Source organism: Nocardioides sp. 31GB23, assembly GCF_040012395.1.
Classification (GTDB): Bacteria; Actinomycetota; Actinomycetes; order Propionibacteriales; family Nocardioidaceae; genus Nocardioides; species Nocardioides salarius.
This window is the reverse complement of sequence record NZ_JBDYKJ010000008.1, coordinates 1-56,435: the sequence shown is the minus strand read 5'-3', so window position 1 is coordinate 56,435 and position 56,435 is coordinate 1. Positions and strand designations below refer to the sequence as shown.

The window sequence follows — 56,435 nt, the reverse complement described above, 5'->3', positions numbered from 1 at the left end:
GGGTCTCGTCCGCCGCCGACGGCAAGGACGCCGTGGCCGGGCTGCTCGCCTTCGCCGAGTCCCTGTCGTCGCGCACCCACCAGGCGCCGTCGGCGCCGTGACGTTCCTCGCGCCCGGGTACGGCGACCGGTCGCTGGCCGACGTGGTGCCCGCGGTCGGTGCCGCCCTGGGGGTGCGTCTCGAGGGTGCCGCGCACGAGGGGCTCGCGCTGCCCGAGGCGCCGGCGTACGTGGTGTTCCTCGTCGACGGTCTCGGGGCACGGCTGCTGGAGCGCTACGCGCACGTGGCGCCGTACCTGTCGTCCCTGCGCAGCGCCGCCCCGGGGGCGACGGCCGGGGTGCCGTCGACGACCGCCACCAGCCTGACCTCGCTCGGCACCGGGCTGCCGCCGGGCGCGCACGGCGTCGTGGGGTTCACCTCGCGGGTGCCCGGCACCGAGCGGCTGCTCAACGCGCTGGCGTGGCCGAGCGACGTCGACCCGGCCGAGTGGCAGCCGCACCCGACCGTCTTCTCGCGGCTGCGCGAGCGGGGCGTGGCGGTCAGCGTCGTCAACAAGCGCGAGTTCGTCAGCAGCGGGCTGACCCGGGCCGCCCACCGCGGCGCCGACTTCGTGGGCGCCGACAAGGTGGGGGAGCGGATCGCGGCCGCGGTCGCGGCCTCCGACCACGCGCCCTCCCTGACCTACCTCTACGACGGCGACCTCGACTGGACGGGGCACCGCTACGGCGTCGCCTCCACCGAGTGGCTGCAGCAGCTGGCGATGATCGACCACGAGGCCGAGCAGCTGCGCGAGGCGCTGCCGTCCTCGACCCGCCTGGTGGTCGTCGCCGACCACGGCATGGTCGACTCCCCGGACGCCTCGCGCGTCGACGTCGACACCGTGCACGAGCTGCGCGACGGGCTGGTGCTCTTCGGTGGCGAGGCCCGCTTCCGCCAGCTCTACTGCCAGCGCGGTGCGGTCGACGACGTCGTGGCCACCTGGCGCTCGGTGCTCGGCGACAGGGCCGAGGTGCTGACCCGCGAGGACGCCACCGCCCTGGGCTGGTTCGGCGAGGTCTCCTCCGCGGTGCGCCCGCGCATCGGCGACGTCGTGGTGGCCTGCCGGGGCGACGCGGCCGTCATCTCCAGCGTCGACTGGGCCTACGAGGCCCGCCCCGTGGGCCTGCACGGCTCGCTGACGCCCGAGGAGATGCTGATCCCGGTCCTGGTCGACTGACGGGCTCGGCGGCCGCTGCATGAGTCCCCGGCCGGCCGGGGACTCCTGCGCTTGTCAGGGGTTGCAACACCCATCAAGCGCAGGACTTCCCTGACAAGTCCGCGGTCTCGTCACGGCGTACGCCGGCTCAGGGCATGTCGGGGCAGTCCGCCCAGACCGCCGCCGACCGGCCGGTCTCCGTCTCCAGGTCTGCCGCCAGGACGCGTCCCTCGGGCAGGAACCTGTCCCAGGTCGCGGTGACGGTCCGCTCGTCGTCCGGGACAGCGCCGGCGGCGGCGCCCCACGCGGCGAGGCGGTCGCGCAGGGTGTGGCTGATCGGCAGCCGGTCGAGGGGGACCGGTCGACTGCTGTCACGATCGAGGACCGACGTCTCCGGGCCCGGGGTGAGGCAGAGGCGTCCGGGGAGCGGGGCGCGGGCGATCACCTCGGCGCTCAGCCAGTCGCCGAACGCTTCGACGGGTACGGCGCGACGCGACGCGACAGGCACGCTCACGAGGCCGGTCTCGAGCTCCTCCTGTGCGCGCCTGCGCTCCCGGCCCGACAAGGTGGGGACGTGCTCGGCCCACCAGGGCCGCGACACCGCGACGGCGAGGCTGCCGGGCATCGTCGACAGGGGGTCGAGGCCATCGGCGAAGCCCAGGTGCTCCCAGGCGACGAACAGGTCGCGGGCCACCAGCAGCACGCCCTCGTGGTCGACGCGCGCGACCACCCGGCGGCCGGCCACGAGCTCGACGGCGCCGTGGCTGAGCCCACGCGACCACTCCGACCACATGTCCTCGGCCGGTCCCTGCCTGCGTCCACCGAACACCGCGGCTCCTCTCGACCCGCGCACCCTACGGCCGGTCACCCGCGGGGGTGGACGCGGGTCGCGCCGGCGCGGGTACCGACGAGGTGGACAAGCCACCACGACCAAAGGAGCACACCGTGCCGTCAGTCGAGCGCACCGTCACCGTCAGCCAGCCGATCCAGAAGGTCTGGGACTACCTCAGCGACTTCCGCAACAGCGAGGAGTGGGACCCGCCCTCGGTCAGCACCGAGCGCACCAGCGGCGACGGGGGAGTCGGGACGACCTACCACAACGTCTCGAAGCTCCTCGGCTCCGAGCAGGAGGTCGACTACACCGTCACGAAGTTCGAGGAGCCGCACACCTTCCAGCTCGAGGGCGACGCCGGGTCGATCCAGCTGCTCGACACCATCACCTTCGAGGAGAGCGACGGGCGCACCTCGGTGACCTACCACGCCGAGTTCGACCCGCAGGGTGCCGCGAAGCTGGCCGAGCCGCTGATGCCCGCCGGCCTGAAGGTGCTGGCCGACAAGGTCGCGGCCAGCATGGAGGAGCACCTGAGCAGGCTCTGAGCCCCGGGCCCGTGGGGTCAGCCGAAGGGCAGCGGCTCGGGCGCGAGGGAGACCGCCTTCGCCCGGGCCGCGGTGAGCCGGCGCCGGTGGTGCTGGCGGCAGAGCACCTCGTAGGCCACGTCGGCATCGGCGTCGGAGGTGGGCTCCGGCGCCTCGCCGTCCTCGACGTCGCCCACGACGACGACCTCGCCCTCGGTGACCATCACGCCGTTCTCGGTGCGGGCGTTGTGGGTGGCGCGCTTGCCGCACCAGCACAGCGCCTCCACCTGCAGCACGTTCATCCGGTCGGCCAGCTCGACGAGCCGGCCGGAGCCCGGGAACAGCTCGGTGCGGAAGTCGGTGAGGATGCCGAAGGCGAAGACGTCGATCTGCAGCTCGTCGACGATCTTGGCCAGCTGGTCGACCTGGTCGCGGGTGTAGAACTGTGCCTCGTCGCAGATGACGTAGTCGATACGGGTGCCCTGGGTGAGGCTGTCGACGACGTGGCGCCAGAAGTCGAAGTCGGCGTCGACCTCGAGGGCCTCGTGGGTCAGGCCCAGGCGGCTGGAGATGCGTCCCTGGCCCGCCCGGTCACGGGTGACGAAGATCCGTCCCTGCCGCCCGCGGGCGGCGTGGTTGTGGTTCGTCTGGAGCGCCAGGGTGCTCTTGCCCGAGTCCATGGTCCCGGTGAAGAAGTGCAGTTCGGCCACGGGGCGCGATCCTCTCACGCCCCCGTCGGTACGGCACGATGGGAGTCATGAGCAGCCCTCTCATCAGCGTCCCCGTGCTCCGCGGACTCCTCGACGACCCGCACGCCCCCGACGTGACGCTCCTCGACGTCCGCTACCGCCTCGGTGGCCCGGCCGGCGCCGAGCAGCACGCCGCGGGCCACCTGCCGGGAGCGGCGTACGTCGACCTCGACACCGACCTCGCCGCCCCGCCGGCCACCACCCCCGACGGCGGCGGGCGCCACCCGCTGCCGGCCACCGAGGACCTCCAGGCCGCGATGCGCCGTCTCGGTGTCGACGACGGACGCCCCGTGGTCGTGTACGACGACTGGTCGGGGCTGGCGGCCGCGCGGGCCTGGTGGCTGCTGCGCCACCACGGCCACAGCAACGTGCGCGTCCTCGACGGCGGCTGGGCGGCATGGCTGGCCGGGGGCGGGTCCGTCGAGACGGGCCCGGTCGACCCGGCCCCGGGCGGCTTCACCGCGCGGCCCGGGCGGATGCCGCTGGTCGAGCTCGACGGTGTCCTCGACGTCGACGTGCTCGTCGACGCCCGGGCCCCCGAGCGCTACCGCGGCGAGGTCGAGCCGATGGACCCGGTCGCGGGCCGCGTGCCCGGCGCCGTCAACGTGCCGACGACCACCAACCTGACCTCCGCCGGCACCTTCCGCGACGCCGCCACGCTGCGGGCGCTCTACGCCGCCGAGGGGGTCGAGCCCGGCGCCGGCGTCGCGGCCTACTGCGGCTCCGGCGTCACCGCCTGCCACGACGTGCTGGCGATGGAGGTCGCGGGCATCCGCGCGGCCCTCTACCCCGGCTCGTGGAGCGAGTGGAGCGCCGACCCGTCCCGGCCGGTCGAGCGGGGCTGAGCCAGGCGCCTACCAGTGCACGCCCTTGAAGATCTTGGCCAGCATGATCTGCTCCGACTCACGGGTGCCGCCCTCGCCCTTGGCCGCGGCCGAGTCGGGGAAGACGTGGTAGGCCATGTTGAGCAGCCGGAACGTCAGCTTGGGCGCCACCGTGTGCGCCACCGCGCCCACGTTGCCGAGCAGCGTGTTGATCTCGTGGGGACGCGCGACCATCGCCTCCACGACCAGGTCGGCGGCCTGCGCCGGTGAGATCGTGGGGAACTTGTCGTAGATCTTGGTCGGCGCGATCATCGGCGTGCGCACCAGCGGCATGTGGATGCCGGTGAAGGTGACGCCGTCGCCGACGAGCTCGGAGGCCACCACGTTGCTCCACGAGTCGAGCGCCGACTTCGAGGCGACGTAGGCCGAGAACCGCGGCGGGTTGGTCTGCACGCCGATCGAGCTGACGTTGACCACGTGGCCGCGCTGCTGGGCCTGCATCGTGGGCAGCAGCCCCATCACCAGGCGGATCGCGCCGAAGTAGTTGAGCTGCATGGTGCGCTCGAAGTCGTGGAAGCGGTCGTGCGAGAGCCGCAGCGAGCGCCGGATGGAGCGCCCCGCGTTGTTGACCACGAAGTCGACCGAGGGCAGCTCGGCGGCCAGCTGCTCGCACAGCCGGTCGATCGCCTCGAGGTCGGAGAGGTCGCAGGGGTGGACCAGCGCCTGGCCGCCGCGCATCTCGATGGCCGCGCGCACCTCCTCGAGCTTGTCCTTGCCGCGCGCGACCAGCACCGGCACGCCGCCGGCCTGGGCGACCTTGTGGGCGGTGACCTGCCCGATGCCGGACGAGGCGCCGGTGATGACGACGTGCTTGCCCTGCAGCGCCGCGCGGATGCGCGGGTCGCGAGCGGTCGTCTCGTCGAGGTGCTCCTCCCAGTAGGAGTAGAGCGTGCGGGCGTAGGACTCGAGGTCGGGCACCGCGATGCCGGAGCCCGCGAGCGCCCGCTCGGTGCGCCGGGAGTCGAAGACGGCCGTGAAGCTCGTGAGCGCCAGCACCTCGGCCGGTACGCCGACGCGGCTGGTGACCAGGTCGAGCGCGGCCTGCAGCGGCGTCACCCTGCCCACCGCCGCGAGGAGCCCGGCGGGCTGGAGGGCCCGGGGCAACCGGCGGGCCAGGCCGCGGTCGAGCCCGATCGCGAAGGTCGGGGCACCCGCGGCGGCGCAGAACGCGTTGATCATGTCGACGACCGGCTGCGGCTCGGGGTTGACCAGGTGGAAGGCCTCGCCGTCACGGCCGGGCAGGTGGGCCAGGTGGTCCATGGCGCGGGTCACGTAGTCGACCGGCACCACGTTGGTGTCGCCCATGTCGACACCCGCGAGCGGCAGCCAGGCGGGCAGCACGTCGCGCATGGTCTTCATCAGTCCGAAGAAGTAGTAGGGCCCGTCGACCTTGTCCATCGCCCCGGTCTGGGAGTGGCCGACCACGATGGAGGGCCGGTAGACCCGCCACGGCACGGTGCCCTCCTCGCGCACGATCCGCTCGGACTCGTACTTGGTGCGGTGGTAGGGCGAGGGCAGGTGCTGGCCCTCGGCGAACATCGTCTCGTCGAAGGCCCCTTGGCGCTCACCGGCCGCGGCCACCGAGCTGACCTGGTGGAAGCAGCCGACGTCGAGGTCGGCGGCCAGCGCCAGGGCGTGCCGGGTGCCGCCGACGTTCATCGCCTCGTTGGTGGCGTCGTCGGCCGTCATGTCGTAGACCGCGGCGAGGTGGAAGAAGTGCTCGATCCCGCCGCGGTGCTCGGCGACCCACGCCGGGTCGACGCCGAGCGCCTCGGTCGACAGGTCGCCCACCACGGGGACGACCCGGTCGGTGCCCCAGTGCCGCACCAGCGCCTCCATGCGGTGCAGCGAGCCCTCACGCACCAGCACGAAGACCTCGCCCTCGCGGTGGTCGAGCAGCTCCTCCACCAGGAATCGGCCGATGAACCCGGTGGCGCCGGTCACGAAGTAGGACATGGCCGGACAGTACTCGTCGCGATCCCCGCGCGGGAGTCTCGCGGAGCGCGCTACTCCTGCTTGCCGCCGCCGAACATGATCTCGTCCCAGCTCGGCACGGAGGCGCGGCCACGGCTCTTGCGGACCGGTCGGCGCACCGGGGGCTCCGGCTGGACGTCCGGCTCGGGCTCGGGCTCCGGCTCGCTCTCCGCGACGGGGGCGGGCTCCGGGTCCGGCGCGGGCTCGGGCTCGGGCTCGGGCGAGACCATGCCGATGGCGTCCTCGCCCAGCGGCAGCTCCTCGTCGTCGAGGGAGACCCGGCGCCTGGCCCGGGCCTGCTGCAGGTCGTCGAGAGGCGCGGCCAGCGTGGCGGTGGCGATGACCTCGCCCACGAGCCAGCGCGCGTCCTCGTCGTCGAGGAGCACGTAGCTGCCGGGCATGTCGTAGGTGAAGTGCGCGAGCCCCGAGCGTGGCCGGGTCTCGAACTCGGCGGTCAGGGTCCAGCGCCCGTCCTCGCGACGCCAGGCGTCCCACGTCACGACGTCGGGCCCGATGTGCTCGGAGCGCAGGTGCGCCTCGACCGCCTCGCCGAGGCTGCGCACGCCGTCGGCGCCCGCGGTGCGCCGCACCGAGCTGCGCTGCGCACGCTGGGCCACGTGCTCGCGCTCGGCGAGCACCGGGCCGGCGTACGGCATGATCTTGTCGACGCTGGTCTGGGCCGCCTCGGCCACGGCCTCGGGGCTCTCGCCCGCCCGGATCCGTGCCTGGATGTCGCGGGGGCGCAGGACGCTGTCCATGGTCATCTCCAACTGGCCGAGTCGTGAGGTCTCGCCGCGCAGGGCGGCCCGGAGCCTGGCGTCGACGTCGAGGTCGTGCTCGACACCGGCGTCGTCGACCATGAGCAGGCGCTTCCCGTCCTCGCTCACCCCCGCGAGGGTCAGGTGCACCATCTCAGGTCCACCTCCTCGATCACCGGTGCCGGCGACGTGCCGACAGCTGTCCTGAGCCTACGCCAGCCACGGCCGCCAGCCGTGGACGCCGTGCCCTGCGCGCAGCGGGTCGTGGGTAGCCTCGCCGGGTGCCACCAGTCGAGCCCGCCCCCACCCTGGTCGTCCTCGACCTCATCGGCATCTTCGTCTTCGCCATCTCCGGCGCCCTGGTGGCGGTGCGCAAGGAGCTCGACCTCTTCGCGGTGCTGGTCCTGGCCGGCACCACCGGCCTGGGCGGCGGGTTCCTGCGCGACGTGCTCATCGACGCCACCCCGCCCGCGGCGCTCGCCGACTGGCGCTACCTCCTGGTGCCGGTGGGCGCGGGGCTGCTGACCTTCGCGTTCCACCCGACGCTGGGCCGGATGGAGCGGCTGGTGACCGTCTTCGACGCCTTCGGCCTGGCGCTCTTCTGCGTGGCGGGCGCCCTGAAGGCCGTCGACTACGGGCTCGGCCCGCTGCCCGCGGCGCTGCTCGGCATGGTCACCGGCATCGGCGGCGGGATGGTGCGCGACGTCCTCGCCGGCCGGGTGCCGATCATCTTCCGCGGCGAGCTCTACGCGACCCCGGCGCTGGCCGGTGCGATGGTCGCGGTGCTGATGGAGCGCGGTGGCCTGCCGGTGGTGGTGGCGGCGTTGACCGGCGCCACGGTCTGCCTGGCGTGGCGGCTGCTGGCGGTCTGGCGCGACTGGCAGGCGCCCCTGCCGCGGGGATCGGCCAGCGTCTGACCGACCGCCGGCGGATCAGTCGCCCAGCACCCGCCGCAGGTAGGCGTTGGTGAGCACCCGGTCGGGGTCGAGGCGCTCGCGCACCGCCAGGAACTCCTCGAAGCGGGGGTAGGTCGGGGCGAGGTCGGCGGCGGTGCGGGTGTGCAGCTTGCCCCAGTGCGGTCGGCCGTCGTGGGCGCGCAGGATCGGCTCGAGGAGCGCGAAGTACTCCTCGTGCGGCACCGAGCGGTGGGTGTGGAAGGCCAGGTACGTCGTGTCGCGCCCGGCCGCGGTCGAGAGCGGCACGTCGTCGGCGGGCGCGACCCGGACCTCCACCGGGAAGCTGATCCGCAGCCCGGAGGCCTCGATGGCCGCCCGCGCCTCGCGCAGCGCCGCCACCCCGGCCTCGCGCGGCACGGCGTACTCCATCTCGCGGAAGACCACCGAGCGCCGGGCGGTGAAGACCCGGTGCGGCACGTCGCTGTAGGTGCGCTCGGAGAGCAGCGCCGAGCTGAGCCGGTTGAGCGGCGGCACCGCGGCGGGCACCCGTGCCGTGGCAGCGGTCAGGGCACCGAAGACGGTGTTCTGCAGCAGGTCGTCGTCGAGCCGGTGCCGCCAGCGGGGGAGCGGGCGGGCCTCGGCCAGGGGCGCGTCGAGCCGGTCGTTGCACTTGGCCTGCACCCGGTCGGTGTGCGGGAACCAGTAGAGGTCGACGTGGTGGTGGGCCGCGACCAGGTCGTCGAAGGACTCCAGCGCCTCGTCCCAGCCCAGGGGCCGCTCGTGGGCCTCGAGCACGAAGAGCGGCTCGACGGCGAAGGTCAGCGTGGTCAGCACGCCGAGCGTCCCGAGGCCCAGCCGGGCCACGGCCAGCACGTCGGGGTGCTGCTCGGCGTCGGCGCGCAGCACCTCGCCGGCGCCGGTGACCATCTCCAGGCCCACCACCTGGGCGGCCAGGCCTGCGGCGACCCCGCCGGTGCCGTGGGTGCCGGTCGAGACCGCGCCGGCCAGGGTCTGCTCGGCGATGTCGCCCATGTTGTGCAGGCTCAGGCCCAGCCCCTCGAGCGTGGCGTTGAGCACGTGCAGCGGCGTGCCCGCCAGCGCGGTCACCGTCATCGCGTCGCGGTCGACGCCCAGCACCCCGCTCATCGCGCCGGGCGAGAGCATCGTGTGCTCGGGGGCGGCGATGCCGGTGAAGCTGTGGCCGGTGCCGACCATCTTCAGCGTCGTGCGCTCCTCGCGGGCGCGCCGCACCAGGGCGAGCACGTCGTCGGTGCCGCGGGGCTCGGCCACCCGGACCGGGTGTGCCGACTCGGTGCCCGACCAGTTGCGCCACATGGGTGGGACGCTAGCGCCTCGTGCGATGACACCATGGGCGGATGACGTTGTGGACCGTGCTCGCCCTGCTCGTGCTCGTGCCGCTCGCCGCCTGGGCGGGGATCAGGATCCTGCGCGACCCGCACCGGAAGTGATGGTCTGCGCCGAGAGCACCGCCAGCAGCCCGGCACCCAGGGGCACCAGGTAGGCCGTCGAGGCGCCCACGGCGTCGACGACCAGCCCCGACAGCGTCGCGCCCGGCGCGACGCCGGCCACCAGGCCCGTCTGCACCACCGACATGCCCTCGGTGAGCCGGCTGCGCGGCATCGTGGCCTCCGTCAGCGACATCGTGGCGATCATGGTCGGAGCGATCGCCGCGCCGCCGACGAGCAGCACCAGGCCCATCACCGGCACTGACCCGACCAGCGGCAGCGGCGCCATCGCCGCCGCCATCGCGAACGCGCCCCACTTCAGCCGCGTGGCGGGCCCGGCCCGCCAGATCATCGCCCCCGACACCACGCCGGCGACCAGGCTGCCCAGCGCCCACAGCGCCAGCAGCGGGCCCGCCCAGGCGCGGCTGCCCTGCTCGTCGGCGAACGCGATGGTGGTGACCTCGGCGGCGCCGAAGAGCACCCCGAGCATGGCTGAGACGGCCGCCAGCGGCACCAGCGTGCGCCACGGCAGCGGCGGGCGCGGCCCGGTGTGGCGGTCGTGCGGCTGGGGCGGGGGCTCCGTGCCGCGCTGGGAGGCGAAGAGCAGCCCGCCGAGGGTGCCGAAGACCATCGCCGAGCCGAGCCCGGCCACCGGGTGCACGGCCGTGGCGAGCACCGTGACCAGGATCGGGCCCAGGATGAAGCACGCCTCGTCGACGACGGCCTCGAGCGCGAAGGCGGTCTGCACGTCGGCCGGCGCGTCGAGCACGTGCGACCAGCGCGCCCGCACGCACGAGCCGATCTGGGGCAGGCTGGCGCCGGCCAGCGCGGCAGCGGCGTACGTCGCCGCCACGGGCCAGCCGGCCTGCACCGACCAGATCAGCGTGGTCAGCGCCAGCCCGAAGACGACGCTGGCGGCGGCCAGCACGCGGGCCTGCCCGAGCCGGTCGACGAGCCGGCCCTGGGCGATGGCCAGCAGCGCGTTGGCCAGCATGTACGCCGCCGACACGGCCCCGGCCAGCCCGTAGGAGCCGGTGGAGGCCTCGACCAGCAGCACGATGCCCAGCCCGACCATGCTGATCGGCAGGCGCGCGAACATCCCGGTGAGGCTGAACCGCAGGGCACCGGGACGACCCAGCACGCGGGCGTACGACGTGAACATCCGAGCGGAGCGTAAGCCCGCTCCTCAGCCCCCGGCGAATCCCTCACCAGGGGTGAAGGACCCCCTCCCTACGATGGCGCCATGGCGACTCCTGACGTGCACCCCTACGACGCGCTCCTGCTGGTCTCCTTCGGCGGTCCGGAGGGGCCCGACGACGTGGTGCCGTTCCTCGAGAACGTGACCCGTGGCCGGGGGATCCCACGCGAGCGGCTGGAGGAGGTGGGCAAGCACTACCACCTCTTCGGCGGGCGCTCGCCGATCAACGACCAGTGCCGCGAGCTCAAGGCCGCGATCGAGGCCGACCTCGCCGAGCACGACATCGACCTGCCGGTCTACTGGGGCAACCGCAACTGGGACCCCTACCTCGCCGAGACGCTGCAGCAGATGGCCGACGACGGCGTCACGCGCGCGGCCTGCTTCGTGACCAGCGCCTACTCGTCGTGGTCGTCGTGCCGGCAGTACCGCGAGAACCTCTACGACGCCGTCGACGCACTGCCCGGCGGGGTCGAGGGCTCGCCGGTGCGGCTCGACAAGCTTCGCCACTACTTCAACCACCCGGGGTTCGTGGAGCCCAACGTCGACGCGACGCTGGCCGCGCTGGCCGACCTGCCCGACGACGTGCGGGCCGGGGCGCGCCTGGTCTTCGTGACGCACTCGATCCCGACCGCGATGAACGAGAACAGCGGCGACCCGGAGGTCAGCTACGAGGGCGGCGGCGCCTACGTCGCCCAGCACCGCGACGTGGCCCGCGTGGTCACCGAGCGGGTGGCTGCCGAGACCGGCACCCTGCACGAGCACGACCTGGTCTTCTGCTCGCGCAGCGGCTCCCCGCACGTGCCGTGGCTCGAGCCCGACGTCAACGACCACCTGGAGGCGCTGCGCGACCGGGGCGTGCCGGCGGTGGTGATGGTGCCGGTGGGCTTCGTCTCCGACCACATGGAGGTCATCTACGACCTCGACACCGAGGCCGTCGAGACCGCCGAGCGGATCGGGCTGCCGGTGCGTCGCGCCGCCACCGCCGGCATCGACGCGCGGTTCGTGGCCACCGTGCGCGACCTGCTGGTCGAGCGGGCCACCGTCGAGCGCGGCGAGGAGGTCGCCCGCGCCGCGGTCGGCGACACCGGGCCGATGTGGGACGCCTGCCCGGTGGGCTGCTGCGCCAACCCGCGCGCCGAGCGCCCGGCCCTGTGCGGCCGCGGGGCGTGAGCGTGCCCGCGGCCGTGGACGCCGAGGCCCTGCGCGACCTCGCCCTCGACGTGGCGCGCGCGGCGGGCGCCCTGGTGCGCGAGCACCGCGCCGGCGACGTCGCCGTGGCCGACACCAAGACCAGCCCGGTCGACGTCGTCACCGAGACCGACCGGGCCAGCGAGGCGCTGATCCGGCGGCTGCTGCTGCAGGCCCGTCCCGACGACGCCGTGCTCGGCGAGGAGGGCGACGACGTCGCCGGCACCTCGGGGGTGCGCTGGATCGTCGACCCGGTCGACGGCACCGTCAACTTCCTCTACGGCCTCCCGCAGTACGCCGTGTCGATCGCCGCCGAGGTCGAGGGCGCCGGCGGGCCCGAGGTGGTGGCCGGGGTGGTGCTCAACGCCGCGACCGGGGTCGAGTACGCCGCCCACCTCGGGCCCCACGGACCGGTCGCGACCCGCGACGGGCGACCGGTCGGCGTACGCCCGGCCGCACCGCTGTCGCAGATGCTCGTGGCCACCGGCTTCTCCTACGACGCCGACGTGCGCGAGCGCCAGGCGCGTTCGCTGGTGCACCTGCTGCCCCGGGTGCGCGACGTACGCCGGCTCGGCTCCTGCGCGCTCGACCTGTGCGGCGTGGCCGAGGGCACCGTCGACGCCTACGTCGAGGAGGGCGTGCACCTGTGGGACCACGCCGCGGGCGCCCTGGTGGCGCGGGCGGCGGGCGCGCGGACCGAGCTGACGACCGGGGCGAGCGGGCGCGACCTGCTGCTCTGCGCGCCCGCGGAGAGCTTCGAGGAGCTGCGCGCCCTGGTGGTGGAGGCCGGCTACACGGCCGGGGAATAATCCGGGCACCACACGCTGTTCATGGGGCGTCTGCGTGACCGGTGTGTCGCTGTCGACGGCCATGGTGCACAATCTGGCGCCGACGACACACACGAGGCGCCACCCAGGCATCACGCACACGAGACGACGAGGGGAGTGAGGCGACGATGGCCACCGACTACGACGCACCGCGCAAGAACGAGGAAGACCAGTCCGAGGAGAGCATCGAGGAGCTCAAGGCTCGCCGCCACGACAAGAACTCCGGCAAGGTCGACGAGGACGAGACCGAGGCCGCTGAGTCCTTCGAGCTCCCCGGCGCCGACCTGTCGCACGAGGAGCTGGCGGTCGAGGTGAAGCCCAAGCAGGAGGACGAGTTCACCTGCATGAGCTGCTTCCTGGTGCACCACCGCTCGCAGCTGGCCGACGAGAAGAAGCTCATCTGCCGCGACTGCGTCTGAGCAGCCGCACCACGCCACGAAGGCCCGGTCCCCCGTGGGGGCCGGGCCTTCGGCGTGCGGGGTCGAGCGCCTACTGACCATCCTTCTGCAGCGGCGGGGGCAGGTGGCCGGTGGAGCGGGTGTAGTACTCCGCCGCCCGGCGCTGGGCCAGCATCCGGGCCAGCGAGGCGACGGCGCCGGTGGCCAGCGCCCAGGTCACCGCCTCCCAGACGTCGACGTCGGGGTCGGCCGGGTTCGCGGGGGGCTTGCGCCGCGCCGCCGTCTTCCAGGACGCCTCGAGCGCCTTGCGGGCCGCGATCGCCGCGCCCACCGAGGAGCCGAGCGACATGAGGGACCAGACCTTGGAGCCACCACCGGATGCCATGGGCGCGACCCTACCCAGTGCTGCCGGAGGGCGGGGCCACCCGGGCGGAGGACGTGCGCAGGACCTGGGCGAGGTCGTCGGGGCGCCGGCTGCTCAGCAGCCAGTAGGGCGTGGGGTCGGCGGGGTCGCTGACCTCGACGCGCACCGCGCGCTTGCGGTAGGGACGCAGCAGCAGGTAGGCGCGGGCGTCGGCCTCGACCCCGGCCGCGCGGCGCGCCCCCTCGGCGTCGAGGGCCTGCACCGCGCCCAGGTGCCGCACCTCGATGCGGGCCCGGCCGGCGCGCAGCACGCCGTCGGCGACGCTGATCACCGGGGAGCCGTAGCCCAGCAGCAGCGCGGCCAGCAGCGCCACGGCCACGCCGGTGATCGCCCAGGCCAGCGCCTCGGGCACCGCCACGATCACGGCCAGCCACAGGCTGGCCACCAGCATCGTGCCCTGCACCCACCAGCGCAGCGGCACCGAGAGTCGCTCGCGGTAGGTCGGGGTCGCGTCCACGGCCCGATTCTCCCACCCGGGCGCCGAGGGCGATGACCTAGGGTCCCGTGCGTGAGCGACCCCGCACCCGTACCCCCACCCGCAGGCCAGGCCCCCGACCCGCACGAGCTGCCCGTCCAGGTGGTCCGTCTCGACGCCGACCTGCCGCTGCCGTCGTACGCGCACCCCGGCGACGCCGGCGCCGACCTGCTGACCACCGTCGACGTGCGCCTCGAGCCGGGGGCGCGGGCCCTGGTGCCGACGGGCATCGCGCTCGCGCTCCCGACCGGGTACGTCGCGCTGGTGCACCCGCGCTCCGGCCTCGCCGCGCGCCACGGCGTCTCCATCGTCAACAGCCCCGGCACGGTCGACGCGGGCTACCGCGGCGAGGTCAAGGTGCTGCTGGTCAACCTCGACCCCCGCGAGCCGGTCGAGCTGCGCCGCGGGGACCGGGTGGCCCAGCTGGTGCTGCAGCGCGTCGAGCGTGCGCGCTTCGTCGAGGTCGAGGCGCTGCCTTCGTCGCCCCGGGGCGCCGGGGGCTACGGTTCTACAGGTGGGTTCGCCTCGACCTGAGGCAGCCACCCGCCCACCGAGCCACACCACAGCACAGCACCGACCACCCTCGAGGAGCCCCGCCAGTGAAGTTCCGCCGCAAGTCCGACGCCACCGAGTCCGCCGGGGCAGCCGAGGCTGCGCAGGAGACGCCGGCGGCGGCGCCGGAGGGTCCCTTCGACGCGGCCGACCTCCCCGAGCTGCCCGAGGGTCTGCAGCGCATCGACCTTGGCTCGCTGCTCGTCGTGGTGCCCGAGGGGCTCGAGCTGCGGCTGCAGGTCGACGAGGCCACCGAGGAGATCCAGGCCGTGCTGCTCGCCGGCGCCGACGGTGCGATCGAGCTGCGCGCCTTCGCCGCCCCGCGCGGCGGCGACCTGTGGGGCGACGTGCGCCCGCAGATCGCGGCCGACATGGTCCAGCGCGGCGGCACCGCCACCGAGCAGGAGGGCCGCTACGGCACCGAGCTGCTCTGCGAGCTGACCCGCACGATGCCCGACGGGCGCACCGGCAAGCAGCTCTCGCGCATCCTGGGCGTCAACGGCAACCGCTGGATGCTGCGCGCCACCCTGATCGGCGCGCCCGCCCGCGGCAGCGACGTCGCCGAGCCGTGGCTCAGCGCGCTGACCCAGGTCGGGGTCGAGCGCGGCCAGGGCGCGATGCCCGTCGGTGAGGCCCTCGACCTGGTGCTGCCCGAGGGCGCGCGCCGGGTCGGCCCGGCCGTGGCCCCCGGCACCAAGGACGACCGGGGCCGCTCCACCGACCACCCGCACTTCGGCCACGACCACGACTGAGGACCGATGCCCGACAAGAGCCGCCTGCGGCGCAGCATCAGCCGGTGGGCCAACAGCTCCGACCAGGAGGCGCGCGACCTGCGCCGCACCTACACCGAGCCGGGCACCGACTGCATCGCCGACGTGACCGACCGCTCGCGGGTGCGCCTGCGCGGCAGGCTGCGCACCGTCACGCTGCGCCCGCGCGGCGGCGTACCGGCGCTGGAGGCCGAGCTCTTCGACGGCTCGGGCTCGATCACCGTCGTGTGGCTGGGCCGGCGCCGCATCGCCGGCATCAACCCGGGCGTGGCGATGTCGGTGGAGGGCCGCATCGGCACCCAGGACGGCGTGCGCGTCATCTACAACCCCCGATACGAGCTGATCCCGTGAACGCCCCCACCCCGGACGTCGAGACCGTCGAGTCGGTCGTGCGCAGCCAGCTGGCCAAGGCGCTCGGCGGGCGCCGGGGCATGGTCGAGGCGGCGGTGCCGACGTTGCTCTTCACCGTCGTGTGGCTCTCCACCAAGCAGCTGCAGGTCGCCCTGGTGGTCGGCGTCGCCGCGGCGGTGCTGGCGCTCGCGGTGCGCCTGGTGCAGCGCTCGACGGTCCAGTTCGCCCTCAACGCGCTCTTCGGCATCGGCATCGGCTGGTTCTTCGTCACCCTCGCCGCCCGCCGCGGCGGCAGCGAGGACGAGCAGGCGCTGGCCTACTTCCTGCCCGGCATCCTCTACAACGGCGGGTACGCCGTGCTGCTCGTCCTGACCGTGCTCATCGGTTGGCCGCTGGTCGGCTTCATGGTCGGCAGCGTGACCGGCGACGCGACCGCCTGGCACTCCGACAGGCAGGTGGTGCGCCTGACCAGCACCCTGACCTGGCTGCTCGCGGCGCCCTGCGTGCTGCGGGTCGTGGTGCAGGGCCCGATCTGGCTGGGCGGCTGGTCGGAGGCGATCGCCGCCGAGACCGCGATCGCGGTGCTCGGGGTGCTCAAGATCGTGCTGGGCTGGCCCCTGCAGCTGGCCGCGCTGGCGGCGATGATGTGGGTGCTCGGTCGCAACCACACCCCTGTCGAGCATGGCCGCGCCGCCGACCAGCAGACCCCGCAGTCGACCTAGCCGCCGTGGGTGGAGGGTGCGAGCAGCCGCTCGAGCTCGTCCTCCTTCTCGGCCGGCACCACGAGCAGCAGCTCGTCGCCCGACTCCACCGGCTGCTCGGCGCTCGGCACGTAGACCTGCCCGTCGCGCAGGATGGTGACCAGCGCGCAGTTGTCGGGCAGCGGGATCAGGCCGCTGGGCTTGCCGACGTACGGCGAGTCGGCGGGCAGCGTCATCTCGACCAGGTTGGCCTTGCCCTGGCGGAAGGTGAACAGGCGCACCAGGTCGCCGACGGTGACGGCCTCCTCGACCAGCGCCGACATGATGCGCGGGGTCGAGACGTTGACGTCGACGCCCCAGGCCTCGCTGAAGAGCCACTCGTTGTTGGGGTGGTTGACGCGACCGACGGTGCGCGGCACCCCGAACTCGGTCTTGGCCAGCAGCGAGGCGACCAGGTTGGCCTTGTCGTCGCCGGTGGCCGAGATCAGCACGTCGCAGCGCTCCAGGCGCGCCTCGGTCAGCGAGGACATCTCGCAGCAGTCGGCCAGCAGCCACTCGGCGCCGGGCACGCGCTCGGGCTTGATCGAGCCCGCGTTCTTGTCGATCAGCAGCACCTCGTGGCCGTTGGTGATCAGCTCGCGGGCGATGGAGCGGCCCACGGCGCCGGCTCCGGCGATGGCGACGCGCATCAGTTCTCCTCCGGGCCGTTGTCGAGCCGCTCGTAGGTGTGGGCGGCGTTCTCCTCGCGGATCACCAGGTGCAGCATGTCGCCCTCCTGCAGGACGGTCTCGCGCACCGGCAGCATGCCCTCGCCCAGGCGGTCGATCCAGGCGATCCGGCTGCGGGTCTGGACCTGCAGGTCGATGGTGCGGCTGCCGATCCAGATCTCGGGCACCGTGATGTGGTCGACGCGGATGGTGCCGCTGGGGTCGCGGAAGTCGGGCTCGGCGCCCGCGGGGAGGATCCGGCGCAGCACCTGGTCGGCGGTCCACTTCACGGTGGCCACGGTGGTGATGCCCAGGCGTTGGTAGACCTCGGCGCGGCCCGGGTCGTAGATGCGCGCCACGACCTGCTGGATGCCGAAGGTCTCACGCGCCACCCGGGCGGCGATGATGTTGGAGTTGTCGCCGCTGGAGACCGCGGCGAACGCGTCGGCGCGGCGGATGCCGGCCTTCTCCAGGACCTCCTGGTCGAAGCCGATGCCGGCGACCTTGTCGCCGTTGAAGGCGGGCCCCAGGCGTCGGAACGCATCGGGTTCGCTGTCGATGATCGACACCGTGTGGTTCCGGTCCTCGAGGCTGTTGGCCAGGGTCGAACCCACCCGGCCGCAGCCCATGATCACAACGTGCACGGGGCCACGGTAGCCGCAACGCCGCTCGAGCGGCGCCGGTGCCGTAGCCTTCCGGCTCGTGAGTGTCGGAGACGTCTCCAAACGCATCCTGCTGGGGCGCAAGCTGCGCAGCTCCCAGCTGGGCGAGACGTTGCTCCCCAAGCGCATCGCGCTGCCGGTCTTCGCCTCCGACGCGCTGTCCTCGGTGGCCTACGCGCCCGACGAGGTCTTCATCATGCTCTCCCTGGCGGGGGCCTCGGCCTACGTGTGGTCGTGGAAGGTCGCCCTGGCGGTCGCGGTGGTGATGGCGGCGGTGATCGCCTCCTACCGCCAGACCGTGCACGCCTACCCCTCGGGCGGCGGCGACTACGAGGTGGCCAAGGTCAACCTCGGCGTCACCGCCGGCACCACGGTGGCCAGCGCGCTGCTGGTCGACTACGTGCTCACGGTGGCCGTCTCGATCTCGGCCGGCGCGCAGTACGCCGCCTCCGCGGTGCCGGCGCTCAGCGGCCACGAGGCCAGCTTCGCCGCCGCGCTGGTGGTGCTGCTGATGGCGATGAACCTGCGCGGCATCCGTGAGTCGGGGGCGTTCTTCGCGGTGCCGACCTATGCCTTCATGGTGGCGATGGCGGCCATGGTGGGCTGGGGCGCCTGGCAGTGGTGGAGCGGCGACCTGCGCCCCGCCGAGAGCGCCGACATCACCATCACCCCGGCCACCGGCTTCGAGGAGCCGCTGACCACGATCGGGCTGATGTTCCTGCTCGCGCGGGCCTTCTCCTCCGGCGCCGCGGCGCTGACCGGCGTCGAGGCGATCTCCAACGGGGTGCCCGCCTTCCGGCGGCCCAAGAGCCGCAACGCGGCCACCACCCTGGCGCTGCTGGGCGCGATCGCGATCGCGATGATGGTCAGCGTCATCGTGCTGGCCCGCGAGATCGGGGTGCGGCTGGTCGACCCCGACGAGTTCGACCGGCTCTCGCGCGGTGGCGAGCCGGTGCCCGCCGACTACGACCAGCACACCGTGATCTCGCAGATCGCCGAGTCGGTCTTCACCGGCTTCCCCCCGGGCTTCTACCTGACCGTGACCGTCACCGGCGTGATCTTGGTGCTGGCCGCCAACACCGCCTTCAACGGCTTCCCGGTGCTCGGCTCGATCCTGGCCCAGGACGGCCTGGCCCCGCGGGCGCTCGGCTCGCGCGGCGACCGCCTGGCCTACTCCAACGGCATCGTCTTCCTCGCCGCGATGGCGATCGCCCTGATCTGGATCTTCGACGCCGAGCCGACCCGCCTCATCCAGCTCTACATCGTGGGCGTCTTCGTCTCCTTCAACCTCTCGCAGCTGGGCATGATCCGGCACTGGACCCGGGAGCTGCAGGGCGAGCACGACCCGGCGGTGCGCGGGCGGATGCAGCGCTCGCGGGTCATCAACGCCACCGGCCTGTCCTTCACCGCCGTGGTCCTCGTGATCGTGCTCATCACCAAGTTCCTCGCCGGCGCCTGGATCACCATCCTGGCGATGGGCACCTTCTACGTCCTGATGCGCGCCATCCACGGGCACTACGAGCGGGTCTCCGACGAGCTGGCCGCCGACGAGGAGGACCGGGTCCTGCCGACCCGGGTGCACGCCATCGTGCTGGTCTCCAAGCTCCACAAGCCGACGCTGCGCGCGTTGGCCTTCGCCCAGGCCAGCAGGCCCAACACCCTCGAGGGCGTCTACGTCGCCACCGACGCGCGGGCCACTGCGCGCCTGATGGAGGAGTGGGACGAGCGGCGCATGGACGTGCCGCTCAAGGTGCTGCACTCGCCCTACCGCGAGCTGGTGCGCCCCATCGTCGAGTACGCCACCGAGATCCGCCGGGCCAACCCGCGTGGCGTGGTGGCCGTCTACATCCCCGAGTACGTCGTGGGCCGGTGGTGGGAGCAGCTGCTGCACAACCAGACCGCGCTGCGGCTCAAGGGTCGTCTGCTGTTCACCCCGGGGGTCATGGTCACCTCGGTGCCCTACCAGCTGCGGTCCTCGCAGATCGCCCGCGAGCGCGAGGAGCGCGACGAGTTCCGCGTCCGTCCCGGCGACCTGCGCAGCGGGCGCGTCGACCCGCGCGGTCGGCGGGGGCGGGACCGGTGAGCCGGCACCCCCGCGCGCGCCGTCAGCGCGGTCGGTCCCGCGTCGGGGAGCGCTTCGAGGTCGAGGTCGGCCCGGTCGCCCACGGTGGGCACTGCGTGGCCCGCGTGCCCACGAGCAGCGCCCCCGACGCGCCGCTGCGCGTGGTGTTCGTGCGCCATGCCGTGCCGGGCGAGCGGGTGGTCCTGCAGGTCACCGAGGGCACCGACGGCGACAAGTTCTGGCGGGCCGACGCCGTCCAGGTGCTCGAGGCCTCGCCGGAGCGGGTGACACCACCGTGCCCGTTCGCGGGGCCGGGTCTGTGCGGAGGCTGCGACTTCCAGCACGTCTCGCTGCCGCACCAGCGTGCTCTCAAGACCGCGGTCGTGCGGGAGCAGCTCTCGCGCCTGGCCAAGATCGAGTCCGACGTCGAGGTCGAGGCGGTCGCCGGCGACCTGCCCGAGCAGCTCGCCGGGCTGCGCTGGCGCACCCGGGTCTCCTACGTCGACCTGGGCGACGGCCGGCGGGGGATGCGCAAGCACCGCTCGCGCGCGACCGTCGAGGTCGACGACTGTCGCATCGCCCACCCCGACGCCCGTGAGCCGGCCCACGGCTCGCTCGAGGAGCAGGTCGCCACCGGTGCGGGGGAGCACCGGTTCGCCGTGGCCGCCGACGGCTTCTGGCAGGTGCACCCCGGGGCGCCGGCCACCCTGGTGACGACGGTCCTGGAGATGCTCGAGCCGCAGGCGGGGGAGCGGGTCCTCGACCTGTACGCCGGCGTGGGTCTCTTCGCGCGCTTCCTCGCCGACGCGGTCGGCCCCGAGGGCCAGGTCGTGGCGGTCGAGGGCGACCGCACCGCGAGCCTGCACGCCCGCACCAACCTGGCCGGAGCGCCCGCCAGCGTCGAGACCGCCTGCGGCGACGTGGCCGAGGTGCTGGCGTCGGCGTACGACGAGCCGTTCGACCTGGTGGTGCTCGACCCACCGCGCGAGGGCGCCAAGCGAGCCGTCGTCGACGCCGTCGTCGCCCGCGACCCGCGCCGGATCGCCTACGTGGCCTGCGACCCCGCGGCTCTCGCCCGCGACCTGGCCCTGCTGGCCGGGCACGGCTACGAGCTGAAGGCGCTGCGCGCCTTCGACCTGTTCCCGATGACGCACCACGTCGAGTGTGTCGCCTTGCTGTCGACTGAGGGAGTCTGACCCTCGACGCAGCCGGATGCCGGTGAGCCGTGGTGCCAGCAGCGGGTATCCGCTCCGAGGGACCCGGCTGGTCCGCGTCAGCTAGAGTCTGACCGCCATGACGATGATCTCTCGGCACCACGTCTCGGTATCGGGACCGCGTGATGCTCAACCGATGCTGTTCGGGCACGGGTTCGGGTGTGACCAGACGATGTGGCGCCACGTCGCGCCAGCGTTCTCGGACCGGTACCGCGTCGTGACGTTCGACCACATGGGGTCGGGAGGGTCCGATGTCTCGGGCTACGACCCGAGCAGGTACGAGGACCTCCACGGCTATGCCTCCGACGTCCTCGAGATCGTGCGGGAGCTCGAGCTCAGCGACGTCGTGTTCGTGGGGCACTCGGTGTCGTCGATGATCGGTGCACTCGCCGCCATCGCGGCGCCCGAGAGGTTCGACGCGCTGGTGATGGTGAGCCCGTCACCGCGCTACATCGACGACATCGACTATCGCGGTGGGTTCGCGCGCGAGGACATCGACGAGCTGCTGGAGGCCTTGGCGAGCAACTACCTCGGCTGGTCCTCGGCGATGGCGCCGGTGATCGTGGGCAACCCGGATCGGCCGGCGCTCGGGGAGGAGCTGACCGCGAGCTTCTGTCGGATGGACCCCGAGATCGCCCGTCAGTTCGCGACCACGACGTTCCTGTCGGACAACCGTGAGGACCTGCCGAAGGTGGCTGTGCCGACGTTGGTCCTGCAGTGCAGTCGCGACGCGATCGCGCCGACACGCGTCGGCCGGTACGTGGCAGACAGCGTGCCGGACGCGACATTCGTGCAGCTCGCCGCGACGGGCCACTGTCCGAACCTCAGCGCTCCTGAGGAGACCATCGCCGCCATCGATGACTTCCTGCGGCGAGGCGAGACATAGGTGATGCTTCCTGACTCCGAGGGTGACTCCCTGTGGGCGAGCCCCGAGGAGGACGGCGGTCTCTCCGGCGGGGCGCCGTTCGGCTACCTGTCGACGACCACCGAAGGGGTGATCGTGCGGGTCAACGCCACCCTCTGCACCTGGCTGGGCATGGAGACGGGGGACCTTCTCGGTCTCCACCTCACCGAGCTGCTGACGCCCGCCGGCAGGATCTACCACGAGACCCACTACGCCCCCATGATGCAGATGCGGGGATCCGTGCGGGAGATCGCCGTCGACGTCGTCCGTGCGGACGGCAGCAGGCTTCCGGTCCTCCTGAACGCTGGCGTGGTCCGGACGCCCGACGGGGAACCGCACTCGATCCAGGTTGCCGTGTTCGAGGCGACCAGGCGGCGTGCCTACGAGCGCGACCTGGTGCGCGCACGCGACCAGCAGGAGGTCGAGCTCAGGGCCCAGGCCGAGCAGGCGGCGACCGCTACAGCCACCGTCAGCCAGATCATCGACGCGGCCACCAACACGCTCCTGGTGGCCACGGACGCCGATCTGGTCGTCACCCATTTCAACCGCGGCGCCCAGGAGCTGCTCGGGCACGCGGCCGAGGACGTGGTCGGTCAGTCGGCCGAGGGGCTCTTGGACGTGGAGGAAGGTCGACGCCACGCTGATGAGCTCGGTGTCTCGTCCCAGCCCGCGTGCCTCGTCCCGGCGCTGGTGCGCCACGGCGCCCCCCGCGACTGGACTCTGACGACCCGCTCCGGCGAGCGGCGGACCATGTCACTGAGCTTCACCGAGATCCGCGAAGACGATCTGCTGATCGGGTACCTGTGCGCGGGGGAGGACGTCTCGCTGCGACTGCGGCTCGAGGCAGCCCAGCGCGCGGCGCTCGATCGGGAGCTGCAGTCGGTGGCACGGCTCGAACAGGCCGATCGGATGAAGGACGAGGTCGTCTCGACGATCAGCCACGAGCTGCGGACACCCATCGCCTCGATCCAGGGCTACGGGGAGCTCCTCGCCGACGGCGACCTGGGGACGCTGGCACCTGCGCAGGCCGACGCGGTGGCCAAGGTGCTGCGCAACGCGTCGCGGCTCTCCGTGCTCGTCGAGGACCTGCTGCACCTCGACCGTCTCGGAGCCGCCGACGAGGTTCCCCTGCGCCTCGAGCCGAGTGACATGGCGGCGCTGGTCGTGCAGTCGCGCGCCAGTCTCGACCAGGTGCTCCGCACCCGCGACGTGGCACTGAGGGTCCAGGTGCCCGATGTGCCTGTCCTCGTGCACGGCGACACGCGCGCGCTCGAACGGGTGGTGCTCAACCTGGCTGACAACGCCATCAAGTTCACTCCTGACGGCGGGTCGGTCACCCTCACCGTCGCCTCGACTCCAGCAGGGTGCGTGCTCACGGTTGCCGACTCCGGGATCGGGATGTCGGAGGAGGACCGGCTGCGGGTCCGTGAGCGCTTCTACCGCTCATCCGAGGCCTACCGGCGCGCCGTGCCCGGCACCGGCCTCGGACTGAGCGTGGTGGAGTCCATGGTGACCGCCCATGGCGGCACGATGGATATCGAGTCCGCTCACGGGCGAGGAACGACTGTCACCGTGGTCCTGCCCGAGATCGAGGCGAACGGCTGAGCAGTGGTCGAGCACGGGCGGGTGGCACTGCTGGAGAAGACCCCTTGATGTCGTGTATCTTGACGTCAAGAGATGTGGTCGACGGGTAAGGGTGCCCTTCCTTTGCTGGCTCCCCGGCCCGGCGGCAAGATGAGGCGCAAGCAGCGCCCGTCATCGCAGACGCGACAGAGGAGATGTTGGTCAGTGGCAAGCAAGGACAGCTTCGGTGCCAAGAGCACCCTCGACGTGGACGGCACGTCGTACGAGATCTTCCGCCTCGACGCGGTCAAGGGTGACGGCCTCGACGTCGCCAGCCTCCCCTTCAGCCTCAAGGTGCTGCTCGAGAACCTCCTGCGCACCGAGGACGGCTCCGACATCACCGCCGAGGACATCAAGGCGATCGCCGGCTGGGACGCCGACGCCGACCCCTCGCAGGAGATCCAGTTCACGCCGGCGCGCGTGATCATGCAGGACTTCACCGGCGTGCCCTGCGTCGTCGACCTCGCCACGATGCGCGAGGCGATGGCCGACCTGGGCGGCGACCCGACCAAGATCAACCCCCTCGCGCCCGCCGAGATGGTCATCGACCACTCCGTGATCGCCGACGTCTTCGGCACCCCCGAGGCGTTCGAGCGCAACGTCGAGATCGAGTACGAGCGCAACCGCGAGCGCTACCAGTTCCTGCGGTGGGGCCAGGGCGCCTTCGACGACTTCAAGGTCGTCCCGCCGGGCACCGGCATCGTGCACCAGGTCAACATCGAGCACCTGGCCCGCACGGTCTTCACCCGCGAGGTCGACGGCGAGCTCCTCGCCTACCCCGACACCTGCGTCGGCACCGACTCGCACACCACCATGGTCAACGGCATCGGCGTCGTCGGCTGGGGCGTGGGCGGCATCGAGGCCGAGGCCGCGATGCTCGGCCAGCCGGTCTCCATGCTGATCCCGCGCGTGGTCGGCTTCAAGCTCAACGGCGACCTGCCCGAGGGCGCGACCGCCACCGACCTGGTGCTCACGATCACCGAGATGCTGCGCAAGCACGGCGTGGTCGGCAAGTTCGTGGAGTTCTACGGCCCCGGCGTCTCCGCGCTGCCGCTGGCCAACCGCGCCACGATCGGCAACATGAGCCCCGAGTTCGGCTCCACCATCGCGGTCTTCCCGATCGACGAGGAGACCACCAAGTACCTCGAGCTCACCGGCCGCAGCGCCGAGCAGATCGCGCTGGTCGAGGCCTACGCCAAGGAGCAGGGCCTCTGGCACGACCCCTCGGCCGAGCCGCGCTACTCCGAGAAGCTCGAGCTCGACCTGGCCACGGTCGTCCCGTCGCTGGCCGGGCCCAAGCGTCCCCAGGACCGCGTCGCGCTCTCGGAGGCCAAGCAGGGCTTCCGCGGCGCGCTGGCCGACTACGTCGACCACGAGCACCAGGACACCAACGGCTACGACGAGTCCGTCGAGGAGACCTTCCCGGCCTCCGACCCCGCCACCAGCAACGGCGGCGGCCAGGCCGAGGCGCCGAAGAACTACCTCTCGGCGGCCCCCGCCGACGGCGGGCGGCCCAGCAGCCCGGTGCACGTCACCCTCGAGGACGGCACCGAGTTCGAGCTCGACCACGGCGCCGTCGCGATCGCGGCGATCACCTCCTGCACCAACACCTCCAACCCGTCGGTGATGATCGGCGCGGCGCTGGTGGCCAAGAAGGCCGTGGAGAAGGGCCTGCAGCGCAAGCCGTGGGTCAAGACCACCCTGGCCCCGGGCTCGAAGGTCGTCTCGGACTACTACGAGAAGGCCGGCCTGACGCCGTACCTCGACAAGCTCGGCTTCAACCTCGTCGGCTACGGCTGCACCACGTGCATCGGCAACTCGGGCCCGCTCATCCCCGAGGTCTCCGCCGCGGTCAACGAGAAGGACCTCGCGGTCGTCTCGGTGCTCTCGGGCAACCGCAACTTCGAGGGCCGGATCAACCCCGACGTGAAGATGAACTACCTGGCCTCGCCGCCGCTGGTGGTCGCCTACGCGCTGGCCGGCTCGATGGACCTCGACCTGTTCAACGACCCGCTGGGCCAGGACACCGAGGGCAACGACGTCTTCATGAAGGACATCTGGCCCACCGCCGCCGAGATCGAGGAGGTCGTCGGCTCGGCCATCACCTCCGAGATGTTCGACGACGGCTACTCCGACGTCTTCGCCGGTGACGAGCAGTGGCGCTCGCTGCCCACCCCGGAGGGCAAGACCTTCGAGTGGGACCCCGAGTCCACCTACGTCCGCAAGCCTCCCTACTTCGACGGGATGCCCGACGAGCCGGAGGCCGTCACCGACATCGAGGGCGCGCGCGTGCTCCTCAAGCTCGGCGACTCGGTCACCACCGACCACATCTCGCCCGCGGGCGCGATCAAGAAGGACAGCCCGGCGGGCACGTACCTCGCCGAGCACGGCGTGCAGCAGCGCGACTTCAACTCCTACGGCTCGCGCCGGGGCAACCACGAGGTCATGATCCGCGGCACGTTCGCCAACATCCGCCTGCGCAACCAGCTGGCGCCGGGCACCGAGGGCGGCTTCACCCGCGACTTCACGGGTGAGGGCGAGGTGACCTCGGTCTTCGAGGCCTCGGAGAAGTACGTCGCCGCCGGCACCCCGCTGGTCGTGCTCGCGGGCAAGGAGTACGGCTCCGGCTCCTCGCGCGACTGGGCCGCCAAGGGCACCGCGCTGCTGGGCGTCAAGGCCGTCATCGCCGAGTCCTACGAGCGCATCCACCGCTCGAACCTCATCGGGATGGGCGTGCTGCCCCTGCAGTTCCCCGAGGGTGAGTCGGCCGAGTCGCTGGGCCTGACCGGCGAGGAGACCTTCTCCATCACCGGCGTCACCGAGCTCAACGACGGCACCACGCCGCGCACGGTCAAGGTGAAGGCTGGCGACGTCGAGTTCGACGGGGTCGTGCGCATCGACACCCCGGGTGAGGCGAACTACTACCGCAACGGCGGCATCATGCAGTACGTCCTGCGCAACCTGCGCCGGGGCTGATCCTGCTCGGTCTGACCGCACCTGCGCTGCTCACGGTGGCCCTGGCCCTCCTGGCCGGGGCCACCGTGCAGTCGTTGGTGGGCCTGGGGCTCGGGCTCGTCAGTGCGCCGGTGATCACCCTCGTCGAGCCACGGCTGATGCCCGAGCTGATGCTCTGGCTGGCCTTCGCGCTGCCCTTCGTCACCCTCGCCTCCGAGCGCGAGGACATCGACTGGCACGGCCTGGGCTGGTCCCTGCCCTCGCGCATCGTCGGCACCGCCGTCGGCGTGGTCGCCGTGACCGTGCTCGAGCCCCGGCTGCTGGGGGTGGCGGTCGGTGGGATGGTGCTGGTCGCCGTGCTGCTCACCTGGCGCACGGTCGTCGTCCCGCTGACGCGCACCTCGCTGGTGGTGGCCGGCGCCGTCTCCGGCGTGACCGGCACCGCCACCTCCATCGGCGGACCGCCGCTGGCGCTGCTCTACCAGCACCAGCCGGCCCGCACGATCCGCACGACGCTGGCTGTCTACTTCATGGTCGGCGCCGCCCTGTCGCTCGCCGGGCTCGGCCTGGCCGGACAGCTCGACGTCCACTCGCTCCTCCTGGCCCTCCTGCTCGCGCCGGTGCTCGCGGTCGGTGCCGCCCTCGGGAGGGTCCTGCGCCCGCGTCTGCCCGAGGCCCGGGTGCGTGGCGTCGTTCTCGTCGTCTGCGCCTCCTCCGCCCTGGTCCTCCTGGTCCGCAGCCTCGCCTGACCCCTCCAAACGGCAGGCTCGTGACGTAGGTGAGGGTGAGGACCCCGAGGAGGACCGATGAGCACCCTGCACGACCGGCTGGCCGACCTGGCCGACGACGCCCCACCAGCGCTGCCCGACCCCGGGCTGTGGGACGTCGCCAGCGACTACCACCGGCGGCGACGCCTCGGGACCGCGGTCGTGGTGGCCGTGACGGTCCTCGTCCTCGGGCTCATCGGGGGGCTGGGGTGGGTGAGGGCCGACGACGGCATCGAGCCGGCCTCTCCCGGAGCGACGCCGGCGCTGCCGGACACGATCTGGGAGCCGAGCCGGTGGCTGCCCGGCACCGACGACGCGGGCCCGTTGGGTCAGCTGGCAGTGCTACTGCCGGCCGACCGAGGAGGCTGGACCGGCGCGGAGGACGGCGTGGTCGGGATCTCCGCGGACACGGGCGAGTACCGGTTCCTCGATCTGCCTGCCGACGCGGCCCGAGACCACGCGCTGTCGCCGGACGGAGCGCACGTGGCCTACTGGACGACCGGCTCGCCGACGGGGTCGCCGCAGACCGCAGGCGGCCAGTACCTGCCCACGACGGGGGTGGCGGTGCACGACACGGTCACCGGACAGACGGTGCGCCACGACGTGATCACCCGTCACGGCCTCGCACCCGATGTCCTCCTCTGGGCGGACGACGAGACGCTGGTGCTGTCCTACGGCCAGGAGTACGTCGGCGACGACGCCCCGACGAGAAAGCAGGGCGGTTCCACCAACTCCGAGGGCCTGATGAGCTGGCGACCCGGCGTCGAGGAGGAGCCCGTGCTGACCATCGGGGCCGACGCCGTCGAAGCCAGCAATGGTCGCGGAACCCTGCTGGTCCAGCGGAGCGACGGCATGGCGCGCTGGGACGTCGAGACGGGGTCCGTGGCTCGGCTGCCGCTGCCGGGGCGCTCGATGGCCGAGGTGACCGCTCTGGACCAGGTGGGGCGGGCAGCGGCCTACCCGCGGGGGAACCGGCACCCCAACGCCATCAGCGTCGTCCGCCTGGTCGGGCCGCAGGACTCCGTGGAGAGCGCCCCGGTCCCGGGAGCCGACACCTTCGCCGTGCTGGGCTGGTTCGACGGGAAGCACGTGCTGGCCGAGCGGTACGCCCCGGACGAGATGCACACCGAGCTGCAGCGCGTCGACGTGACGACGGGGGAGTCGGAGACGGTGGTCGACCTCCCTGGACCCGGGAACTTCGCTGGTCAGCTGGCGCTCGGTCTGCTCGACGAGTCCTTCGTGCCCCGCCCAGCGCCTCCGGAGCCGCTCGACCCACGACGGCTCGTCGGGCTCTCGGCGGGCGCCGTGCTCGTCGCGGGTGCCGTCCTGGTGGGGTGGAGGCGTCGTGCCCGACCGTGACAACGATGTGCGCGCCCAGTTCGAGCAGTACGTCGCCGCCCGGCGCCAGGCGCTGCTGCGCACGGCGTACCTGCTGACCGGCCAGCACGCCGACGCCAAGGACCTCGTCCAGCTGGCGCTGGTCAAGGCGATGCCGCACTGGGCGAAGATCGCCCACGACCCGGAGCCCTACGTCCGCAAGGTCCTGGCCCGCGAGTCGGTGAGCCGCTGGCGGGGTCGGCGCTGGCGGGAGGTGACGAGCGACCGGCTGCCCGAGCGGGAGCAGGCCGGCGCCGACCAGACGGACCGGGCCGCGGTCCGCACCGCCCTCCTGGCGTTGGCTCCGCGGCAGCGCGCAGTGGTGGTGCTGCGCTACTTCGACGACCTCACCGAGGTGCAGACCGCACAGGCGCTGGGCATCGCGGTCGGCACCGTGAAGTCGCAGTCACGGGATGCGATGGCCCGACTGCGAGAGCTGCTGCCCGACCTGCACCCGGAGTGGTCGGAGGCCGTGCGGCGCTGACGGCTACCGTTCGCCCCATGATCGTGGCCTTCAGCATCTCGCCCACCGCCGCCGACGAGACCGGCAGCGTCTCGGAGGCGGTCGCCGCCGCCGTACGCGTCGTCAAGGAGTCCGGCCTGCCCTACGAGCTGAACTCGATGTTCACCAACGTCGAGGGGGAGTGGGACGAGGTGATGGCCGTCGTCAAGCGCGCCGTCGACGTCGTCGCCGAGGTCTCCCCGCGGGTCGGGCTGGTGCTCAAGGCCGACATCCGTCCCGGCTGGGACGGCCAGCTCAGCGCCAAGGTCGAGCGGGTCGAGCGGCTCCTCGACCAGTGAGCGAGGTCGCGCCGCAGCCGCGTGACCGCGCGCCGCTGGTGGCGCTGCTGGTCACGCTGCTGCTCGCCGCGCTGATCGTCACGGCCGCGGCGGTCGTGCCGCGCCTGCTCGCGGAGCCGGTCGACCGCACGCTCGACCAGGTGCGAGTCTACGAGGACCTGCCGACCACCCACGTCGACGGCGACGTCGACTACGCGCAGGACCCGCCGGTCGGCGGCCAGCACGCCGACCGGTGGCTCGACTGCGGCGCCTACGAGACCCAGGTGCGCGCCGAGAACGTGGTGCACGACCTCGAGCACGGCACCGTGCTTGTCACCTACCGCCCGGACACCTCGACCGCCGACGTCGAGCGGCTCGAGGCGCTGCTGCCCGACAACGGCATCCTCTCGCCGTGGGACGGGCTGGACGCGCCGGTGGTGGTGACGGTGTGGGGCCGCCAGCTCGCGCTCACCGGCGCCGACGACCCGCGGCTGCCGCTGTTCATCGACACCTTCGGCGCCGGGGAGACCGCCCCCGAGCCGTTCGCCAGCTGTGCCGGCGGGCTCCCCGACGCCGACGGTTCGCAGGGGGAGGGGATGGGTAGCCTGCCGACGTGACTCCCACCCCGCTCGTCCTGCCGCCCGCCGACGACACCGCCGGCTGGTCGTCGTTCCTGACCGAGCGCACCGCCGCGCCGCTCGCCGAGGCGGCCCGCACCGCCGAGGCGCTGCGGGCCAAGGAGCCCGGCACGGCGCAGGCCCTGGCCCTGTGGAACGACCTGCACGTGGCGCTGGCGAACGCCTTCGCGGCCTCCTCGCTGCTCAGCCAGGTGCACCCCGACGGGGACCTGCGTGACGCCGCCGAGGCCGCCGAGCAGGAGGCGAACCGCTTCCGCACCGCGCTGATGCTCGACCCCGAGGTCTTCGCCCGGCTCGAGGCGGTGCCCCGCGAGGGTCTCGACGACGCTGCCTGGCGCGTGCTCGACGACGCGCTGCGCTCCTTCCGCCGCGCCGGCGTCGACCGCGACGAGGAGACCCGCGAGCGGCTGCGGGAGCTGGGGGAGCGCGAGGACGACCTGGCGCAGGCCTTCGGCCGCCACATCCGCGACGGCGCCCGCACCACTCGGGTGCCCGCCAGCGCCCTGGACGGTCTGCCCGCCGACTACGTCGAGGCGCACCCGGTCGCCGACGACGGCACCGTCGCCATCACCACCGACTACCCCGACACCCACCCGTTCCTCACCTTCTCCACCGACGCCGAGGCCCGACGCACCGTGATGGGCGCGTTTCTCGACCTGGCCTGGCCCGAGAACGACGAGGTGCTGCAGGAGCTGCTCGCGGTGCGAGACGAGCGCGCCCGCCTGCTCGGGTACGACGGCTGGCCCGCCTTCGACGCCGAGGTCAAGATGATCGGCACCGGCGCTGCGATCGCCGACTTCATCGACCAGATCACCCACGACGCCACCGCCGCGGCCGAGCGCGACGCCGCGCTGCTGCTCGAGCGGGCCCGCCTCGACCAGCCCGGGCTGGAGCGGCTCGACGTCTCCGGCGCGCGGTTCTACACCGAGGCCGTGCGCCGCGAGCGCTACGAGGTCGACGCCCAGGAGGTGCGTCGCTACTTCGACTTCACCCGCGTGCGCCAGGGCCTCCTCGACGTCACCGGCCGGCTCTTCGGGCTGACCTGGACCCCCGTCGACGACGCGCCGACCTGGCACACCGAGGTGGCGGCGTACGACGTCGCGCTGGAGGGGGCCGGCGAGCCCCTCGGGCGGATCTACCTCGACCTGCACCCCCGCCCGGGCAAGTACAACCACGCCGCGCAGTTCGACCTCGTCAGCGGCGTGGCCGGGCGCCAGCTGCCCGAGGGCGTGCTGGTCTGCAACTTCGGTCGCGGGCTGATGGAGCACTCCGAGGTCGTGACCCTCTTCCACGAGTTCGGCCACCTGCTCCACCACGTGCTCGCCGGGCGCCACGACTGGGTGCGCTTCTCCGGCGTGGCCACGGAGTGGGACTTCGTCGAGGCGCCGAGCCAGATGCTCGAGGAGTGGGCGTGGGACGCCGGCGTGCTCGCCGGCTTCGCCACCGACGAGGCGGGTCAGGCGATCCCGCCCGAGCTGGTCGAGCGGATGCGCGCCGCCGAGGAGTTCGGCAAGGGCGTCCACGCGCGCACCCAGATGTACTACGCCTCGGTCTCCTACCGCTTCCACGCCGAGCTGCCCGCCGACCTGACCGCCCGCTCGCTCGAGCTGTCCGAGCAGTACGCCGTGTGGGCGGCGCTGCCCGGCTCGCACTTCCACTGCGGCTTCGGCCACCTGGGCGGCTACACCTCGGCGTACTACACCTACATGTGGAGCCTGGTGATCGCGAAGGACCTCTTCTCGGCCTTCGACCCCGGTGACCTGTTCGCACCCGAGGTGGCGCTGCGCTACCGCGACCGGGTGCTGGCGGCCGGCGGCAGCAAGGACGCCGCCGACCTGGTCGAGGACTTCCTCGGCCGTCCCTACGAGCCCACGGCCTTCACGGCCTGGCTGGAGAGGTGAGACAGAGATGGACTCCGAGACCCGCAGCATCCACACCGGCGGCCGCGACGTGGTCGTCGACCTGACGCGCGAGGCCGAGCAGTGGTGCGCCGGACGAGGTGACGGGCTGCTGCACGTCTTCGTGCCGCACGCCACCGCCGGCATCGCCATCCTCGAGACCGGCGCCGGCAGCGACGACGACCTGATCGCCGCGCTCGGCGACCTGCTGCCCGCCGACGACCGCTGGCAGCACCAGCACGGCACCCCCGGCCACGGCCGCTCCCACGTGATGCCGGCCCTGGTGCCGCCGTACGCCACGGTGCCGGTGCTCGACGGACAGCTCGCGCTCGGCACCTGGCAGAGCATCTGCCTGGTCGACCTCAACGTCGACAACCCCGACCGCAAGGTCCGCTTCAGCTTCCTCACCTCCGCCTGATCCACCCCGCTGGTCGAGCAGTGACGAGAGCCAGCGAGGAACATCGCCTCCGTTGGTCGAGCAGTGACGAGCGCCAGCGAGGAGCGTCGCCGAGACCTGGCGAGTGGCGCGCCCGCCGTACGCCATGGGCTCACGGGGTCTCGGCGTCGCTCGAGCCTTCGGCCCTCGCTGCTCGACCAACGAGTGTCGTTGGTCGAGCAGTGACGAGCGCTAGCGAGGAGCGTCGCCGAGACCTGGTGAGTGACGTGCTCGCCGTACGCCGTGTGCTCGCTGGGTCTCGGCGTCGCTCGAGCCTTCGGCCCTCGCTGCTCGACCAACGGCGGTGGTCGTTGGTCGAGCAGTGACGAGCGCCAGCGAGGAGCGTCGCCGAGACCTGGGGAGTGGCGCGCCCGCCGTACGCCATGGGCTCACGGGGTCTCGGCGTCGCTCGAGCCTTCGGTCCTCGCTGCTCGACCAACGGCGGGGCCTCGCCGCACGGTCCACTGGCTCTCGAACGTGCGTTCGAGTAGGGTGGGGGCATGCCCACCCACGTCGCCCCGCCGGGCTGGCCGGTCGAGGTGCGTCCGCCGGACGCGCCCGACTGGGAGGCCACGGCGGCCAGCTGGTTGCTCGACCTGTGCCCGCCCGACTTCCGCGGCTACCCGGGGCTGCGCAAGCACGTCGTGGTGCTGGCCCGCTTCGCGGTGCTGCACGTCGAGGCCGGCCAGGCCGCGGCGCGGCGCGGGCTGAGCGAGGCGCGGTCGGAGCTGCGCGACGTCGCCACCCCCGACGTGATCGAGGCCGCGGTGCAGACCTGGCTGATCGAGGACGCCCGGCTCGCCGGCGTACGCCGCGCGGTCGGGCTGGTCGAGGAGGCCCTGCGAGGTCGGCGCTTCATCGCGCGGCTGTGAGCGCCCGCCCCTAGGGTGGGGCGCGTGCACCGGTTCTCGAGCGTGGCCCTGGTCGACCGCCGGGGCTGGCTGCTGATGCAGGAGCGCGACGAGCACCCGGTCATCGATCCCGAGAAGTGGGGCCTACCGGGCGGCTCGATCGAGCCGGGGGAGACCCCCGAGCAGGCGGCCTACCGCGAGCTCGCCGAGGAGACCGGTGTCGAGCTGGGCTCCGGCCTGCAGGCGGCGGGGGAGTGGACGTTCCACAGCCCCGCCTGCGGCGGTGACGACACCGTGCACCTCTTCGCCGGCGCCACCGACCTGGGTGACGCCGACATCGTCTGCGGTGAGGGTCGCCAGATGGTCTTCGTCGCCCCACGTGCGGTCCTGGAGAAGGACCTGACCGTCTCGGGCCGGCTGCTGCTGCCCGTCTTCCTGACCTCGCCCCTCTACGACAGGCTGTGCCAGTGACCACCTCCGCGACCCCCACGAGACTCGAGATCCACCCGCTGCCCGGCCACGGTGCCGAGGACGTGCTGGTGCTGCCCGACGGCCCGCACGAGGGGTCGGTGCTCTCCGGCACCGAGGACGGCGCGATCTTCCGGCTCTCCCACGACGGGCGCCGCATCGACCGGGTAGCCCACACCAGCGGCCGGCCGCTGGGTCTCGAGCTGCACCCCGACGGGCGGCTGCTCGTCTGCGACGCCCACCGGGGGCTGTTGCGCGTCGACCTGGCCAGCGGCGACGTCGAGCAGGTGGTCCACGAGGTCGGCGGGCGCGAGATGGTCTTCTGCAACAACGCCGCGATCGCCTCCGACGGCACCGTGTGGTTCAGCGACTCCTCCACGCGCTTCTCCATCGAGCAGTGGAAGGACGACTTCGTCCAGGACACCCGCACCGGCCGGCTGCTGCGGCTCGACACCAACGGCGAGGTCAGCGTCGTGCTCGACGGGCTGGCCTTCGCCAACGGCGTCGCGCTGGCCGCCGACGAGTCCTTCGTGGTCGTCGCCGAGACCGGGGCGCGCACCCTGGTGCGCCACTGGATCACCGGCGAGCGGGCCGGGAGCCGCGACCTGCTGGTCGCCGACCTGCCCGGCTACCCCGACAACATCGCCCGCGGTAGCGACGGGCTGATCTGGGTCGCCGTCGCCAGCCCCCGCGACCCGGTCGTCGAGCGGCTGCAGCAGGGTCCGCCGTGGCTGCGCCGCCAGGTGACGCGGATCCCGCAGCGGCTGCAGCCCAAGCCCGCCCGCACCTGCCGGGTCCAGGCCTACGACGACACGGGCCGCCTGGTGCACGACCACGACCTGCCGGCCGAGGGCTTCCACATGGCCACGGGGGTCCGCGAGCGCGACGGGGACGTGTGGATCGGCAGCCTCCTGGAGCCCGCCGTCGCGGTTCTGCGCCGATGAGGGACGCCCCCTAGACTTGCCACCCCACCCCCGCCGCGACAGCAAGGAGCCCCATGTCGATCCTCGAGTCCATCTCGGGACCGCGTGACCTCCGCAGCCTCGACGACGCCGAGCTCGAGACGCTGGCCAGCGAGATCCGTGACCTGCTGGTCCGCTCGACCTCCAAGGTCGGCGGCCACCTGGGCCCCAACCTCGGGGTGGTCGAGCTGACCATGGCGATCCACCGGGTCTTCGACTCCCCGCGCGACCGGGTCGTGCTCGACACCGGCCACCAGGGCTACGTGCACAAGATGCTCACCGGGCGGGCCGGCGACTTCGACACCCTGCGCCAGGAGGGCGGGCTCTCCGGCTACCCCAGCCAGTCCGAGTCCGAGCACGACATCGTCGAGAACTCCCACGCCTCCACCGCGCTGAGCTACGCCGACGGCCTGGCCAAGGCCTACGCGATCCGCGGCGAGGACCGCCACGTCGTCGGCGTGATCGGTGACGGCGCGCTGACCGGCGGCATGGCCTGGGAGGCGCTCAACAACATCGCGGTCGCCCAGAGCAGCCGCCTGGTGATCGTCGTCAACGACAACGGGCGCTCCTACACCCCGACCGTCGGCGGCCTGGCCACCGCGCTGACCTCGCTGCGCACCGACCCGCGCTACGAGACGCTGCTCGACATGGTCAAGCGCCGCCTCAACGCGGTGCCCGGCGTCGGCACGGCCGCCTACGACGCCCTGCACGCCATGAAGAAGGGGCTCAAGGACGCGCTCGCCCCGCAGGGCCTCTTCGAGGACCTCGGGCTCAAGTACATCGGCCCCGTCGACGGCCACGACCGCGCGGCGATGGAGACGGCGCTGAGCCAGGCCAAGAAGTACGGCGCCCCGGTGATCGTGCACGCCCTGACCCGCAAGGGCTTCGGGTACGACGCCGCGGAGCGCCACGAGGCCGACCAGTTCCACTCCCCGCAGCCCTTCGACATCGAGTCGGGCGAGGAGAAGGCCCGCGGCCGGATCTGGACCGACCACTTCGCCGACGACATGGTCGAGATCGGCCACCGCCGCAAGGACGTCGTGGCGATCACCGCCGCGATGATGCACCCGGTGGGCCTCGACAAGTTCCAGGCGCACTTCCCCGACCGCACCTTCGACGTCGGCATCGCCGAGCAGCACGCCGCGACGTCGGCGGCCGGCCTGGCGATGGGCGGGCTGCACCCGGTCGTCGCGGTCTACGCCACCTTCCTCAACCGGGCCTTCGACCAGGTGCTGATGGACGTCGCGCTGCACCGCTGCGGCGTCACCTTCGTGCTCGACCGCTCCGGGGTCACCGGTGACGACGGCGCGAGCCACAACGGCATGTGGGACATGTCGGTGCTGCAGGTGGTCCCGCGCCTGCGCCTGGCCGCCCCGCGCGACGCCACCCGCCTGCGCGAGCTGCTCGACGAGGCCGTCGCGGTCGATGACGCCCCGACCGTCGTGCGCTTCCCGAAGGGGCCGCCGCCGGCCGACATCGAGCCCGTCGACCGCGCCGGCGGCTGCGACGTGCTGGTGCGCTCCGGTGCCCGCGACGTGCTGGTAGTGGCGGTCGGCTCGATGGCCACCACCGCCGTCGAGGTCGCCGACCGGCTCGTCGCCCAGGGCATCGGCGTGACCGTCGTCGACCCGCGCTGGGTCAAGCCGGTCGACCCGGCGCTGATCGAGCTGGCGCGCGAGCACCGGCTGGTCGTCAGCATCGAGGACAACGGCGTGCAGGGCGGCTGCGGCGCCAGCCTGCTGCAGGCTCTCAACGCCGCCGGCGTGACCACGCCGGTGCGTCTGCACGGGGTGCCGCAGGAGTTCCTCGACCACGCCAAGCGCGCGGTCATCCTCGAGCGCATCGGGCTCAGCCCGCAGTCGCTGGCCCGCGGCATCGTCGAGGCGATGTCGACCGGGTCCCCGCTGGAGCACGAGCAGCCGGTTGAGCGGCCCGGCTGAGCGCACCAGGGAGGGAGACGCGCTCGAACCCCTGGGGAGGGGACTGCTGGGCCTGCTGACGGCGCTCGTGCTGTCGCTGGTCCTCGCGTCGTGCACGCTGCTGACCGGCGACGACGAGCCCGGCGCCGTGCCGACGACGTCGGCGCAGCCCGCGCCGCGTGAGGTGGTCTCGGCCGTGCAGCGCACGCTCGACCTGCGCGCCTCCGGCGTACGCCGCCAGGACCGGGCTCGCTTCGAGCGCGCCCTGGCGCCCGGGCCCGCCGAGTTCCGCGCCGAGCAGGCGCAGTACTTCGACAACCTGCTGCAGCTGCCGCTGGAGCGGGTCGACTACGGCTTCGACCCCGCCGACGTGCTGCGCGTCGACGACTCCTACTGGGTGGTCGTCGAGGTGCGCCTGCAGCTGCGCGGCTACGACGACGTGCCGGTCGTGGCCCGCGACCGCTACCTGTTCGAGCCGGGCCGCGGCGCCCGGGACCGGCTGCGCCTCGCCTCGGTGACCGACGCGGCCTGGGAGGAGCGCAACCAGGTGGTGCCGCAGCCCTGGGACCGGGGCCCGGTGCAGGTGCGCGAGGTCGCGGGCGTGCTGGGGGTCTTCGACGACGCCAGCGTCGCCGCGGCCCCTGGACTGCTCGACGCCGCCCAGCGCGCCGTGGCCGAGGTGGGCGCGGTGGTGCCCTTCGAGTGGAGCGAGCAGGTGGTGCTCTACGCGCTGTCGACCACCGCCGCGCTGGCCTCGGTCGCCGACCTGCCGGGCGGCGACGCCGCGGCCCTCGACGCGGCCGCGGTGCCGGTGGCCGCCGACCCGCGCGACCCCGACTCGCCGCTGGCCTCGACCAGGGTGGTGCTCAACCCCCGCGTGCTCGCCTCGGCGGGCGCGGAGCGCACCTCCGCGCAGGGACGCACCCGCGACCGGCTGCTGCGCCACGAGGTCACCCACGTCGCGGTGGGGGCGCGCGACGACGACGCGCCCGTGTGGCTGGCCGAGGGGATCGCCGAGTGGGTCTCGGTACGTCCGCTGGCGCCCGAGGACCGGGCGCTGCCGGAGGTCGCGCTGCAGGCGGCGCGGGCCGACCTGGCGGCCGGACGGGTGCGGATGCCCGACGGCGCGACCTTCAACGCAGACGGCTCCACCGCGCACTACGGGCTGTCGTGGTGGGCCGCGGAGCACCTGGCCGACAGCTTCGGGTCACAGGTGCTCTGGCAGCTGCTGGAGGCGGAAGGCGACGAGCCGGCCCTCGAACGGCTGGTGGGCCTGGACGAGGACCGGCTCGCTGCGCGTGCCGCGCGCCTGATGGTGGCGACCTACGACTAGTGGAAGGAGCCGAGGCCCTCGCGCTCGAGGAGCATCGTGAGCCCGCCGTTCCAGAACGAGAACCCGGCGCCGGTGATCATCGCCAGGTCGAGGTCCTCGGGCCCGGCGACGACGCCCTCGTCGAGCATCAGCCGCACCTCCTCGGCCAGCCCGGTGAGCACCTGCGTGCGCACCTGCTCCTGGGTCAGCACGACCGGGTCGGCCGGGGTCTCCAGCAGCGCCTCGACCTCGGGGTCCAGGGTGCCGTCGGGTGCGAAGTAGGCGCCCTTGCGCGCCTCGACGACCCGCTCCAGCGCCGGCGAGACGTAGAAGCGGTCGGGGAAGGCCGCCGCCAGCGTCTCGGTGTTGTGCAGCGCGATGGCCGGGCCGACCAGGGCGATCAGCGTGAACGGCGGCATCGGCGCGACGCCGGCGAAGGAGCCGTCGACCGTCTGGATCGGGGTGCCCTGGTCGACGACCCTGCTGACCTCGCTCATGAAGCGGCCCAGGAGCCGGTTGACGATGAAGGACGGGCTGTCCTGCACCAGGATCGTGGTCTTCTTCAGCGCCTTGCCGGTGGCGAAGGCCGTGGCCAGGGAGGCGTCGTCGGTGGCGGTGCCCTGCACGATCTCGAGCAGCGGCATCACCGCGACGGGGTTGAAGAAGTGGAAGCCGACGACCCGCTCGGGGTGCTCGAGGTCGGCGGCCATCTCGGAGATCGACAGCGACGAGGTGTTGGTGGCCAGCACGCAGGTGGGCGAGACGACCTTCTCGACGTCGGCGAAGACCGACTTCTTGACCGACATCTCCTCGAAGACGGCCTCGATCACGAAGTCGGCGTCGCCGAAGACCTCGGCCTTGTCGACGGCACCGGTGACCAGCGCCTTGTGGCGGTTGGCCTTGTCCTGGCCGATGCGGCCCTTGGCCAGCAGCTTGTCGATCTCGGCGTGCACGTAGGCCACGCCCTTGTCGACTCGCTCCTGGTCGAGGTCGGTCAGCACGACCGGGACCTCGAGGCGGCGCACGAAGAGCATCGCCATCTGGCTGGCCATCAGGCCGGCGCCGACGATGCCGACCTTGGTGACCGGGCGGGCCAGCGACCGGTCGGGGGCGCCGACGGGGCGCTTGGCCCGCTTCTGCACCAGGTCGAAGGCGTAGAGGCTGGCCAGCAGCTCGGGCGTCTGCGAGAGGTCCTCGAGCGCCTGGTCCTCGGCGGCGAAGCCCTCGTCGCGGCTGGCGCTGCGGGCGGTGGCGACCAGCTCGACCGCGCGCTCGGCGGCGGGGCTGGCACCGCCGGTGCGGGCACGCACCACCGTCGCGGCGCGCGAGACGGCGGCGTCCCACGCCTCGCCGCGGTCGACCTGGGCGCGCTCGACGAGCACCTCGCCGTTGAGCACGTCGGCCGCCCAGAGCAGCGACTGCTCGAGGAAGTCGGCGCCGGAGAAGACCGCGTCGGCCAGGCCGAGCTCGAAGCCCTGCTGCCCGGTGAGCGTCTTGCCGTTGTTGAGCGGGTTCTCCAGCACCAGCGTCACCGCGGCGTCGGCACCGACCAGGTTGGGCACCAGGTAGGCGCCGCCCCAGCCGGGCACCAGGCCGAGCATGACCTCGGGCAGGCCGAGGGCGGGCGCGGAGTCCATCACGGTGCGGTAGTCGCAGTGCAGCGCGACCTCGAGGCCGCCGCCCAGGGCGAGGCCGTTGACCAGGCCGAAGGAGGTCTTGCCGCCGTCCTGCAGCTTGCGGAAGACGGCGTGGCCCAGCTCGGCCACGACCCGGACGCCGGCGGCGCCGCTGGAGGCGATGCTGGTCAGGTCGGCCCCGGCGGCCAGGATGAACGGCTTGCCGGTCACGCCGATGGCGGTGACCTCGTCGTCGGCCAGCGCCGCGTCGATGGCGGTGTTGAGCGCGATCAGGCCGCGGGGACCGAAGGTGTTGGGCTTGGTGTGGTCCTCGCCGTTGTCGAGCGTGATCAGGCCCATCACGCCCGCCCCGCGGGGCAGGGTGACCTTGCGCAGGTGCGCCTGGGTGACGCGCTCGGCGTCGGAGCTGATCTCCTCGGCGCGGGCGAGCAGGGTGGTCAGGTCGCTCATCAGGCTGCCTCTCCGGTGTGGTGCGGGTTCTCCCAGATCACGGTGCCGCCCATGCCGATGCCGATGCACATGGTGGTCAGGCCGTAGCGGACCTCGGGGCGCTCCTCGAACTGGCGCGCCAGCTGGGTCATCAGCCGCACGCCCGAAGAGGCCAGCGGGTGGCCCATGGCGATGGCGCCGCCGTAGGGGTTGACGCGGGTGTCGTCGTCGGCGATGCCGAAGTGCTCGAGGAAGGCCAGCACCTGCACGGCGAAGGCCTCGTTGACCTCGAAGGCCTCGATGTCGTCGATCGTCAGGCCGGCCTGCTTGAGCGCCTTCTCGGTCGCCGGGATCGGTCCGGCGCCCATCACCTCGGGCTCGACGCCCATGAAGGAGTAGGCGACCAGGCGCATCCGCACCGGCAGCCCCAGCTCGCGGGCGGTCTCCTCGTCGGCGAGCAGCGCCGCGGTGGCGCCGTCGTTGATGCCCGCGGCGTTGCCGGCGGTCACCTTGCCGTGGGCACGGAAGGGCGTCTTGAGCGAGCCCAGGGACTCCAGGGTGGTGCCCGGTCGCATCGGCTCGTCGCTCAGCGCCAGGCCCCAGCCCTCGTCGGCCGAGCGGGTCGCCACCGGCACGAGGTCCTGCTGGATCGTGCCGGCGTCGTACGCCGCCGCGGTCTTCTGCTGCGAGCGCACGGCGTAGGCGTCGACGCGCTCCTTGGTGATCGAGGGGTAGCGGTCGTGCAGGTTCTCGGCGGTCTTGCCCATCACCAGCGCGTCGGGGTCGACCACGCGCTCGGACATGATCCGCGGGTTGGGGTCGACGCCCTCGCCCATCGGGTGGCGGCCCATGTGCTCGACGCCGCCGGCGATGGCCACGTCGTAGGAGCCGAAGGCGATGCCGGAGGCGGTGGTGGTCACCGCGGTCATGGCGCCGGCGCACATGCGGTCGATGGCGAAGCCCGGCACGCTCTGCGGCAGGCCCGAGAGCAGCGCGGCGGTGCGGCCGATGGTCAGGCCCTGGTCGCCGATCTGGGTCGTGGCCGCGACCGCGACCTCGTCGACGCGCTCGGGAGGCAGCGAGGGGTTGCGGCGCATCAGCTCGCGGATGCACTTGATGACGAGGTCGTCGGCCCGCGTCTCGGCGTACTGTCCCTTGGCCTTGCCGAAGGGGGTGCGCACGCCGTCGACGAAGACGACCTCTCGTAGCTGTCGGGGCACCGGTTCTCCTGGGTGTCGCTGTGATGTGACGGGTGTGGCTGGTTGCCGACGCTAGGTTACCCCTGGGTAACCAACCCTGGCCGGACGCCCCGTCCACCCGGGGTGGGCAGGGAATATCGTGGCCACGGGTCCGGTTCGCCCCGCGCCCGCCCCACCGACCCGAGGAGACCCGTGAGCGACACCCGCCTGGTGCACATCGTCGACGAGGTGGCCGAGATCGACGCCTCCGAGGAGTCCGCGCTGACGATGGTCGTGGTGCTCGACGGCTTCCTCGACGCCGGCAACGTCGCCGCCCGCGCCGCCCAGCACCTCGTCGACGTCGCCGGCACCGACGACGGCACCGGCCGGGTGGTGGCGACCTTCGACGTCGACCGGCTCCACGACTACCGGGCCCGCCGCCCACCGATCTCGTTCGTCGTCGACCGCTACGACTCCTACGACGCCCCGCGCCTGGTGGTGCGGCTGCTGCGCGACAGCGGCGGCACGCCGTACCTGCTGCTCAACGGCGCCGAGCCCGACAACCGCTGGGAGGGCTTCTGCCGAGCGGTGCGCGAGGTCGTCGAGCGCTTCGGCGTGACCCGCGTGATCAGCATGGGGTCGGTGCCGATGGCGGTGCCGCACACGCGCCCCACCGCGGTGACCCACCACGCCAACAGCCCCGAGCTGCTGCTGGGCGCGAGCCCGTGGCGTGGCGAGCTGCGGGTGCCCAGCAGCGCGCAGGCGCTGCTCGAGGTGCGCCTGGGGGAGTGGGGCCACGCCGCGCAGGGCTTCGTCGCCCACGTGCCGCACTACCTGGCCCAGCTCGAGTACCCCCAGGCCGCCGCGGTGCTGCTCGAGCAGGTCGAGCTCGCCGGGCGCCTGACCGTCGACCTCTCGGGGCTGCGCGCCGAGGCCGAGGACCGCGAGGCCGAGATCACCAGCTACCTCGAGGCCAACGAGGAGGTCGGCGACGTGGTCGCCGCCCTCGAGCGGCAGTACGACGCCTTCGAGCGCGCCGAGGAGTCCGGCGACAACCTGCTCGCCCGCGACCAGCCGCTGCCGACCGGCGAGCAGCTGGGCCAGGAGTTCGAGCAGTTCCTGGCGCAGCTCGAGGACCGAGACCCGCGCCCCGACGACGAGGATCCCGCCTGAGATGCCCCGCACCACCGCCGAGCTGCTCGCGCTGCTCGACCTCGAGACCATCGACGACAACCTCTTCCGCGGCGCCCAGCAGGAGTCGGTGCTGCCGCGCGTCTTCGGCGGCCAGGTGGCCGCCCAGGCGCTGGTGGCCGCCGACCGCACGGTCGACGACTCCTACGCCGTGCACTCCCTGCACTCCTACTTCCTGCAGCCGGGCGACACCACCGCCCCGATCGTGTACGACGTCGAGCGGCTGCGCGACGGGCGCTCCTTCGCCACCAGGCGGGTGCTGGCGCGCCAGCACGGCCGGCCGATCTACGTGATGACCGTCGACCTGCAGCGACCCGAGGAGGGCTACGAGCACCAGGACCGGATGCCCCAGGTGCCCGGGCCGGAGGAGTCGCTCGACATCAACGCCCAGATCCGCGGCGCCGACGGGTCGTTCACCGAGTGGGACGTGCTCGACTTCCGCTACATCGGGTCCTCCCACGACCTGCTGGCCCCCGACGAGGACCGGCCCGGGCGCCAGCAGACGTGGCTGCGGGTCAACGAGCCGCTGCCCGACGACCCGCTGCTGCACGCCGCGGCCTTCACCTACGCCTCCGACGCCACGATCATGGGCGCGGCGCTCTCGCCGCAGGGCATCTCGATCGGCACCCGCGACGTGATGGTGGCCTCGCTCGACCACTCGATCTGGTTCCACCGGCCCTTCCGCGCCGACGACTGGTGGCTCTTCGACCAGCACTCGCCGGTCGCCACCGGGGGTCGTGGGCTGGTCAACGCCCGGATCTTCGACCGCGACGGCCTGCTGGTGGCCTCGGTGAGCCAGGAGGCGCTGATCCGCCGGATGCGCCAGGGGGGCGATCGGTGAGCGAGCAGTCGGCCCTCGAGGAGCTGATGGGGCTCTTCGATCTCGAGACCATCGACGCCGACCTCTACCGCGGCCGGCCGGTGCGCACCACGCGCACCCGGGTCTTCGGCGGCCAGGTCGCGGCGCAGGCGCTGTGCGCCGGCATCCGCACCGTCGACCCGGCGTACACCGTGCACTCGATGCACTCCTACTTCCTGCTGCCCGGCGACCCGCAGGTGCCGATCGTCTACGACGTCGAGCGGATCCGGGACGGGCGCTCCTTCCTGACCCGTCGGGTCGCGGCGCGCCAGCATGGCCGGCCGATCTACTACCTCACCGCCAACTTCCAGGTGCCCGAGGACGGGCTGGAGCACCAGGACACGATGCCCGAGGTCGTGGCGCCCGAGGACGCGATCGACATGGTGGAGATGATGCGCCGCGGCGGCACGCCCGAGGCCGACGCGCTGGCCAAGGAGTGGGCCGCGCTGGGCGCGCGCTGGGTCGGCAGCTCGGGGCGCGGCCTGCCCGAGGACCCCGCGCACCCCTCGCGCTCGCGGCTGTGGCTGCGGGTCGAGGGCGACCTGGGCGACGACCCGACCGCCCACCTGGCGGCCTTCACCTACGCCAGCGACATCAGCCTGCTGGGGGCCACCCTGGCAGCGCACCCGATCGGGCCCGAGCAGATCCAGATGGCCTCGCTCGACCACACGATCTGGTTCCACCAGCCCTTCCGCGCCGACGAGTGGTGGCTCTACGACCAGGTCTCGCCCGCGGCGCACGGCGGACGGGGGCTGGCCATCGGCCGGGTCTTCACCCAGGACGGCTCACTGGTCGCCACGGTCGCGCAGGAGGGCCTGATCCGGCCCCGCAACTAGCATTACAACACTGTCATTCGTGACAGACACGCCGACACCTGGTTACTTTTGTGACCAATGTGGCGGTTGATCGCTCCTGTGGAGCGTGTGACCGGACCGCCCCCCGCCCCCGAGGGACCCCGATCATGCGCCTGCCCCTGCTGTCGACCCTGCTCGCACCCGGTCTCGGCGCCGTCGTCGTCGCGCTCGCGCTGCCCGCGCACGCCGCCCCCAGCGCCGACCACGAGATGCCCTTCCCCTGCGGGCAGGAGTGGACCGGCACCACCCGCGGCAACCACAGCCCGAGCGCGAAGTCGATCGACTGGAACCGGCCCGACGACGCCGGCGACCCGGTGGTGGCCTCGGCGCCGGGCACCGTGACCACGGCCAACGCGACCAGCGGCACCGGCTACGGCCACCACGTGGTCGTCGACCACGGGGCGGGCGAGTCGACGCTCTACGCCCACCTCGACACGGTGGCGGTCGCGGTGGGCCAGCGGGTCGACCAGGCCGCCCAGCTCGGCACGGTCGGCTCGACCGGCAACTCCACCGGCGCGCACGTGCACTACGAGCAGCGGCTCTCGGGATCGGTGCAGAGCGCCTGGTTCGGCGGCGCCGCGTTCGTCTACGGCTCGACCCAGCGCTCCGCGAACTGCGTCGACGTGCCGCTGGCGGCCAACATGATCGGCAAGGCACCCGCCGAGCTCGTCGTCTACCGCCGCGAGGCCCGCTCGCAGTTCCAGGTGCTGCGCCCCGGCCGCACCCCCAAGGTGCGCCGCTTCGGCACCGCCACCGACGAGCCCGTGCTGGGCGACTGGGACGGCAACGGCGTCGCCAACATCGGCGTCTTCAGCCCCGGCAGCGCCACCTTCGCGCTCAAGGTCGGCAGCGGCCGCACCCGCGTCGGGTTCGGGGCGAGCGGGGACCAGCCGGTGGCCGGCGACTGGGACGGCGACGGCCGCTGGGAGGTCGGCGTACGCCGCCCGGGCGAGGCCACCTTCCACCTGCGCGCCGCCGACGGGTCGGTGAGCAGCGTGCGCCTCGGCGACGCCTCCGACCTGCCGGTCACCGGCGACTGGGACGGTGACGGTCGCAGCGACGTCGGCGTCTTCGACCAGTCGACCGCGACCTTCACGCTGCGCCGCGTCGACGCCGAGGGGCTCGTCTGGACCGCCGAGGTGCAGTTCGGGGAGCCGGGCGACCTGCCGGTGACCGGCGACTGGGACGGCAACCTGGTCACCGACGTCGGGGTCTGGGACCCCGCGACGGCGACCTTCTCGGAGCGCCAGGCGCTGCGACCGACCGCGGCGCGCTCGACCACCGAGAGCACGGTCTTCGGCCGGCCCCGCTGATCAGCCCCCGGCGGCCGGCCGCGAGACGCCCGCCAGGTGCGGGGCGCCGGAGCGGGGGTCGCTGAGCGAGAACGCGTAGCCGTCGTCGGTGGGGCGGGAGCCGAACGCCACCCGCCCGGGCAGCAGGATCGGCTTCTTGAAGGCGACCTCGACGGTGACCGCCTCGGGCAGCCGGTTCTCCAGGGCGGCCACGCAGCGCGCCAGGCTCCACATGCCGTGCGCGATCTGGCGCGGGAAGCCCAGCGCCTTCGCGGTCAGCGGGTAGAGGTGGATCGGGTTGTGGTCGCCGGAGACGGCCGCGTAGCGGCGGCCCAGGTCGCCGGGCAGCGACCAGGTGGCGCCGGTGGCGGGCGCGTCGGGGAAGACGGTGCCCTCGGGGGCCGCGGCGTCGCCACGGCCGCGGCGCAGGTAGGCCGAGGAGCTCTCCCAGACCAGCTCGCCGTCGCCGTCGCGGACCTCGGTGACGAAGTCGAAGACGGTGCCCTTGGCGTGCGGGCGCGAGGGGCCGACGTGCGCCGAGACGCCGACCTGCTCGCCGATGACCACGTGGCGGTGCCGGGTCACGGTGTTGGCCACGTGCACGGTGCCGATGGCCGGGGCCGGGAAGGCCGAGTCGGTCATCATCGCCATGTGCAGGCCGAAGGCCAGCATGTGCGGGTAGGTCAGCGGGGCGACGTCCTTGCGCGGGAAGCCGCACAGGTCGCCGTACGCCTCGACGTGGGGGCGCTCGACGGTGACCGGGGGCCGGGTGAGGGCGAGTCCCTCGAAGCCCTCGGGGCGGGCCTTGCGCACGCCGGGCAGGCTGCCGACGACGGGCAGGCTCGGCAGGGCGGCGCGCAGCAGGGTGCCGGCGCCGGTGCTGCCGTCGTGGGTGCGGGCGGCGCGCTCGACGGTGGGGCCGGCCACGTCAGGCGCCCAGCATCATCTGGCCGCAGACCCGCACGACGTTGCCGTTGACGGCCGTCGAGCCGGGGGAGGCGTACCAGGCGATCGTCTCGGCGACGTCGACCGGGAGGCCGCCCTGGGCCATCGCGTTGAGCCGCTGGCCGACCTCGCGGGTCGCGAACGGCACGGCGGCGGTCATCTGGGTCACGATGAAGCCGGGGGCCACGGCGTTGACGGTGATGCCGTCGCTCAGCTCGTCCTTGAGCGAGTCGACCAGGCCGATGACGCCGGCCTTGGAGGTGGCGTAGTTGGTCTGGCCCACGTTGCCGGCGATGCCGGCGATGGAGGCGACGCCGATGATCGAGCCGCCGGCGTTGACGACGCCCTGGTCGAGCAGCTCGCGGCTGATCCGCTCGGGGGCGGTGAGGTTGACCGCGATGACCGAGTCCCAGCGGTCCTCGCCCATGTTGGCCAGCTTCTTGTCGCGGGTGATGCCCGCGTTGTGCACCACGACGTCGACGCCGCCGTGCTTCTCGGCCAGGTGGTGGGCGATGCGCTGCGGCGCGTCCTTGCCGGTGATGTCGAGGGTCAGCCAGTCGCCCTCGAGCTCCTTCATCAGCGACTGCAGCTCGCTGGCGGCCTGGGGCACGTCGACGCCGACGACGGTGGCGCCGTCGCGGTGCAGCACGCGGGCGATCTGCTCGCCGATGCCGCGGCTGGCGCCGGTGACCAGGGCGACCCTGCCGTCGAGGGGGCGCAGCTGGTCGGCGACCGGTGCCGCCTCGGTGGTGCCGGTGGCGCCGATGCGCACGACCTGGCCCGAGACGTAGGCGGACTTGGGGGAGAGCAGGAAGCCCAGCGTGCTGGTGGTCGCGGCCTCGGCGCCCTCGGCGACGTAGACGAGCTGCACCGTGCCACCGCGGCCGATCTCCTTGCCCAGGCTGCGGGTGAAGCCCTCGAGGGCGCGCTGGGCGACCCGCTCGGTGCCGGAGACCTGCTCGGGCGGGGTGCCGAGCACCACGACGCGAGGGCAGGTGGCCAGGCGGCGCATCAGGGGGGTGAAGAAGTCGCGCAGGGCGACGAGCTGGTCGGCCGAGGTCAGGCCGGTGGCGTCGAAGACCAGGCCCTTGTACGACGTGGTGTCGTCGGGCGACTCGGTGCTCGCGATGCCCAGGCTGTCGAGCAGGCCGGCCAGCGACTCGGCCAGGCGGCCGGTGCCGCCGGTGACGACCGTGCCGTCGACCAGCGGGGCGCCGGGGGTGTAGCGCTCGAGCGGCATCGGGGCGGGCAGGCCGAGGTTCTTGACCAGCAGCTTGCCGATCGGCGACTGGCTGAAGCTCTGGTACTTGTCGCTCATGCGGGTCCGTCCTCCGTGAAGTCCTGTGGGGCCTGGGGTGGGCCTGGGGTGGCACTGGGGCAGCACCAGGTGGCACTACCGGGCATGTAACTAGATGTGTAACTCCGAGTCCACTTTTCGTGACGTGCCCCTCACACCCTTCTCTGTGCGGGGCCGCGCGCGCAAGGATGTGCGCATGGCTACCTCTCCTCGTCGCGTCGCCGTCATCGGCGGCAACCGCACCCCCTTCGCCCGGTCCAACTCCGCCTACGCGGACGTGTCGAACCAGGACCTCCTCACCGCCGCCATCGACGGCCTCGTCTCCCGCTACGGCCTCGAGGGCGAGCGGCTCGGCGAGGTCGTGGCCGGCGCGGTGCTCAAGCACTCGCGTGACTTCAACCTGGCCCGCGAGGCGGTGCTGGGTTCGGCGCTGGCGCCCGAGACCCCCGCCACCGACATCCAGGAGGCCTGCGGCACCGGCCTGCAGGCGGCCATCCAGGTCGCCAACAAGATCGCCCTGGGCCAGATCGAGGCCGGCATCGCCGGCGGCACCGACACCACCTCCGACGCCCCGGTCGCCATCAGCGACAAGCTGCGCAAGAAGCTGATGAAGGTCAACGCCGCGCGCGACACCAAGGCGCGCCTGGCCGCGCTGGGCTCGATCCGCCCCGGCGACATCGGGCTCGACCTGCCCAAGAACGGCGAGCCCCGCACCGGCCTGTCGATGGGCGACCACGCCGCGCTGACCGCGCTGGAGTGGCAGATCACCCGCGAGGCGCAGGACGAGCTGGCGGCCGCGTCGCACCAGCACCTGGCGGCGGCGTACGACAGCGGGTTCCAGGACGACCTGGTGACCCCGTTCCGCGGGCTGGAGCGCGACAACAACCTGCGCGCCGACTCCTCGAGCGAGAAGCTCGCCAAGCTCAAGCCGGTCTTCGGCAAGGGCGAGGCGGCCACGATGACCGCCGGCAACTCCACGCCGCTGACCGACGGCGCCTCGGTGGTGCTGCTGGCCACGCAGGAGTGGGCCGAGGCACACGGGCTCGAGGTGCGGGCGTTCTTCGTCGACTCCGAGACCGCCGCGGTCGACTACGTGCACGGCGGCGAGGGCCTGCTGATGGCGCCGGCGTACGCCGTGCCGCGGATGCTGGAGCGCAACGACCTGAGCCTGCAGGACTTCGACTTCTACGAGATCCACGAGGCGTTCGCCTCGCAGGTGCTCTCGACGCTCAAGGCGTGGGAGGACCCGGTGTTCTGCAAGGAGCGCCTGGGCCTCGACGCCCCGCTGGGCTCGATCGACCGCGACAAGCTCAACGTCAACGGCTCGTCGCTGGCCGCCGGTCACCCCTTCGCAGCCACCGGTGGGCGGATCATCGCCAACCTGGCCAAGCTGCTGCACCAGAAGGGCTCGGGCCGCGGCCTGATCAGCATCTGCGCCGCCGGCGGCCAGGGCGTCACCGCGATCCTCGAGGCGCCCTGACGCTCACCTGAGGGTGGCGAGCGCGAGCGCTGAGGCGACGAGGTACTCGCGCACCTGCTGCGGCGAGATCTCCCCGACCGTGGGCACGCCCGGGGCGGCCTCCTTGACCAGGATGCCGACCCGGGCGAGCTGCAGCGCGCCGAGGCCGCTGGCGTAGAGGGTGTTGGCCAGCAGCGTGGGGTCGGTGACGGTGAAGTCGCCGGCCTCGACGCCGTCCTCGAGCGCGGTCGACAGGATCGACAGCGCGCCGGAGATGGCGCGTCCGAGGCGGAAGAGGGCGCTCTCGGAGATCTCGTCGAGCAGCTCGGGCCCGGAGCGGCGCATCAGCGCCTGCGCGCAGTCGACGAACGCCGGGTGGGCCAGCGAGTAGTCGACGAAGGCGCCCACGATGTCGGCCAACCGGTCCCTGGGGGCGTTCGAGGTGGTCGAGGCCTGCTCGAGGTCGACCCGCAGCTCGTCGAGATAGCCGACGAGGGTGAGGGCGAAGAGCTCCTCCTTGCCGGTGAAGTGCCGGTAGACGATCGCGCGGTTGATGCCCACCGCCCGGGCGATGTCCTCGATCTGGGCGTCGCGCACCCCGCGCTCGTCGAAGAGCGCGCGGGTCGCGGCCAGGATCTCCGCCTCACGGGCGCGGCGGCGGCCGTCGGTCTCGGGCGTGCGGGTGCTCATGGGAGGAGTGTACGACTCGTGCAACTCCGAGTTGCACGAGTGTGACGGGCTCGGCGGCGGTCAGCCAGGCGAGTAGGTGCCGATGCCGGGGACGACGACGAGTCGTTGGTCCTGGGGTCCGGTCCAGGTGTAGTGGCCGTGGTCCATCCGTCGGTAGCGCCACTGCTTGGTGGGGTCGGTGGTGGTCTTGGCCCGGTGATGTCGTCTGCAGAGTGGGGCGAGGTTGCCTGGGTGGGTCTGGCCGGGTGGTCCGTGTGGGTCGTAGGGGTCGATGTGGTCGAGGTCGCAGCGCCGGGCGGGGCGGCGGCAGTCGGGGAAGACGCAGTGCTGGTCGCGCTGGACGACCAGCTCGCGCATCCATTCCGGCGGGTCGTGGGCATCGACGGGGTCGCCGCGGTCGGGGTCGAGCGCCGGGGTCACCGTGACCCGGGCGCCGGTGAGCCAGTCACGGATCATCGCGCTGGTCGCGGGGCCCAGGTCCTCCACCCGCCCCAGCGGCGTGATCTCGCCCTCGGGGGTCGCGGTCAGGTGCACGTAGGCCTTGTACGGCCGCCCGGGTGCGGGGCTGTCGCCGTGGGCGCGGGCCCGGTCGACGATGACCTGCAACGCCAGCACCCGACGCCGAGCCAAGGACAGGTCGGGGTGGGTGGCCAGCAGGTCGTGGGCAATGCGACCGACGAGGTCCTGCAGGTCGGCCAGGGTGGCGGTGTCGCCGGTGATCTCCATCCACGAGGTCCCCAACCACCGCTGGTCGCGGCCGTCGCCGTGGGTCAGCGTCACGTCCCACGACTCCCGCGCGGCCTCTTCGGCCTCTTGATGGGCGTCGGTGTCGTAGCGGGCCCGGGCGATTTCCACGAGCCGGGCCAGCACCACGGGTCCGACCCGGTGCGCGCGGGCGGTGATCTCGGCGTCCACGTAGGCGGCCGCGTCGGGTGAGAGGCCGCTGGTGGCCTGGGCGATGCTGCCGGCGCGCCATACCGGCACCTCGAGGGCCTCCACGCGGGCCATCACCCGCGGCAGCCGGTGCGCCAGCTCGAGCGCATCAGCCATCAGGGTCAGGGCGGCGGTGGTGGAGATCTCCATCGCCGCCGCGAGCGGTTCGGCGGAGAACGCAGCGACCATCGGGCGCCCGTCACCACCGATCTTCTCCGGGCAGTCCAGGTCGCCCCCGACCTCCCCGAACCCCGCGGCCGACTTCGGGTCCTCGACGGTGTTGGTCTCGCACCAGCGGATCGTCGCGTGCAGCACCGCCAACGCCGCGGCGGCCTCGCGTGCCTTGGCCTGCTCGGCGAACCACAGCACCGAGTCCCGGTCCAGGTCATCGACCCGCACCGGACCACCCGCGAGGTCCGTCTCGATCAGCATGCTGACACTCAAGCACCAGCCACCGACAGACCCGCCGCACCCGCGCTGACCTGCGACGATCGTGGCGTCGGCGTGGCGCTCTTCCGCCGCCAGCAGCTCGGAACGCCCCACGACTCGGCCACCGGACGGTGACCTGTCCGGACGGGTCGCTACGTTTGCGCGGTGTCGCCCCAGGAGCGTGTCCTCGTCAGCCACCAGGACGCTGAGTGGCTACCCGCTCACGGTCGCGCCGACGTCGTACTGGCCGGAGAGCCGGCCGCCGCTCCCGCGCCGGTATGCCTGGTCCGTCTCCTGGTGACCCGTGGGGACGACATCTTGGTCGAGGCTCGGCCTGACGGTCGAGGGCTCGACATCCCCACGCGTGAGGTCCGGGACGGGGCATGGGAGGAAGCGCTGGAAGATCTGCTGTGCCGGACGGTTGTCGACGACTGTCGCCCACCTCGGTTGCTTGGGTATGTGCGCAACGATGTGCTCGGAGCACCCGACGGGTATCCATGGCCCACGCCGCACGCCCACTTCGTGGTCTGGCACTGCCGGTTGCCTGCAGACCGAGATGCACCTGGGGCATGGCTCGACGCGGTCCAGGCCGAGGCGGAGCTGCGTGAACGCCACTGGTGGCCGCTGGCTGCGCATGCAGAACGGGCGCAGCCGTAGAGCGCGCACGTTCCTGTGCCGGGTGAAGCGACCGACGGGACCGCTGCGCGGAAGTGTGGAGCCCCGGATGAACCTGGTTCATCCATGCCTCCACACTTCCGACCGCGCCCCCTGTGCCTCCTGCACCGCACACCTCGCACGGCTCGACCGGCCGAAGAAGCCCGGTGCTAACTTCGGCCAATGGCAAAGACGGCAGAGGGTCCCGCGGCCGAGACGCGTCGGGTGGAGCCGGGGGCCTGGGCCTCGCGGATGGCGGCGCTGGGCCCGGGGATCCTGATGGCCTCGGCGGCCATCGGCGGCTCCCACCTGATCTCCTCGACGCAGGCCGGGGCCCGCTTCGGGTGGCAGCTGGCGTTCGTCATCGTCGTGGCCAACCTGCTGAAGTACCCGTTCTTCCGGTTCGGCCCGCAGTACACCGTGGAGAGCGGCCGGTCGCTCGTCGAGGGGTACGCCCGCAAGGGTCGCGGCTACCTGTGGGTCTTCTTCGTGCTGGCCACCGTCAGCTCGGTGATCTCGACCGCGGGGGTCGGGCTGCTGGGCGCGGTGATCCTCGGATTCATGCTCCCGGACAGCTGGGCTCCCGGCATCCCCGCGCTGGCCACGGCGATGATGGCCTCGGCGTGGGTGCTGCTGGTCGCCGGTCACTACCGCGCCCTCGACGCCGTCACCAAGGTCATCATCGTGACGCTGACCCTGGCCACCATCACCGCGACCTTCATGGCGGCCTCGGCCGGCTCGGAGCGGGTGGCCGGCTTCGTCGAGCCGACCCCGTGGACGTGGGCGACGCTGCCGTTCCTGGTGGCCCTGATGGGCTGGATGCCGGCGCCCATCGAGATCAGCGCCTTGAACTCGCTGTGGATCCAGGCCAAGCAGAAGCTGCACCCCAGCCGCGCCAAGGACGTCCTCTTCGACTTCAACGTCGGCTACGCCACCTCGGCCGTGCTCGCCCTCTTCTTCCTCTCGCTCGGGGCCCTGGTGCAGTACGGCTCCGGGGTGGAGGTCGCCACCGCGGGCGGGGCGTACGTCGACCAGCTGCTGCAGATGTACGGCACGGCCATCGGCCAGTGGGCGGTGCCGCTGATGGCGGTGATCGCGTTCGCCTGCATGTACGGCACGGTCATCACCGTCATCGACGGCTACGCCCGCGCGTGCGCGGAGTCGCTGCGCCTGCTGCGCCGCGAGCCGGAGTTCAGCCGCCGCTCCCTCAACCTGTGGCTCAGCGGCATCACCGGCGTCGGGCTGGTCATCGTCGTCGCGGTGAGCGCCTCGCTCGCCACCATGCTCACCTTCGCCATGATCAGCGCCTTCCTCACCGCCCCGGTCTTCGCCTGGCTCAACTTCAGCCTCGTCCGCGGCGAGGGCTCGCTCAGCCCCGGGCTGCGCTACCTCTCGTACGCCGGCCTGGTCTACCTCGCGGGCTTCGCCGCGCTGTTCCTCCTCGACTTCGTCGGCCTCCTCGGCTGACCCTCAGCCGAGCGCGCGGACGGTCTCCAGGGTGTCGGCCTCACCAGCGGGCTTGTCGTCGCGGTAGCCCACCACCCGGGCGAAGCGCAGGGCCACCCCGCCGGGGTAGCGCGTCGAGCGCTGCAGGCCGTCGATCGCGATCTCGACCACCTGCTCGGGCCGCACGTGCACGACGTGGCCCTCGCGGTGCGTCTCCAGCGCCAGGAACCTCTCGGTCTGCCAGTCGAGCACCTCGTCGGTGAGCCCCTTGAAGGTCTTGCCCAGCATCACGAAGCCACCCTCGGGGTCGCGGGCCCCCAGGTGCAGGTTGGAGAGCTTGCCGCGCCGCCGCCCCGAGCCCCACTCGACGGCCAGCACGACCAGGTCGAGGGTGTGCACCGGCTTGACCTTGACCCACCCCGACCCGCGGCGCCCGGCGGCGTACGGCGCGTCGAGGCTCTTGACCACGACGCCCTCGTGGCCGGCCTCGAGCGCGCCGGCCAGGAACGCCTGGGCCGCCTCCGGGTCGCCGGTGCGCAGGCCGCTGACCCGGTGCTGCTCGGGCACCAGTGCGTGCAGGGCGTCGAGGCGCTCGTGGCCCGGCGCGTCGAGGAGGTCGGCCCCGTCGACGTGCAGGACGTCGAAGAAGTAGGGCGTGACGTGCACGCCGGCCGACTGCGCCGTGCGCGACGACGTCTCCTGGAAGGGGCGCGGCCGGCCGTCGTCGTCGAGGGCCAGCGCCTCGCCGTCGAGCACGAACCGCTGGGCCGGCAGCGCCCGAGCCACCTCGACCACCTCGGGCAGCCGGGCCGTGATGTCCTCGAGGCTGCGGGTGGCCACGCGCACCTCGTCGCCGTCGCGGTGCACCTGCACCCGGATGCCGTCGAGCTTGGTGTCGACCACGACCTCGGCTCCCGGCTCGGCCCCCTTGCCGAGCGCCTTCGTCATCGCCGCCGCCACGTCGGTGGCCGAGCCGGCCAGCATCGGCAGCACCGGTCGCATCACCTCGAGGCCGATCGCGTGCAGCGCCTCCTCGCCCTCGGTCAGGGCGGCGACCACGACGGCGACGGTCGAGCCCGACAGCATCGCCGCGCGGCGTACGACGGCGAGCGGCACGTCGGCGGCCCGCGCGACCCCCTCCTGCACCAGCGCGTCGAGCGCCCCCTGGCGCAGCTCGCCGGTCACCACGCCGCGCAGCCAGACCTGCTCGTCGGTGGTCGCGCGGCCGAAGAGCTCCTCGACCGCGCGGGTCCGGGCGCCGGCCGAGCCCGGCCCTGCCAACGCGGCGACCTCCTCGAAGCGCTGGTGCACCTCCAGCACCTCGAGCGTGGGGGAGCCCGCCGGCTCGGGCAGGTCACGCAACGACCGCCACCCCAACCCCGTACGCCGCTGCCGCAGCGTGCCGCCCAGGTAGGCCGCGACGGTCTCGGCCTCGGCGGGGCCGGCGCGTCCCAGGAGGTCGGCCAGCGCGGCCACCTTGTCCTTGCGCGAGCGGGTGGCGGCGACGGCCTGGGAGGTGGTCACGACGTCGGCGAGCAGCACCGTCTCATTGAACCCTCACCGGTCAACCGCCGCTCTCACCCCGGCAGCGCGGTGAAGTCGGGCTCGCGGCCCTCGGCGAAGGCGGCGAGCGCCTCGAGGTTGGCCGGGCCGCCCATCAGCTCGGCGAAGGCGGCGTTCTCACGCTCGCGGGCCGCGTCGATGCCGGCGCGCAGGGGAGCGGTCATCGCCTGCTTGACCGCCACCAGCGAGGCGACGGGGCGGCGCGCGAGCAGCTCTGCGTGGCGGCGGGCCTCGGCGAGCAGGTCGTCGGGCTCGCAGACCCGCCACACCAGGCCCGCGGCGAGCGCCTCGTCGGCGCTGATCCACTCCGACGACAGCAGCATCCACGCGGCGGCCTGGTGGCCCACGAGCCGCGGGAACAGGTAGGAGGACGCCGCCTCCGGCGCCACCCCGAGCGAGGTGAAGGGGCACTTCAGCCGGGCGGTGCTCGACATGAACGCCAGGTCGGCGAAGCCCAGGACGGTCGCGCCGATGCCCAGCCCGACGCCGTTCACCGCGACCACCAGCGGCTTGGGGAAGGCGACGAGCGCGTCGAGCATCCCGGGGAAGCCGTGCCGGCCGCGCCGGAAGCCGGGGTCGGCGGACATCCGGTGCATCTCCAGCAGGTCGGTGCCCGCACTGAAGGCGCGTCCGGCCCCGGTCAGCAGCACGACCGCCACGCCCGGGTCGTCGCCCGCCGCCAGCAGGGCGTCGGTCGTGGCGTCGTAGAGCCGCTCGTCGAAGGCGTTGAGCGCGTCCGGCCGGTCGAGGGTCAGCGTGCGCACGCGCTGCTCGTCGTGGATCTGCAGGGGCATGGCCGCAGACTACGCGAAACTAGAACACGTTCCATCACGTACGGTCGGGGCCGTGACCGCCGAGCCCCTGCGCCGCACCTGGCGCCCGGACTGGCCCTGCCAGATCGCCTCCGTCGCCGGCCAGCAGCGCCGCGGCCGCGGCGACCCGACGTACCGCGTCGACGACGCCGGGCGGATCTGGCGCGGCGTGCGCACCCCGCTCGGCCCGGCGACGCTCTCGCTGGAGTCGCGCCCGGCCCACGGCGAGGTGCACGCCCGGGCGTGGGGCGACGGGGCGGAGTGGATGCTGGAGGCGGTGCCCGCGCTGCTCGGCGCCGACGACGACTGGAGCGCCTTCGAGCCGCGCCACCCCGTGCTCGTCGAGGCCCGGCGACGCCACCCGCACGCACGGCTGGGGCGCACCGGGCTGGTGATGGAGTCGCTGGTGCCCTCGATCATCGAGCAGAAGGTGACCGGCCAGGAGGCCTTCGCCGGCTTCCGGATGCTGGTGCACCGCTACGGCGAGCGCGCCCCCGGCCCCGGCGCCGACCTGCGGCTGTGGGTGCAGCCCACACCTCATCAGCTGCGCACCGTGCCCTCGTGGGAGTGGCTCAAGATGCACGTCGACCACGCCCGCTCCCGCGCGATCGTCACCGCCGCCCGGGTCGCGGAGTCGCTGGAGCGCACCGCGACCCTGCCGGGCGAGGAGGCCGAGAAGCGGATCAGCAGCCTGCCCGGCATCGGGGTGTGGACCTGCGCCGAGGTGCGCCAGCGCGCCTTCGGCGACCCCGACGCGGTCTCCTTCGGCGACTACCACGTCGCCAAGGACGTCGGCTGGGCGCTGACCGGCACCCCCTTCACCGACGAGGAGATGGCCGACTATCTCGAGCCGTGGCGCCCGCAGCGGGGCCGGGTGCCGACCCTGCTCGGCCTGGCCGGCCTGCACCGCCCGCGGCACGGCGCCCGGATGGCCCCGCGCACCCACCTCCCCGCCCGCGTCACCCGCACCTGAGCGCCGACCCGGCCCATATCTGGCTCTCCTGTCTCTTCCGTGGGTCATGTGCGCCCGGGGAGGGTGGGCCGGTGGCCGCCGAGGTTGAGCATGGCCA

At 73.0% G+C, this 56,435-nt stretch carries 54 protein-coding genes (1 of these 54 running past the window's edge); 36 read left to right on the top strand and 18 right to left on the bottom strand.

The genetic code is table 11. The annotated features are described in order from the left end of the window. Positions 1–101 carry the 3' portion of a DUF5998 family protein gene (locus tag ABKW28_RS03970; protein WP_193670316.1) on the top strand. Its footprint begins 496 nt before the window's first position, so 101 of the gene's 597 nt are visible here — the last part of the coding sequence; its start codon lies off the left edge, out of view; it ends in the stop codon at positions 99–101. Then, positions 98–1,216, top strand: coding sequence for a nucleotide pyrophosphatase/phosphodiesterase family protein (locus ABKW28_RS03965; protein ID WP_348606520.1), 1,119 nt, complete (start codon positions 98–100; stop codon positions 1,214–1,216). Before ABKW28_RS03970 ends, ABKW28_RS03965 begins: the two co-directional genes overlap by 4 nt. 127 nt (positions 1,217–1,343) lie before the next feature. Here ABKW28_RS03965 and ABKW28_RS03960 read toward each other — a convergent pair whose 3' ends face one another. After that, positions 1,344–2,024: a hypothetical protein gene (locus tag ABKW28_RS03960; protein WP_348606519.1), complete on the bottom strand. Its 681-nt coding sequence runs from the start codon at positions 2,022–2,024 to the stop codon at positions 1,344–1,346. 116 nt (positions 2,025–2,140) lie between these two features. On the opposite strand from ABKW28_RS03960, the gene ABKW28_RS03955 reads away from it, so the two are divergent. Next, a complete protein-coding gene (locus tag ABKW28_RS03955; RefSeq protein ID WP_348606517.1) occupies positions 2,141–2,572 on the top strand; it encodes an SRPBCC family protein in 432 nt (143 codons plus the stop codon). A 17-nt stretch (positions 2,573–2,589) separates the two neighbouring features. On the opposite strand, the gene ABKW28_RS03950 is transcribed toward ABKW28_RS03955, so the two are convergent. Continuing rightward, a complete protein-coding gene (locus ABKW28_RS03950; RefSeq protein ID WP_193670320.1) occupies positions 2,590–3,261 on the bottom strand; it encodes a thymidine kinase in 672 nt (223 codons plus the stop codon). Positions 3,262–3,308: 47 nt separating this feature from the next. Between ABKW28_RS03950 and ABKW28_RS03945 the strand changes: the two genes are divergently transcribed. After that, positions 3,309–4,145, top strand: a complete 837-nt coding sequence (locus ABKW28_RS03945) for a sulfurtransferase (protein WP_348606516.1) — start codon at positions 3,309–3,311, stop codon at positions 4,143–4,145. Between the two features lie 9 nt (positions 4,146–4,154). Here ABKW28_RS03945 and ABKW28_RS03940 read toward each other — a convergent pair whose 3' ends face one another. Beyond that, positions 4,155–6,140, bottom strand: coding sequence for an SDR family oxidoreductase (locus tag ABKW28_RS03940; RefSeq protein ID WP_348606514.1), 1,986 nt, complete (start codon positions 6,138–6,140; stop codon positions 4,155–4,157). A 50-nt stretch (positions 6,141–6,190) separates the two neighbouring features. Continuing rightward, complete coding sequence (sepH, locus tag ABKW28_RS03935; RefSeq protein WP_348606513.1) at positions 6,191–7,069, bottom strand: septation protein SepH; 879 nt, start codon at positions 7,067–7,069, stop codon at positions 6,191–6,193. A 128-nt stretch (positions 7,070–7,197) separates the two neighbouring features. On the opposite strand from sepH, the gene ABKW28_RS03930 reads away from it, so the two are divergent. After that, positions 7,198–7,833 carry a trimeric intracellular cation channel family protein gene (locus ABKW28_RS03930; RefSeq protein WP_193670324.1) on the top strand — a complete coding sequence of 212 codons (636 nt, stop codon included), beginning with the start codon at positions 7,198–7,200 and terminating at the stop codon, positions 7,831–7,833. Positions 7,834–7,848: 15 nt separating this feature from the next. Here ABKW28_RS03930 and ABKW28_RS03925 read toward each other — a convergent pair whose 3' ends face one another. Together ABKW28_RS03925 and ABKW28_RS03920 are read right to left on the bottom strand one after the other, a co-directional pair. Next, the gene (locus ABKW28_RS03925; protein ID WP_348606511.1) at positions 7,849–9,147 is read right to left on the bottom strand and encodes a D-arabinono-1,4-lactone oxidase; all 1,299 of its coding nucleotides are present in this window, start codon (positions 9,145–9,147) and stop codon (positions 7,849–7,851) included. 102 nt (positions 9,148–9,249) lie between these two features. Then, positions 9,250–10,440, bottom strand: coding sequence for an MFS transporter (locus ABKW28_RS03920; RefSeq protein ID WP_348606510.1), 1,191 nt, complete (start codon positions 10,438–10,440; stop codon positions 9,250–9,252). Between the two features lie 81 nt (positions 10,441–10,521). Between ABKW28_RS03920 and ABKW28_RS03915 the strand changes: the two genes are divergently transcribed. The 3 genes from ABKW28_RS03915 (at position 10,522) to ABKW28_RS03905 (ending at position 12,910) form a co-directional block, all read left to right on the top strand. Beyond that, a complete protein-coding gene (locus ABKW28_RS03915) occupies positions 10,522–11,646 on the top strand; it encodes a ferrochelatase (RefSeq protein WP_348606508.1) in 1,125 nt (374 codons plus the stop codon). Next, positions 11,643–12,473, top strand: coding sequence for an inositol monophosphatase family protein (locus tag ABKW28_RS03910; protein ID WP_193670328.1), 831 nt, complete (start codon positions 11,643–11,645; stop codon positions 12,471–12,473). Before ABKW28_RS03915 ends, ABKW28_RS03910 begins: the two co-directional genes overlap by 4 nt. 146 nt (positions 12,474–12,619) lie before the next feature. After that, positions 12,620–12,910 (top strand): DUF4193 domain-containing protein, encoded by a 291-nt coding sequence (locus tag ABKW28_RS03905; protein WP_193670329.1) that lies wholly within the window; start codon positions 12,620–12,622, stop codon positions 12,908–12,910. Between the two features lie 70 nt (positions 12,911–12,980). On the opposite strand, the gene ABKW28_RS03900 is transcribed toward ABKW28_RS03905, so the two are convergent. Together ABKW28_RS03900 and ABKW28_RS03895 are read right to left on the bottom strand one after the other, a co-directional pair. After that, complete coding sequence (locus ABKW28_RS03900; RefSeq protein WP_341231580.1) at positions 12,981–13,274, bottom strand: DUF4235 domain-containing protein; 294 nt, start codon at positions 13,272–13,274, stop codon at positions 12,981–12,983. Positions 13,275–13,284: 10 nt separating this feature from the next. Next, a complete protein-coding gene (locus tag ABKW28_RS03895) occupies positions 13,285–13,770 on the bottom strand; it encodes a DUF3093 domain-containing protein (RefSeq protein ID WP_348606506.1) in 486 nt (161 codons plus the stop codon). A 108-nt stretch (positions 13,771–13,878) separates the two neighbouring features. On the opposite strand from ABKW28_RS03895, the gene dut reads away from it, so the two are divergent. The 4 genes from dut (at position 13,879) to ABKW28_RS03875 (ending at position 16,183) form a co-directional block, all read left to right on the top strand. Then, positions 13,879–14,322: a dUTP diphosphatase gene (dut, locus tag ABKW28_RS03890; RefSeq protein WP_348606551.1), complete on the top strand. Its 444-nt coding sequence runs from the start codon at positions 13,879–13,881 to the stop codon at positions 14,320–14,322. A gap of 65 nt (positions 14,323–14,387) precedes the next feature. Further along, on the top strand, positions 14,388–15,092 hold the full coding sequence (locus ABKW28_RS03885) for a DUF3710 domain-containing protein (protein WP_193670332.1): 705 nt from the start codon (positions 14,388–14,390) through the stop codon (positions 15,090–15,092). Positions 15,093–15,098: 6 nt separating this feature from the next. Beyond that, the gene (locus ABKW28_RS03880; RefSeq protein WP_193670333.1) at positions 15,099–15,461 is read left to right on the top strand and encodes an OB-fold nucleic acid binding domain-containing protein; all 363 of its coding nucleotides are present in this window, start codon (positions 15,099–15,101) and stop codon (positions 15,459–15,461) included. After that, positions 15,458–16,183, top strand: a complete 726-nt coding sequence (locus tag ABKW28_RS03875) for a DUF3159 domain-containing protein (protein ID WP_348606505.1) — start codon at positions 15,458–15,460, stop codon at positions 16,181–16,183. Before ABKW28_RS03880 ends, ABKW28_RS03875 begins: the two co-directional genes overlap by 4 nt. On the opposite strand, the gene ABKW28_RS03870 is transcribed toward ABKW28_RS03875, so the two are convergent. Continuing rightward, entirely contained in the window at positions 16,180–16,851 is a 672-nt protein-coding gene (locus ABKW28_RS03870) for a TrkA family potassium uptake protein (protein ID WP_193670334.1), read from the bottom strand. The two genes, ABKW28_RS03875 and ABKW28_RS03870, sit on opposite strands and share 4 nt — an antisense overlap. Next, positions 16,851–17,513 carry a TrkA family potassium uptake protein gene (locus ABKW28_RS03865; RefSeq protein WP_193670335.1) on the bottom strand — a complete coding sequence of 221 codons (663 nt, stop codon included), beginning with the start codon at positions 17,511–17,513 and terminating at the stop codon, positions 16,851–16,853. Before ABKW28_RS03865 ends, ABKW28_RS03870 begins: the two co-directional genes overlap by 1 nt. A 58-nt stretch (positions 17,514–17,571) precedes the next feature. Here ABKW28_RS03865 and ABKW28_RS03860 point away from each other — a divergent pair, with 58 nt between their 5' ends. From ABKW28_RS03860 to ABKW28_RS03780, 17 genes are all read left to right on the top strand, one after another. Next, positions 17,572–19,614: an APC family permease gene (locus ABKW28_RS03860; RefSeq protein WP_348606504.1), complete on the top strand. Its 2,043-nt coding sequence runs from the start codon at positions 17,572–17,574 to the stop codon at positions 19,612–19,614. Continuing rightward, positions 19,611–20,789: a TRAM domain-containing protein gene (locus ABKW28_RS03855; protein WP_348606502.1), complete on the top strand. Its 1,179-nt coding sequence runs from the start codon at positions 19,611–19,613 to the stop codon at positions 20,787–20,789. Before ABKW28_RS03860 ends, ABKW28_RS03855 begins: the two co-directional genes overlap by 4 nt. Positions 20,790–20,886: 97 nt before the next feature. Continuing rightward, a complete protein-coding gene (locus ABKW28_RS03850; protein ID WP_348606501.1) occupies positions 20,887–21,693 on the top strand; it encodes an alpha/beta hydrolase in 807 nt (268 codons plus the stop codon). Positions 21,694–21,696: 3 nt separating this feature from the next. Next, positions 21,697–23,316 (top strand): ATP-binding protein, encoded by a 1,620-nt coding sequence (locus ABKW28_RS03845; RefSeq protein WP_348606499.1) that lies wholly within the window; start codon positions 21,697–21,699, stop codon positions 23,314–23,316. 129 nt (positions 23,317–23,445) lie between these two features. Next, a complete protein-coding gene (locus tag ABKW28_RS03840; RefSeq protein WP_193670924.1) occupies positions 23,446–26,310 on the top strand; it encodes an aconitate hydratase in 2,865 nt (954 codons plus the stop codon). 35 nt (positions 26,311–26,345) lie between these two features. After that, on the top strand, positions 26,346–27,038 hold the full coding sequence (locus ABKW28_RS03835; protein ID WP_348606497.1) for a sulfite exporter TauE/SafE family protein: 693 nt from the start codon (positions 26,346–26,348) through the stop codon (positions 27,036–27,038). A gap of 57 nt (positions 27,039–27,095) precedes the next feature. Beyond that, a complete protein-coding gene (locus tag ABKW28_RS03830; protein ID WP_348606496.1) occupies positions 27,096–28,415 on the top strand; it encodes a hypothetical protein in 1,320 nt (439 codons plus the stop codon). Next, positions 28,402–28,917: a SigE family RNA polymerase sigma factor gene (locus tag ABKW28_RS03825; RefSeq protein WP_348606495.1), complete on the top strand. Its 516-nt coding sequence runs from the start codon at positions 28,402–28,404 to the stop codon at positions 28,915–28,917. The genes ABKW28_RS03830 and ABKW28_RS03825 overlap by 14 nt, the downstream gene beginning before the upstream one ends. 17 nt (positions 28,918–28,934) lie before the next feature. Beyond that, positions 28,935–29,234, top strand: coding sequence for an MTH1187 family thiamine-binding protein (locus ABKW28_RS03820; RefSeq protein ID WP_193670925.1), 300 nt, complete (start codon positions 28,935–28,937; stop codon positions 29,232–29,234). Further along, positions 29,231–29,830, top strand: coding sequence for a DUF3105 domain-containing protein (locus ABKW28_RS03815; RefSeq protein ID WP_193670927.1), 600 nt, complete (start codon positions 29,231–29,233; stop codon positions 29,828–29,830). The genes ABKW28_RS03820 and ABKW28_RS03815 overlap by 4 nt, the downstream gene beginning before the upstream one ends. Continuing rightward, positions 29,827–31,752, top strand: a complete 1,926-nt coding sequence (locus ABKW28_RS03810) for a M3 family metallopeptidase (RefSeq protein WP_348606494.1) — start codon at positions 29,827–29,829, stop codon at positions 31,750–31,752. The genes ABKW28_RS03815 and ABKW28_RS03810 overlap by 4 nt, the downstream gene beginning before the upstream one ends. Before the next feature lie 7 nt (positions 31,753–31,759). Beyond that, positions 31,760–32,167 carry a YjbQ family protein gene (locus ABKW28_RS03805; protein WP_341231364.1) on the top strand — a complete coding sequence of 136 codons (408 nt, stop codon included), beginning with the start codon at positions 31,760–31,762 and terminating at the stop codon, positions 32,165–32,167. Positions 32,168–32,685: 518 nt separating this feature from the next. Then, complete coding sequence (locus ABKW28_RS03800) at positions 32,686–33,057, top strand: hypothetical protein (RefSeq protein WP_193670929.1); 372 nt, start codon at positions 32,686–32,688, stop codon at positions 33,055–33,057. 24 nt (positions 33,058–33,081) lie between these two features. Continuing rightward, on the top strand, positions 33,082–33,507 hold the full coding sequence (locus ABKW28_RS03795; RefSeq protein ID WP_193670931.1) for an NUDIX domain-containing protein: 426 nt from the start codon (positions 33,082–33,084) through the stop codon (positions 33,505–33,507). Beyond that, positions 33,504–34,448: an SMP-30/gluconolactonase/LRE family protein gene (locus tag ABKW28_RS03790; protein WP_348606492.1), complete on the top strand. Its 945-nt coding sequence runs from the start codon at positions 33,504–33,506 to the stop codon at positions 34,446–34,448. Before ABKW28_RS03795 ends, ABKW28_RS03790 begins: the two co-directional genes overlap by 4 nt. 53 nt (positions 34,449–34,501) lie before the next feature. Next, positions 34,502–36,406, top strand: coding sequence for a 1-deoxy-D-xylulose-5-phosphate synthase (gene dxs / locus ABKW28_RS03785; protein WP_348606490.1), 1,905 nt, complete (start codon positions 34,502–34,504; stop codon positions 36,404–36,406). Continuing rightward, positions 36,390–37,718 carry a hypothetical protein gene (locus ABKW28_RS03780; RefSeq protein ID WP_348606488.1) on the top strand — a complete coding sequence of 443 codons (1,329 nt, stop codon included), beginning with the start codon at positions 36,390–36,392 and terminating at the stop codon, positions 37,716–37,718. The genes dxs and ABKW28_RS03780 overlap by 17 nt, the downstream gene beginning before the upstream one ends. Here ABKW28_RS03780 and ABKW28_RS03775 read toward each other — a convergent pair. Together ABKW28_RS03775 and ABKW28_RS03770 are read right to left on the bottom strand one after the other, a co-directional pair. Then, complete coding sequence (locus tag ABKW28_RS03775; protein ID WP_348606486.1) at positions 37,715–39,784, bottom strand: 3-hydroxyacyl-CoA dehydrogenase NAD-binding domain-containing protein; 2,070 nt, start codon at positions 39,782–39,784, stop codon at positions 37,715–37,717. The genes ABKW28_RS03780 and ABKW28_RS03775 overlap by 4 nt on opposite strands. Then, on the bottom strand, positions 39,784–40,983 hold the full coding sequence (locus ABKW28_RS03770) for a thiolase family protein (protein WP_348606484.1): 1,200 nt from the start codon (positions 40,981–40,983) through the stop codon (positions 39,784–39,786). The genes ABKW28_RS03775 and ABKW28_RS03770 overlap by 1 nt, the downstream gene beginning before the upstream one ends. A 171-nt stretch (positions 40,984–41,154) precedes the next feature. Here ABKW28_RS03770 and ABKW28_RS03765 point away from each other — a divergent pair, with 171 nt between their 5' ends. From ABKW28_RS03765 to ABKW28_RS03750, 4 genes are all read left to right on the top strand, one after another. Beyond that, positions 41,155–42,114 (top strand): PAC2 family protein, encoded by a 960-nt coding sequence (locus ABKW28_RS03765; protein WP_193670940.1) that lies wholly within the window; start codon positions 41,155–41,157, stop codon positions 42,112–42,114. A gap of 1 nt (position 42,115) precedes the next feature. After that, positions 42,116–42,973, top strand: coding sequence for an acyl-CoA thioesterase II (locus tag ABKW28_RS03760; RefSeq protein WP_193670941.1), 858 nt, complete (start codon positions 42,116–42,118; stop codon positions 42,971–42,973). Beyond that, complete coding sequence (locus ABKW28_RS03755) at positions 42,970–43,827, top strand: acyl-CoA thioesterase II (protein ID WP_348606482.1); 858 nt, start codon at positions 42,970–42,972, stop codon at positions 43,825–43,827. The genes ABKW28_RS03760 and ABKW28_RS03755 overlap by 4 nt, the downstream gene beginning before the upstream one ends. 125 nt (positions 43,828–43,952) lie before the next feature. Beyond that, the gene (locus ABKW28_RS03750; protein WP_348606480.1) at positions 43,953–45,158 is read left to right on the top strand and encodes a peptidoglycan DD-metalloendopeptidase family protein; all 1,206 of its coding nucleotides are present in this window, start codon (positions 43,953–43,955) and stop codon (positions 45,156–45,158) included. Here the strand turns inward: ABKW28_RS03750 and ABKW28_RS03745 are convergent, their stop codons facing one another. Beyond that, the gene (locus ABKW28_RS03745) at positions 45,159–46,064 is read right to left on the bottom strand and encodes a MaoC/PaaZ C-terminal domain-containing protein (RefSeq protein WP_348606478.1); all 906 of its coding nucleotides are present in this window, start codon (positions 46,062–46,064) and stop codon (positions 45,159–45,161) included. It abuts the gene before it with no gap. Between the two features lies 1 nt (position 46,065). Further along, positions 46,066–47,400, bottom strand: coding sequence for a 3-oxoacyl-ACP reductase (locus tag ABKW28_RS03740; RefSeq protein ID WP_348606476.1), 1,335 nt, complete (start codon positions 47,398–47,400; stop codon positions 46,066–46,068). A gap of 175 nt (positions 47,401–47,575) precedes the next feature. Between ABKW28_RS03740 and ABKW28_RS03735 the strand changes: the two genes are divergently transcribed. Next, entirely contained in the window at positions 47,576–48,859 is a 1,284-nt protein-coding gene (locus ABKW28_RS03735; protein ID WP_193670947.1) for an acetyl-CoA C-acetyltransferase, read from the top strand. Between the two features lie 3 nt (positions 48,860–48,862). Here the strand turns inward: ABKW28_RS03735 and ABKW28_RS03730 are convergent, their stop codons facing one another. Both ABKW28_RS03730 and ABKW28_RS03725 read right to left on the bottom strand, forming a co-directional pair. Then, a complete protein-coding gene (locus ABKW28_RS03730; protein WP_348606474.1) occupies positions 48,863–49,528 on the bottom strand; it encodes a TetR/AcrR family transcriptional regulator in 666 nt (221 codons plus the stop codon). Between the two features lie 60 nt (positions 49,529–49,588). Further along, positions 49,589–50,893 carry a hypothetical protein gene (locus ABKW28_RS03725; protein ID WP_348606473.1) on the bottom strand — a complete coding sequence of 435 codons (1,305 nt, stop codon included), beginning with the start codon at positions 50,891–50,893 and terminating at the stop codon, positions 49,589–49,591. 834 nt (positions 50,894–51,727) lie between these two features. Here ABKW28_RS03725 and ABKW28_RS03720 point away from each other — a divergent pair. Next, on the top strand, positions 51,728–53,011 hold the full coding sequence (locus ABKW28_RS03720; protein WP_348606471.1) for a hypothetical protein: 1,284 nt from the start codon (positions 51,728–51,730) through the stop codon (positions 53,009–53,011). Positions 53,012–53,014: 3 nt separating this feature from the next. Here the strand turns inward: ABKW28_RS03720 and ABKW28_RS03715 are convergent, their stop codons facing one another. Continuing rightward, a complete protein-coding gene (locus ABKW28_RS03715) occupies positions 53,015–54,532 on the bottom strand; it encodes an ATP-dependent DNA ligase (RefSeq protein ID WP_348606469.1) in 1,518 nt (505 codons plus the stop codon). A 35-nt stretch (positions 54,533–54,567) separates the two neighbouring features. After that, complete coding sequence (locus ABKW28_RS03710) at positions 54,568–55,347, bottom strand: enoyl-CoA hydratase-related protein (RefSeq protein ID WP_348606467.1); 780 nt, start codon at positions 55,345–55,347, stop codon at positions 54,568–54,570. A 52-nt stretch (positions 55,348–55,399) separates the two neighbouring features. Here ABKW28_RS03710 and ABKW28_RS03705 point away from each other — a divergent pair, with 52 nt between their 5' ends. Continuing rightward, on the top strand, positions 55,400–56,338 hold the full coding sequence (locus ABKW28_RS03705) for a DNA-3-methyladenine glycosylase 2 family protein (RefSeq protein ID WP_348606465.1): 939 nt from the start codon (positions 55,400–55,402) through the stop codon (positions 56,336–56,338). The last annotated feature ends 97 nt before the right edge of the window (positions 56,339–56,435 follow it).

Excerpts from the sequence above, each read along its gene's own strand:
- ABKW28_RS03900 (WP_341231580.1), bottom strand. The coding sequence starts at position 13,274 with ATGGCATCCGGTGGTGGCTCCAAGGTCTGGTCCCTCATGTCGCTCGGC.
- ABKW28_RS03820 (WP_193670925.1), top strand. The coding sequence starts at position 28,935 with ATGATCGTGGCCTTCAGCATCTCGCCCACCGCCGCCGACGAGACCGGC.
- ABKW28_RS03730 (WP_348606474.1), bottom strand. The coding sequence starts at position 49,528 with ATGAGCACCCGCACGCCCGAGACCGACGGCCGCCGCCGCGCCCGTGAG.
- ABKW28_RS03940 (WP_348606514.1), bottom strand. The coding sequence starts at position 6,140 with ATGTCCTACTTCGTGACCGGCGCCACCGGGTTCATCGGCCGATTCCTG.
- ABKW28_RS03775 (WP_348606486.1), bottom strand. The coding sequence starts at position 39,784 with ATGAGCGACCTGACCACCCTGCTCGCCCGCGCCGAGGAGATCAGCTCC.
- ABKW28_RS03870 (WP_193670334.1), bottom strand. The coding sequence starts at position 16,851 with ATGCGCGTCGCCATCGCCGGAGCCGGCGCCGTGGGCCGCTCCATCGCC.
- ABKW28_RS03905 (WP_193670329.1), top strand. The coding sequence starts at position 12,620 with ATGGCCACCGACTACGACGCACCGCGCAAGAACGAGGAAGACCAGTCC.
- ABKW28_RS03710 (WP_348606467.1), bottom strand. The coding sequence starts at position 55,347 with ATGCCCCTGCAGATCCACGACGAGCAGCGCGTGCGCACGCTGACCCTC.
- ABKW28_RS03750 (WP_348606480.1), top strand. The coding sequence starts at position 43,953 with ATGCGCCTGCCCCTGCTGTCGACCCTGCTCGCACCCGGTCTCGGCGCC.
- ABKW28_RS03880 (WP_193670333.1), top strand. The coding sequence starts at position 15,099 with ATGCCCGACAAGAGCCGCCTGCGGCGCAGCATCAGCCGGTGGGCCAAC.
- sepH (WP_348606513.1), bottom strand. The coding sequence starts at position 7,069 with ATGGTGCACCTGACCCTCGCGGGGGTGAGCGAGGACGGGAAGCGCCTG.
- ABKW28_RS03945 (WP_348606516.1), top strand. The coding sequence starts at position 3,309 with ATGAGCAGCCCTCTCATCAGCGTCCCCGTGCTCCGCGGACTCCTCGAC.
- ABKW28_RS03925 (WP_348606511.1), bottom strand. The coding sequence starts at position 9,147 with ATGTGGCGCAACTGGTCGGGCACCGAGTCGGCACACCCGGTCCGGGTG.
- dxs (WP_348606490.1), top strand. The coding sequence starts at position 34,502 with ATGTCGATCCTCGAGTCCATCTCGGGACCGCGTGACCTCCGCAGCCTC.
- ABKW28_RS03830 (WP_348606496.1), top strand. The coding sequence starts at position 27,096 with ATGAGCACCCTGCACGACCGGCTGGCCGACCTGGCCGACGACGCCCCA.
- ABKW28_RS03840 (WP_193670924.1), top strand. The coding sequence starts at position 23,446 with ATGAGGCGCAAGCAGCGCCCGTCATCGCAGACGCGACAGAGGAGATGT.
- ABKW28_RS03725 (WP_348606473.1), bottom strand. The coding sequence starts at position 50,893 with ATGCTGATCGAGACGGACCTCGCGGGTGGTCCGGTGCGGGTCGATGAC.
- ABKW28_RS03915 (WP_348606508.1), top strand. The coding sequence starts at position 10,522 with ATGGCGACTCCTGACGTGCACCCCTACGACGCGCTCCTGCTGGTCTCC.
- ABKW28_RS03805 (WP_341231364.1), top strand. The coding sequence starts at position 31,760 with ATGGACTCCGAGACCCGCAGCATCCACACCGGCGGCCGCGACGTGGTC.
- ABKW28_RS03740 (WP_348606476.1), bottom strand. The coding sequence starts at position 47,400 with ATGAGCGACAAGTACCAGAGCTTCAGCCAGTCGCCGATCGGCAAGCTG.
- ABKW28_RS03800 (WP_193670929.1), top strand. The coding sequence starts at position 32,686 with ATGCCCACCCACGTCGCCCCGCCGGGCTGGCCGGTCGAGGTGCGTCCG.
- ABKW28_RS03850 (WP_348606501.1), top strand. The coding sequence starts at position 20,887 with ATGACGATGATCTCTCGGCACCACGTCTCGGTATCGGGACCGCGTGAT.
- ABKW28_RS03760 (WP_193670941.1), top strand. The coding sequence starts at position 42,116 with ATGCCCCGCACCACCGCCGAGCTGCTCGCGCTGCTCGACCTCGAGACC.
- ABKW28_RS03735 (WP_193670947.1), top strand. The coding sequence starts at position 47,576 with ATGGCTACCTCTCCTCGTCGCGTCGCCGTCATCGGCGGCAACCGCACC.
- ABKW28_RS03920 (WP_348606510.1), bottom strand. The coding sequence starts at position 10,440 with ATGTTCACGTCGTACGCCCGCGTGCTGGGTCGTCCCGGTGCCCTGCGG.
- ABKW28_RS03720 (WP_348606471.1), top strand. The coding sequence starts at position 51,728 with ATGGCAAAGACGGCAGAGGGTCCCGCGGCCGAGACGCGTCGGGTGGAG.
- ABKW28_RS03845 (WP_348606499.1), top strand. The coding sequence starts at position 21,697 with ATGCTTCCTGACTCCGAGGGTGACTCCCTGTGGGCGAGCCCCGAGGAG.